This window comes from Serinicoccus sediminis (assembly GCF_004153545.1).
GTDB lineage: Bacteria > Actinomycetota > Actinomycetes > Actinomycetales > Dermatophilaceae > Ornithinicoccus > Ornithinicoccus sediminis_A.
Window position 1 is genome coordinate 57309 of sequence record NZ_SDVA01000003.1, and the last position, 57188, is coordinate 114496.

Genomic DNA, 57188 nt, shown 5'->3' on the forward strand with positions numbered 1-57188 from the left:
CATCCCGTCGCCGGTCCCGCACGCCGACGTGGTCTCCTTCACCACCCACAAGGTGCTGCGCGGTCCCCGCGGGGGCGCCATCGTGTGCAAGGAGGAGTTCGCCCGCAAGATCGACCGTGCCGTCTTCCCGATGATGCAGGGCGGGCCGCTCATGCACGGCGTCGCCGCCAAGGCGGTCAACTTCGCCGAGTGCATGACCCCTGCCTACCGCGACTACGCCCGGCAGGTCGTCGCCAACGCGGCCGCCCTGGCCGGGTCGCTGGACGAGCGGGGGATCCGCCCCATCACCGGGGGCACCGACACCCACCTGTCGCTGCACGACCTGCGCGGCGTCGGGGTGACCGGCGCGGACGCCGAGGCCCGCTGCGAGGCGGCCGGCATCGTGCTGAACAAGAACGCCATCCCGTTCGACCCGGAGAAGCCCAACGTCGCCTCCGGCATCCGCGTGGGCAGCCCCTCGGTGACGACCCAGGGGATGGGCACCGAGCAGATGTCCGTCGTCGCCGATCTCATCCACCGGGCCGTCACCGAGACCGACGGCAGCCCGGACCACCCGGTCGCCCGCGAGGTCCGGGCCGCGGCCGCCGAGCTGCTCGGCGCCTACCCCGCCTACCCCGAGCCCACGGCCGGCTGACCGACCACAGGGCCGGGCGGCGGCATACCCGACCGCGACCGACCGCCGGGAGGGGTGACACAGACCAGTGCGCGAGTTCCTCATGGTGCTGCTGACCGCGGCGGTGGTCACCTACCTCGCGACCCCGCTGGTCCGGCGCCTCGCGCTGCGGCTGGGGGCCATCACGGCCGTGCGCGACCGCGACGTTCACTCCGTCCCCATCCCCCGGCTGGGCGGCGTCGCGATGCTCGCCGGCTTCACCGCCGCGGTGGTGCTGGGCTCGCAGCTGCCCTACCACGGGCAGCTCTTCGACGCGACGCCCCGGCTCTACGGGGTGCTGGCCGCGGCGGCCCTCATCACCGCCCTCGGTGCGGTCGACGACGTCCGTGAGCTGGACTGGATGACCAAGCTGGCGGGGCAGATCCTGGCCGGCGGCATCATGGCGTTCTACGGCGTCCGGCTGCTCTCCCTGCCCATCCTGGGCGTGACCTACCTGCCCGAGCCGGTCATGGTCACCCTCACCATCCTCGTCGTCGTCATCTCGACCAACGCGGTGAACTTCATCGACGGCCTGGACGGGCTGGCGGCGGGCGTCGTGCTCATCGCCGCCGGGGCGTTCTTCAGCTGGACCTATCTCGTCAGCCGCAGCTTCGACCCGCCGAACGTCTTCTCCGAGGCGACCTTCATCAGCGCCGCGATCGTGGGGGTGTGCCTGGGGTTCCTCCCGCACAACTTCCACCCCGCCCGGCTGTTCATGGGCGACGCGGGGGCGCTGCTGCTCGGGCTGCTCCTGGCCGCGGCGACGATCTCCATGACCGGGTCGGTGGACCCGAGCTCGTCGGTCGCCAGTGCGTCGGCCGTGACCGCCATCCTGCTGCCCGTCGTCATCCCGATGGCCATCCTGGCGCTGCCCTTCCTCGACATGCTGCTGGCCGTCCTGCGGCGCACGCGCGCGGGCCAGCTGCCCTGGAAACCGGACCGGGGCCACCTGCACCACCGGCTGCTCGACATCGGGCACAGCCACCGCCGGGCGGTCGTCTTGCTCTACCTGTGGTCGCTGCTCATCGCCGCGGGCAGCGTGTCCTTCGCCTACCTGCCCGCCTGGGTGTCGATCACCGGTATCGCCGGGCTGCTCGCCCTGGCCGTGGCGCTGACGCTGCGGGCGGCACCTGACCTGGCCGCCCCGCGGCGGTAGCGTAGGGGGCGGCGGGCCGCCGGGCCGTCCTGTCGGATTGGTCCGGTCGCAGCGCTTGTGATAACTTTCACAAGCGCCCTGACCCCACCACCCGCCCCGGAGCCACGACGCCATGACCCCCACCGTGACCCCCGCAGCCGCCCGCCCGGCGGCGCGCACCATGATGCTGGGCGCGCTCGCGGGCGGGGTGCCGGTGGCCGTGCTGGTGCCCCTGCTGACGTGGGCCGCGGTCGGCGCCTGGGGTGCGCTCTCCGCCCTCGTGGGGAGCGCCCTGTCGCTCGTCGTCTTCGCGCTGGGCGTGGTCGGCATCCGCGGCGTCCTGGCCGGCCCCACCGCGACCACCATGGCCGGCGCCTTCGGCGTCTTCGTGCTGCAGATGGCGGCCCTGGGGGCGGTCATCTGGGCCCTCGGCCAGACGACCTGGCTGCAGATCGTGCCGCTGGTCGTCGCCTTCGTGCTCGTGGGGCTGGTCTTCCAGGCCGGGCTGGTCATCGGCTACCTGCGCTCGCGGTCGCCGCTGGACCTGCCGTCCGGCGGGGGTGGGGTATGAAGATCCCGTCGCCGCACGGCGGCCACGAGCCCGAGGTCGAGGGCATGAGCGCCCAGACCGACCTGGCCACCGGGGCCCTGGCCTACCTCCTGGCGGGCCCTGCCGGCTTCGGGCTGGTGGGGTTCGTGCTGGACCTCTGGTGGGGGACGGTGTTCGCGCTCCCCGTCGGGGTCGTGGCCGGGATGGTGGCGTCGATGTACGTCATCTGGCTCAGGTACGGTAGGTCATGACCTTGGAGCCGGGCCCTGTCCCCGCCTGCCCGGAGGCTTCGATGTCCGACAGACACTGTGTGGAGGAGAACGCGTGAACGCGACCATGACGGCCGCCGGCCTGGTCCTGCCGATGGCGGAGGGCGAGAGCCACTTCCCCCCCACCCCCGGCGACTTCTGGCAGCCGCTCTTCGCGATCCCCGGGACGGAGTACTACTTCACCCGGCCCATGCTGCTCATGGCCATCGCGACGGGCCTGCTCATGGTGGTCCTGTTCCTCACCACCCGTCGGGCCGCGATCGTCCCCGGCAAGGGGCAGTGGCTGACCGAGCAGGTCTACAACTTCGCCCGCAACGGGATCGCCCGCGACATGATCGGCAGCAAGGACTTCATGCCGTTCGTGCCGTTCCTCTTCTCGCTGTTCGTCTTCATCCTGCTCAACAACGCCTTCGGCATCATCCCGCCCTTCCAGAACCCCACGATGGCGCGGATCGGCTTCCCGATCGGCCTCACCCTCATCGTCTACGTGGTCTACCACTGGGTGGGCCTGCGCAAGGCCGGAGGGGTGGGCCGCTACATCGGCGGCATGCTGCCCTCGGGTCTGCCGGGCTGGATCAAGCCGTTCATCCTCTTCCTCGAGCTCATCACCTTCTTCATCACCCGCCCGCTCACGCTGGCGCTGCGGCTCTTCGGCAACATGTTCGCCGGCCACATGCTCCTCGTGGTCTTCATCGTCGGCGGCTGGTACCTCTTCAAGACCTTCGAGCCCGGCCTCATGCTGGTCGCGCTGCCGGCCTGGATCCTCGGCGCGCTGCTCACCGTCTTCGAGGCGCTGATCCAGTTCCTGCAGGCCTACGTCTTCACCCTCCTCGCCGCCTCCTACATCGGTGGCGCGCTGGCGGACGAGCACTGACCCCCGACCACAACTGAATACGCACTAGAAGCCTCCGGCGCCCGACGGGCGCCGGGACCTCAACAGAAAGAGAACTGACGTGTCTGGTGACATCACCCTCCTCGGCTACGGCGTGTCCACCATCGGCCCCGCGATCGCCGTGGGTCTGATCTTCGCGGCCTACATCAACGGCGTCGCCCGCCAGCCCGAGGCGCAGGGCAAGCTGCAGCCGATCGCCATCCTCGGCTTCGCGCTCGCGGAGGCGCTGGCCATCTTCGGCCTGGTGCTCTTCTTCATCGCGTTCTTCGTCGGCTGACCTGCCCTGCCCTTCCCCAGACCCGTCCGCTGCACCGGTCCCACCGGTGACGGACACGCACACGTGAGGAGCCGCTCGTGGACTACACCACGATCGTTGCGGGCGCGCTGAAGGCCGCGACCGAGGAGGACCACTCCGAGCCCATCGGGGCCGGTGAGGGAGCCATCCCGATCCTGCCGTACATGCCGGAGCTCATCTTCGGTCTGATCGTCTTCGGCATCTTCTACTGGTTCGTCAAGCGCAACATCGTCCCCAACCTCGAGAAGGCCTACGCCGACCGCACGTCGGCCATCGAGGGTGGCATGGAGCGCGCCGAGAAGGCCGAGGCCGAGGCAGCAGCAGCCAAGAAGAAGTACGAGGACCAGCTCGGTGAGGCGCGCGCCGAGGCCGCGCAGATCCGCGAGCGGGCCAAGGAGCAGGGAGCGCAGATCATCGCCGAGATGCGCGAGCAGGCCCAGGTCGAGGCCAACCGCATCACCGAGACCGCCCACAAGCAGGTCGAGGCCGAGCGGCAGCAGGCGTTCGTCCAGCTGCGCGGCGAGGTGGGTCAGATCTCCACCGCCCTGGCCAGCAAGATCGTCGGGGAGTCGCTCGAGGACGAGGCCCGGCAGCGCGGCATCGTCGACCGCTTCCTGGCCGACCTGGAGTCGGGCGCCATCACCCCGGAGCAGCTCGGCGCGCGCGACGAGGTCCGCTGATGGACAGCGCCTTCCGCCGGTCCTACCACGGGGCCCGTGAGGGTCTGGAGCAGGTGCTCGAGCACGAGGGCGGCTCCGTCGACCCGGCCCGGCTCGGCGACCAGGTCTGGGCCGTGGCCCGCCTCGTGGACGGCAACAAGGTGCTCGCCCGCACCCTCGCCGACCCCTCGCGCGAGGGCGAGGAGCGGGCGGCCGTCGCCGAGCGCCTGCTCACCGGAAAGATCGGGGACGGGGCGCTGCACGTCGTCAAGGCCGTCGTGGCGCAGCGCTGGTCCGAGACCGGCGACGTCGCCACCGCCCTGGAGCGGCTGGCGGTCGAGGCGCAGCTCGTGCACGCGCACCGGCACGACCGGCTGGGCCAGGTGGAGGACGAGCTGTTCCGGTTCTCCCGGATCATCCGGTCCGCCCCCGAGCTGCAGGCCGCCCTGGCCGACCGCCGTGCGCCGGCCTCGGCCAAGCGCTCGCTCGTCGAGCGCCTGCTGGCGGTCAAGTCGGCGCCCGAGACGGTGACCCTGGCCGCCCAGGCGGCCGTGGGGGTCCGCGGCAGCCGCGTCGAGCGGACGCTCGCGGCATACCTGGAGCAGGCCGCCGAGGTCCAGGACCAGGTCACCGCGGTCGTCACCACCGCCGTGCCGCTGTCCGAGGAGCAGGAGCAGACCCTGCGCGACACGCTCAGCCGGCAGTACTCCCGCACCGTCCACACCAACGTGGTCGTCGACCCCGACGTCGTCGGCGGCATCCGGGTCGAGATCGGCGACGAGGTCATCGACGGCACCGTCAGCCACCGCCTCGACCAGGCCCGCCGCCTCATGGCCGGCTGACCAGAGCCCACCCCTACACCCCACAGCACCGGCCCGACCACTAGCCCAGGGCCACGACGAGGAGAAGAATCATGACGGAGCTTTCGATCCGTCCGGAGGAGATCCGGGACGCGCTGGACCAGTTCGTCAAGTCCTACGAGCCGGGTGCGGCCTCCCGTGAAGAGGTCGGCCGGGTGGTCGACGCCAGCGACGGCATCGCGCACGTCGAGGGCCTGCCCTCGGTGATGACCAACGAGCTGCTCGAGTTCGCCGACGGCACCCTGGGGCTCGCCCTCAACCTGGACGTCCACGAGGTCGGCGTCATCGTGCTGGGCGACTTCTCCGGCATCGAGGAGGGCCAGGACGTCCGTCGCACCGGTGAGGTCCTCTCCGTCCCGGTCGGTGACGGCTACCTCGGCCGCGTCGTCAACCCCCTCGGGCAGCCGATCGACGGCATGGGCGAGCTCGAGACCGAGGGCCGCCGCGCCCTCGAGCTCCAGGCCCCCGGCGTCATGGCCCGCAAGTCGGTGCACGAGCCGCTGCAGACCGGCATCAAGGCGATCGACGCGATGATCCCCATCGGTCGCGGGCAGCGCCAGCTCATCATCGGCGACCGGCAGACCGGCAAGACCGCCGTCGCCATCGACACGATCCTCAACCAGAAGTCCAACTGGGAGTCCGGTGACCCGGACAAGCAGGTGCGCTGCATCTACGTCGCGATCGGCCAGAAGGGCTCGACCATCGCCTCGGTGCGCGCGACGCTGGAGGAGAACGGCGCGCTGGACTACACCACCATCGTCGCCGCGCCTGCCTCGGACGCAGCCGGCTTCAAGTACCTCGCGCCGTACACCGGCTCGGCCATCGGCCAGCACTGGATGTACGACGGCAAGCACGTGCTCATCGTCTTCGACGACCTGTCCAAGCAGGCCGAGGCCTACCGTGCGGTGTCGCTGCTGCTGCGCCGCCCGCCGGGCCGCGAGGCCTACCCGGGTGACGTCTTCTACCTGCACTCCCGGCTGCTCGAGCGCTGCGCCAAGCTGTCCGACGAGATGGGCGCGGGCTCGATGACGGGTCTGCCGATCATCGAGACCAAGGCGGGTGACGTCTCGGCCTACATCCCGACCAACGTCATCTCCATCACCGACGGTCAGATCTACCTGCAGGCGGACCTCTTCAACTCCAACGTCCGCCCGGCCATCGACGTGGGTGTGTCGGTCTCGCGGGTCGGCGGCGCCGCGCAGATCAAGGCGATGAAGTCGGTCTCCGGCCGCCTCAAGGTCGACCTCGCGCAGTTCCGCGAGATGGAGGCCTTCGCGATGTTCGCCTCCGACCTCGACGACGCGTCCAAGGCCCAGCTGGCCCGCGGTGCGCGCATGGTCGAGATCCTCAAGCAGCCGCAGTCCTCCCCGGTCTCGGTCGAGGACCAGGTCGCCATCATCTGGGCGGGCACCAACGGCCACATCGACCAGGTGCCGGTCAGTGACGTGCGTCGCTTCGAGAACGAGTGGGTCGAGTTCCTGCACCGTGAGCACGACGGGCTCCTCGCGGGCATCCGCGAGAGCGGCAAGCTCGGCGACGACACCGCCGCCGCGCTGGCGGACGCCATGTCCGCCTTCCAGTCCGAGTTCGCCCCCGACGACAGCGCCGAGGTCGGCGTCGGCTCCGCCGAGGACGACCCCGTCGAGGCCATGGATGACGACGAGGTCGACCAGGAGCAGCTGACCGTCCAGCGCAGCTGAGCGCAGGGCACATACCAGCGATCCGACCGACCACCAGAGCCAACGAGAGAGGCGAGATATGGGAGCGCAGCAGCGGGAGTACCGCCAGCGCAGCCGGTCCGTCCAGTCGACCAAGAAGATCACCCGGGCGATGGAGCTCATCGCCGCCTCCCGGGTCGTCAAGGCCCGGCAGCGGGTCGCGGAGACCACGCCGTACGCCCGGGCGATCACCCGGGCCGCCTCGGCGGTCGCGACGCACGCCGACGTCGACCACCCGCTGACGACCAAGCGGGAGCAGCCGCGTCGCGCCGGGGTGCTCGTCGTCACCTCCGACCGGGGGCTGGCGGGTGCCTACGCGGCCAACGTGCTGAAGCGCAGCGAGCAGCTGCGCGAGCTGCTGGAGGAGTCGGGGATGGAGTACGTCCCCTTCCTCACCGGGCGCAAGGCGGAGAACTACTACTCCTTCCGCAACCGGCCGTTCGAGGACTCGTGGAGCGGCTTCTCCGACTCCCCGACCTTCGACGTGGCGCAGGAGATCTCCGAGCGGCTCATCGGCGAGTTCACCAGGGGCACCGACGAGGGCGGGGTCGACGAGATCCACCTCGTCTACACCCGGTTCGTCAACATGGTGACCCAGGAGGTGCAGGTGACCCGCCTGCTGCCGCTGGAGGTCGTCGAGGACGCCGCGCCGCGCACGCCGGAGAACGGCTTCCCGCTCTACGAGTTCGAGCCGGACGCCGCCGAGGTGCTCGACGCGCTGCTCCCGCGCTACATCACGTCGCGCATCTGGAACGCCCTGCTCCAGTCCGCCGCCTCCGAGCTCGCCGCCCGCCAGCGGGCGATGAAGTCGGCGACGGACAACGCCGAGGAGCTCATCAAGACCTACACGCGTCTTGCCAACCAGGCCCGCCAGGCCGAGATCACCCAAGAGATCAGCGAAATCGTGGGCGGCGCGAGCGCCCTCGCCGACGCCAAGTGAGAGGAAGCACGCAGCCATGACTGCCACCACCGAGGCTCCCACCACGGAGCAGACCCAGGGCGCCGTGGGTCGCCTGGCCCGCATCATCGGCCCCGTCGTCGACGTCGAGTTCCCCCCCGGGCAGATGCCCTCGCTCTACAACCTGCTCAAGACCGAGGTCGCGATCGGCGGGGAGACCAAGACCGTCAACCTCGAGGTCGCCCAGGACATCGGCGACAACATGGTGCGCGCCATCTCCCTGCAGCCGACCGACGGTCTCGTCCGCGGCGCCCAGGTGCAGGACACCGGCGGCCCCATCACCGTCCCGGTCGGCGACGTCACCCTCGGTCACGTCTTCAACGCCACCGGTGACGTGCTCGACCTGCCGGAGGGCGAGACCCTCGAGGTCAACGAGCGGTGGGGCATCCACCGCCAGGCGCCGGCCTTCGACCAGCTGGAGCCCAAGACCCAGATGTTCGAGACCGGCATCAAGGTCATCGACCTGCTGACCCCCTACGTGCTGGGCGGCAAGATCGGCCTGTTCGGCGGCGCCGGCGTGGGCAAGACGGTGCTCATCCAGGAGATGATCGCCCGTGTCGCCCGCGACCACGGTGGTGTGTCCGTCTTCGCCGGTGTCGGCGAGCGGACCCGTGAGGGCAACGACCTCATCGTCGAGATGGAGGAGGCCGGGGTCCTCGGCCAGACCGCCCTGGTCTTCGGCCAGATGGACGAGCCGCCGGGCACCCGCCTGCGGGTCGCGCTGTCCGCGCTGACCATGGCGGAGTACTTCCGCGACGTCCAGAAGCAGGACGTGCTGCTCTTCATCGACAACATCTTCCGCTTCACCCAGGCCGGCTCCGAGGTCTCCACGCTGCTCGGGCGCATGCCCTCGGCCGTGGGCTACCAGCCCAACCTGGCGGACGAGATGGGCACCCTGCAGGAGCGGATCACCTCGACCCGTGGTCACTCGATCACCTCGATGCAGGCGATCTACGTGCCGGCCGACGACTACACCGACCCGGCCCCGGCGACGACCTTCGCCCACCTGGACGCCACGACCGAGCTCTCCCGCCCGATCGCCTCGATGGGCATCTACCCGGCCGTGGACCCGCTGACCTCGACCAGCCGGATCCTCGACCCGCGCTACATCAGCCGCGAGCACTACGACACGGCCGTTCGGGTGAAGTCGATCCTCCAGCGCTACAAGGAGCTGCAGGACATCATCGCGATCCTCGGCATCGACGAGCTGTCCGAGGAGGACAAGATCCTCGTCGGCCGGGCCCGCCGGATCCAGCGTTTCCTGTCGCAGAACACCTACGTCGCCAAGCAGTTCACCGGCATCGAGGGCTCGACGGTTCCGCTGTCGGAGACGATCGAGGCGTTCACGAAGGTCGCCGACGGCGACTACGACCACGTGCCCGAGCAGGCCTTCTTCATGTGCGGTGGGCTCGAGGACGTCGAGCGCCAGGCCGCCGAGCTGGAGAAGAACAGCTGAGCACGCCTGCCGTGTGAGTCAGGCCCCGGCACCCCGCGGACGCGGGGGCCGGGGCCTGGCCACGCCCGGCGACGCAGACGCGTCCGGTGCGTGCTGACCGCGCGTCCTGTGCGTGCTGACCGCGCGTCTGGTGCGTGCTGACCGCGCGTCCTGTGTGGATCAGAGAGACCAGCAGAGGAGACCAGCCATGTGGACCGTGCACGGTGACGGCCGCCGGATCACGCCGGGCGAGGTCGTCGCCCCGGGGGAGCGGCTCGCCTGGGTGCCGACCATCGGCATCGGCATGCAGCACGTTGTCGCGATGTTCGGGGCCACCTTCCTGGTGCCGCTCATCACCGGCTTCCCGCCCAGCACCACCCTGCTCTTCAGCGGGCTGGGGACGGTGCTCTTCCTGCTCGTCACCGCGGGCCAGGTGCCGTCCTACCTGGGCTCGAGCTTCGCCTTCCTGGCGCCGATCGCCGCCGCCCAGGCCGAGCACGGGCCGGCGGGCGCCCTCGGCGGGGTGGTCATGGCCGGGGTCGGGCTCGCCCTCGTGGGGCTGCTGGTGCAGCTCGTCGGGCACGGCTGGATCTCCCGCCTCATGCCGCCGACCGTCACCGGCGCCATCGTCGCCCTCATCGGCCTCAACCTCGCGCCGGCCGCCTGGGGCAACGTCGAGCAGGCGCCGGTCACCGCGCTCGCGACGCTCGTGGCCATCCTGCTCTGCACGGTGCTCTTCCGCGGCCTGCTCGGCCGGCTGTCGATCCTGCTCGGCGTCCTCGTCGGGTATGCCGTGGCGCTGCTGCGCGGGGAGGTCGACCTCGCCCTCGTCGCCGACGCCGGGTGGCTGGGGGCGCCCCCGCTCATGGCGCCGGAGTTCCACCTCGGCGTCATGGGGCTCTTCCTGCCCGTGGTGCTCGTGCTGGTGGCCGAGAACATCGGTCACGTGAAGTCCGTGGCGCAGATGACCGGCGAGTCCGCGGACGCGCTCGACCACCTGCTGGGTCGGACGCTGCTCTCCGACGGCCTGGCGACGACGCTGGCCGGGGCCGGTGGTGGCTCGGGCACCACGACCTACGCGGAGAACATCGGCGTCATGGCCGCCACCCGGGTCTACTCCACGGCGGCCTACTGGGTCGCGGCCCTCACCGCGGTCGCGCTGGCCTTCCTGCCCAAGTTCGGAGCGCTCATCCAGACCGTGCCCGCCGGGGTGCTGGGCGGGGCCGCCACCGTCCTCTACGGCATGATCGGGGTGCTGGGCGTGCGCATCTGGGTGGAGCACCGGGTCGACTTCGGCAACCCCGTCAACCTGTCCACCGCCGCGGTCGCGCTGGTCGTCGGCATCGCCAACTACACGTGGGACGCGGGGGCCCTGAGCTTCGAGGGGATCGCCCTCGGCACCGGCGCCGCGCTGCTCGTCTACCACGGCATGTCCGCCATCAACCGCCGCACCGGGGCCGTCGACACCGGCCCCGTGGAGCCGACCCGGTCGCGTGCCGCGACGTCCGCCCGGGCCGGTAGACTCGATCCTTGAACCGTCATCGAAGGGACAACACGTGAGTGCACTGCAGGTCGAGCTGGTCGCCGCGGACCGCAAGGTCTGGGAGGGCGAGGCGTCCATGGTGAGCGCCCGGAGCATCGACGGTGACCTGGGCATCCTGCCCGGTCACACGCCCGTGCTCGCCGTGCTCGTGGAGGGTGAGGTCACCATCCACACGAGCGGCGCCCCGCAGAACGTCACCATCGACGGGGGCTTCCTGTCGGTGGACGACGACAGGGTCGTCGTGGTGGCCGACCGGGTCGACGCCGGGTCCTTGTCGGCCAGCGCCTCGAGCTGATCGGCGCACCGACGTCCATGACCGGCACGGGCGCCCTCGTCCTGGTGCTCATGGCCGCCCTGGGGGCCGTGGTCATCCTGGGCCTTGGCCTGTTCGCCTTCCGCGTCGCCGCGGAGCGCGGCAGCGTGTGCCCCCCCATGCCCGCGGCATACCGGGACGCCGAGCGCGCCTGGCGCTGCGGCACGCTGCGCTTCACCGACGACCGCCTCTCCCTCACCGGGGCAGGCGGTCCGTCGCTGGGCCCCTGGATGCGCGGCAACCTCGACCTGGGGGTGGCCGGACCGCTCGACTCCCGCGACGCCTCGTCGCTGGGCGGGGCGGCCCTCATCCGGGTGCCGGTCAGCTACGGCACCGCCCGCTTCGAGCTGGCCCTCGGCGAGCAGCACTACACGGCCCTCCGGTCCTGGGTCGAGGCCGTGCCCCCGGGCTGGAACTCGCAGGTCGCCTGAGCCCACCTGCCGCGGGCCTCGGGCCCACGGCGGGCACGAGCCCCGCGGACCCGGCCGGCCCGGCTCAGCGGGAGGGCTGCTCGCGGCCCCCGCCGGGCTGCCAGAGCACGTCGCCCTCGCCGCTGCGGCCGGCGACGCGGGCCAGGATGAAGAGCAGGTCGGAGAGCCGGTTGAGGTAGGTCGCGGTGAGCGGGTTGACCCCACCGGTCCCCTTCTCGGCGTCCTCGGCGGCCGGCTGGTCGCCGTACTCCTCCAGCGCCGCCCAGGTCGAGCGCTCGGCGCGGCGGGCCACGGTGCGCGCCTGGTGCAGCAGCGCGGCGGCGGGGGTGCCGCCGGGCAGGATGAAGGAGCGCAGCGCGGGCAGGTCGGCGTTGTAGCGGTCGCAGTCGGCCTCCAGCTCCTCGACCCACTCGGCCTTGACCCGCAGCGGCTCCCACTCGTAGCTCGCGCGCAGCGGCATGCACAGGTCGGCGCCGACGTCGAAGAGGTCGTTCTGGACCCGGGCCAGGGTCTGCTGCACCTCGACCGGCAGGTTGCCGCCGGCGACGGCCACCCCGATGACCGAGTTGGTCTCGTCGGTGTCGGCGTACGCCGCCAGCCGGGCGTCGGTCTTGCGGGTCCGGCCGTTGTCGCCCAGGGCGGTGCTGCCGTCGTCGCCGGTGCGGGTGTAGATGCGCGTCAGGTTGACCATGCCCCGCATGCTGCCACGTGCTGGCGGAGACCGCTCAGGTGACCAGCGTCGCGGCCACCCGGCGGGCGTCCGCCGCCGCCTCCAGGTCGCCGTGCGGGTCGCGCAGCGCGGCCCCGACCCCGCCGAAGTACATCGAGCTGGGCGGGTGCTCGTGCCGGGTCAGCCCGGCCGCGTCGAGGCTTGCGGCGATGTGCGCGTCCTCCTCGTGGTCGATGCGGGTCGAGCCGTCCTCCAGCCGGCGCGGGTGCATGCGCGGCTGGTCGACCGCCGTCTGCAGGTCCTCGCCGTGGCGGGCGAGGTGGGTGAGCACCTGGGCCAGCGCGGTGGTGATGCGGTCGGCCCCCGGCGTGCCGATGGCCAGCACGGCCCCGTCGTCGCGACGGGCGGTGGTGGGGGCCATGTTGGAGGCGAGCCGGGTCCCCGGGGCGAGCGCGTGCAGCCCGTGCCGGTTGAGCTCGAGCTCACCGAGGGAGTTGTTGGCCACCAGCCCGGTGCCCTCGATCGTCATCCCCGAGCCGTAGCCCGCCGACGCGGTGAGCGCGCACGCCAGGCCGTCGGCGTCGACGACCGACACGTGCGCCGTCGAGGGCGAGGTCGGCAGCCCGGTCGCCCCGATGTGCCGGAGCGTCCCGAGCAGCTCGGCCCCGGCCGCCTCGAGGTCGTGGGCGGTGTCGATCCGGTCCAGCCGGATGTCGAGCACCTCCTTCATGACCAGCGCCGCCTGCGCCGGGTCGATCTGCCCGTCGATCGCCCCGAGCAGCCGCAGCAGGGCGGTGAGCACCGGACCCCCGATGGAGGGCGGGGGGTTGCAGGCGAGGTCCCACGGTCCGAGCCGGCTGCGCAGACCGGTGCGCACCACCGGCTGGTAGGCCTCCAGGTCGGCCAGCGACAGCAGGCCGCCCCGGGCAAGCATGTCGGCGTCGATCGCGCGCGCCACGTCGCCGTGGTAGGCCGTGCCGGCCCCCTCGGCGCCGATGTGCTCCAGGGTGTCGGCGAGCACCGGGTCGACGACCCGGTGGCCGACGGCCGGCGCGGCGCCGTCGACGGTGAGCAGCGCCCGGGTGGCCGGGTCCCAGGCCAGGATGGTGTCCGTGACCAGGACGAGGTACGACTGCGCGGTGCGGCTGAGCGGGTAGCCGCCCCGCGCCACGTCGGCGGCCGGCTGGAGCAGCTCGGCCCACGGGGCCCGGCCGTACCGCTGGTGCGCCCAGCCCATGGCGGCCAGCATCCCGGGCGTCGCGACCGACCCGGGCCCGACGTAGGTGACCATGCCGCCGCCGTAGTCGGACGCGGCCTCGATGAGGCCCTGCCCGCGGCGGTCCTCGCTCATCCCCCGACCGGGCATCTCCACGTTGCCGTCGACCACGATCGGCTCCCCGCCCGGTGCCCAGACGTTGACGAAGCAGCCGCCGAGGGTCGAGATGACCCCGGGCTCGGTGACGGTGGCGGTGAGCATCGCGGCGACCGCCGCGTCCACCGCGGTGCCCCCGGCCTCCAGTGCGTGCCGGGCCGCCTCGGTGGCGTAGGAGTTGGGCGCAGCGATGGCGGCGGATCGGGTCACGGCTCGATTCTGCCGCAGCGCTGCGCCCGGAGGCACGAGCCCGCGCGCCGGTCTGGCATCGTGTCCGCGTGACGAACGCCCTCCCGCGGTCCCGACGGGGCCCCTCCCCGTGGTCGGCGGGCGTCGTGCTCACGCTCGCCGTGGCGCTCGCCGCGCTCGGGTGGGCGCTGGTCCTGCGGCACGGCTTCCCGCACGGCGACGACTGGCTGCACGCGATGGCGGGCGAGCGGCCCGGCGACGCCCGCACGCTGCGGGGCTGGCTCGCCACGTGGCAGTTCGACTACGCCTTCCGCAACGGGCGCGCCGCGGACGCGGTGGCCCGGCTCATCCTGCTCGGCGGACGGCCCGGGGCGATGGTCGTCGGGGTGGCGGTCATGGTGCTGACCGGCCTCGCGACGTGGCCGTGGCTGCGGACGGCGGGGCGCTCGCTGCGCCTGGCCTGGGGCGTGCTCGGGCTGGGCGTGCCCTTCCTCGCCGTCCAGGCGCACTCGTGGCTCACCGGGGAGGGGCTGCTGTGGGTGTCCGGGATGGCGAACTACCCGGTCTCCGCGCTGGCCTTCCTCGTCGCCGGCGCGGCGGTGAGCGGCGCCCTGTCGTCCCGGGTGACCTGGCTCCTGCTCCCGGTCGTCGCCTACGCCCACCTCGGCCACGAGGTGTCCGCGGTCGCCACCCTCGTCGTCACCGTGCTGGCGCTGGCGCTGCTGCGCCCCGCCGGTGGGCGGTCCCGCGCCACCTGGGCGGCCGTCGGGACCTCCGCGCTGGGCTTCGTCGTGCTGGCGACGGCGCCGGGGCTGTGGCGCCGCACCACCGAGGAGGACCTCGTCCTGCCGCTGCTGCAGGCGCTGTCGCGGACCACCCTGATGTTCGCCTCGCTGAGCCTCGGGTGGTGGCTGGCCCTCGGGGTGCTCGCCGTGGTCGGCGCCCGGCTCGCCGGCCGCGCGCCGCGCTGGAGCGCCGTCGTGCCGGGCGTGGCCGCCTGGGTGCTGCTGCTCCTCGCCCGGCGCCGCTGGCCACGCCTGGCCGACCTGTGCGCCGACGCCGACACCGCCGTCCCGGCGACCCTTCTCGCGCTCGCCGTCGTCGCCGCGGCGGCCGTGCTCGTGGTGAGCGTCCTCGTGCTGGTCGTGCACGCGTGGGGGGCGGTCGCGGCATACCCGGTGCTGGCGCTGACCGCCGCCGGCGTCGTGTCCGCCGGCGTGCCCATCGTGGCCTCGGTGTGCGGGCAGCGCGCCTTCTTCCTGCCCGTCACCGCGCTCGTCCTCGCGGTGGCCTGCGCCCTGCGCCTGGTCCTCGGCGCGCTCGCGGCGCGCGGCCCGCGGCAGGTGCGGCTGGCCGACGCGCTCACCGCGGCGGCCGTCGTCGCGACCCTCGTCAGCGCCGCCGGCTACGTCACCGTGACCTCGCAGCGCGCCGCCCGGAACGCGGAGGTCTACGACGGCTTCGTCGCCCAGGTCGAGGAGGCCCGCGCCACGGGGGCGGGGGAGGTGGTCGTGCCCGAGCTGCCGGAGGAGGGCTACGCCTACCGGCGGGCGTTCTACCTGCCGCGCTACGCCTGCGACCTGCGGCTGTTCTACGGGCTGCCGGACGGGGTCGTGCTCACCGACGAGCAGCGGCGCGAGGACCGCACCACCGACACCACGACGGGGTGCGAGACCACGTGGCAGCGCACCCTCACCCGGGCGGAGGAGCCGGCTCCCGGCCGGCGGTGAGGACGGTGCGGGTGAGCAGGAAGGTCACCGGCACCGCCGCGACGCCCATGACGAGGGTGGCCCAGCGCTCGTCGACCCCCACCGCCTCGACGAGCAGCACCGAGCCGACGGTCGTGAAGGTGAGGTTGACCAGGGTGGTGAGCGGGTAGGCGAGGAAGCGCCGCCAGGTCGGCCGCACCCCGAAGGTGAACAGGCTGTTGGCGAAGAAGGAGAAGACCACCGCCCCGGACCACGCGAGCAGGTGGGCCGGGACGTACGGCATACCGAGCAGCAGCAGGCGGTAGAAGAGGTAGTAGACGGCCGTGTTGGCCACGCCGACGAGGACGAAGCGCAGCAGCGGCCTCATCGGGGGCCGGCGGGGTCGCCGGGGGCCGGGCCGTCCCCGTCGCGCGGGCCCTGGTCCGCCCGGATCACCTCGTGGACGAGGTAGCTGGGTCGGGCCTTGACCTCCTGGTAGATGCGCCCGACGTACTCGCCCATGACCCCGACGGCGAGCAGCTGCACCCCGGACAGGCCGGTGATGACCGCGATCGTCGTGATGTAGCCGGGCTGGGTCACCCCGTGCATGAGGTAGCCCACCAGCAGCCACAGCAGGTAGACGACGGCCACGAGCACCGCCCAGCCGCCCAGGTGCAGCAGCAGGCGCAGCGGCCGGGTGTTGAAGGCGAGCGCCCCGTCGATGCCGTAGTTGAGCAGGGCGCGCAACGTCCAGCCCGAGCGGCCGCTGCCGCGCTGCACGTTGCGGTAGCTCACCGTGCCGGTCGGGAACCCCACCCAGGAGAAGAGGCCCTTGGAGAAGCGGTTGCGCTCGGGCAGCTCCAGCAGGGCGTCGAGGACCGGCCGGCCCATGATGCGGAAGTCCCCGACGCCGTCCTGGATGCGCACGGTCTCGATGAGCCCGTTGACCAGCCGGTAGTAGAGCCGGGAGAGCTGGGAGCGGACGAAGGGGTCGGCGGCGCGGTCGCGGCGGGCCACGACCTGCTCGACGTCGGTGGTGCGCAGCAGGGTGTACATCGAGGTGAGCAGCTCCGGCGGGTGCTGCAGGTCGCCGTCCATGAGCGCCACGCTGCTCCCGCGCGCCGCGCGCAGGCCCGCGAGCATGGCCGCCTCCTTGCCGAAGTTGCGGGACAGCCGCAGCACGACGACCCGGGGGTCCCGGGCGGCCAGTCCCCGGGCCACCTCCAGGGTGTCGTCGGTGGAGCCGTCGTCGACGAGCACCAGCTCGAAGGCCTGCCCCACGCCCAGCTCGTCGGCGACGTCGCCCAGGCGGGCGTGCAGCTCGGTGAGGGTGCCCTGCTCGTTGAAGCACGGGACCACGACGGACAGGGCGGTCATGGCGTTCACGCTAGCTCAGAAGAGCCGTGCCTCCGCGTCGTCGATCCCGCGCAGCGCCTCGTAGTCGAGGGTGACGCAGCGGATGCCACGGTCGGTCGCCAGGACCCTGGCCTGCGGCTTGATGAGCTGGGCGGCGAAGATGCCCTGCACCGGGGCGAGGTGCGGGTCGCGGTTGAGCAGCTCGAGGTAGCGGGTGAGCTGCTCGACGCCGTCGATGTCGCCGCGCCGCTTGATCTCCACGGCGACCGTGGCTCCGGCGGCGTCGCGGCACAGGATGTCCACCGGGCCGATCGCGGTGGGGAACTCCCGCCTCAGCAGCGTCCAGTCCTCGCCGAGGGTGGTGATGTGCTCGGCCAGCAGCGCCTGCAGCTGGGCCTCGACGCCGTCCTTGACCAGCCCGGGGTCGACGCCGAGGTCGTGGCTGGTGTCGGAGAGGACCTCGTGGATCTTGACCCGCAGGGTGTCCTCGCGCTTGCCGTGCGCGACCTGCCAGACCTGGGTGACGCCCTGCTCGGTCTCCACCTCGTCCGGGGCGGTCTGCACCATCGTGCACGGCGGGGCCATCCAGTTGAGCGGCTTGTAGGACCCGCCGTCGGAGTGCACGAGCACCGAGCCGTCGGCCTTGACCATGAGCAGCCGGGTGGCGAGGGGCAGGTGGGCTTCGAGGGCTCCGTGGTAGTCCACCGAGCACCGGGCGATCACGACACGCACGGCCCTCACCCTAGCCGTCGGGTGATGAGAGGATGCGCGGTATGCGTCAGATCACCACCGTCGGGGTCATCGGGCTCGGCACCATGGGTGCCGGCATCGTCGAGGTCTTCGCGAGGGGAGGGCTGCAGGTCGTCGGGGTGGAGACGACCGAGGAGCTCGCCGAGCGCGGGCGCGGCATCCTGCAGGCCTCGACGGACCGCGCGGTCTCCCGGGGCCGGCTGGAGGAGGCCGAGCAGCAGGAGATCCTCGGCCGGGTCACCATCACCACGGCGATGGGCGACCTCGCCCCGGCCGATCTCGTCGTCGAGGCGGTCCCCGAGGTCATGGACCTCAAGCACCAGGTCTTCTCCGCCCTGGACGGCATCGTCGCCCCCGACGCCGTGCTCGCCTCCAACACCTCCAGCCTGTCGATCACCGCGATCGCTGCGGGCACGGCATACCCCGAGCGGGTGGTGGGGATGCACTTCTTCAACCCTGCGCCCGTCCTCAAGCTCGTCGAGGTCATCACGACCGTGCGCACCGACGACGCCGTGCGCGAGGCGGTGGTGGAGCTGGCCGGACGCATCGGCAAGCGGCCCGTCGTGGTCGGCGACCGCGCCGGGTTCGTCGCCAACTACCTGCTGTTCGGCTACTTCGTGTCGGCGCTGCGGATGCTCGAGCAGGGGCACGTCTCGCGGGAGGACCTCGACACCGCCATGCGCGTCGGGGCGGGCCTGCCGATGGGCCCGTGCACGCTCATGGACCTCGTCGGTCTCGACGTCTGCCACCACATCGGGGACGTCATCTACGCCCACAGCCGCAGCCCCATGCACGCCCCGAGCCCCATGCTGGAGCGGATGGTGACCGCCGGGCTGCTCGGCCGCAAGAGCGGCGAGGGGTTCTACACCTACGCCCGACCCGGTAGCGGGCAGGTCGTCGATGCTCCGGACGCGGGCGGCGAGGGCCCCGCGGTCGGCGCCGTGGGCGTCGTCGGCGGCGGGGAGATCGCCGACGAGCTCGTCTCCCGGCTGCGCGAGGGCGGGTATGCCGTCACCCACGTCGCCGACCCCGCGGACCGGGAGGAGCTGGCCGGGCTCGCGGGCGTCGACGTGGTCGTCGAGGCCGGGACGGCGACGCCGGAGAGCGAGCTCGACGACGCCGAGGCCGCCCCCGTGGTGCCGGTCCAGGAGGAGCTGTGGGAGGTGCTGGCCGACGTCGTGGGGGAGCGCACCGTGCTCACCACCGTCGGGGAGGACCTCGCCGTGGCCATCGGCGCGCTGTCCGGGCGGCCGGAGCGCGCCGCCGTGCTGCGGGTGCACGCGCCGACCGGCAACGGGCAGGTCGTGGAGATCGGCCGGTCCAGCGCCACCGACGACGAGACGGTCGCGGTCCTGCGGACCCTCGTCCGGGCCATCGGGGCCGAGCCGGTCGTCTGCCGGGACCGCCCCGGCCTGGTGGTCGACGCGCTCCTCATGCCGCACCTCATGGACGCCGTGCGGATGCTCGACGAGGGCTACGCCGGCGTGGCCGACATCGACACCGCGCTGCAGCACGGGCTGGGCTACCCGGCCGGGCCGTTCGCGATGATCGACCAGATCGGCGCCGAGGAGGTCCTCACGGTGTGCGAGGAGCTGGCCGAGGCCGGCGGGCTGCCGCGCGAGTCGGTGGCGCCCTCGCCGCTGCTCATCGAGCACGTGCTGCTCGACCGGCCGTTCACGGCCTGACCGGCGTGCCCCGGTCCAACCGTCCGCGGCGGGGCGGGCGGCCGCGGGCCCGGACGGGCGGCGGCCCGGTCGGCGTGGGCGACCCGCTGCGGCGGGGGGTCGAGGAGGTCCGCTACGCCGGGCAGGTGTGGGCGGTGCGCCGGGTGCGCCCCAACGACAGCGGCCGTGCCTACCGCTGCCCCGGGTGTCAGCAGGAGGTGCGCGCCGACGTCGCGCACACCGTGGCCTGGCCCGTCGACGGGATGCAGCAGGCCGAGAACCGCCGCCACTGGCACACCGTCTGCTGGTCCGCCCGCGAGCGCCGTCGGCCGGGCGGGTCGTTCGCCTGACGCCCTTCACCGACCGGGCGTCGTGAATGGTTGGCTGCGCGCCGACCGAGCGCCGCAGATGGTTGGCTGCGCGCCGACCGAGCGCCGCAGATGGTTGTCTGGGGCGCGACCGAGCGTCGGCCATGGTTGGCCCGGCCGCCCTTGTCGTCGCTAGCCTGCCCTCATGACCATCACCCGGGCCGACGCGGACCAGCGGGATGCCGCCCTGGCGCTCATCGTGGCCACCCAGAGCTCGCCGAGGACGGCGTGCGCCTACCTCGGCACCGAGGCCGACGGAGTGCGAGCCGAGCTCGACGACCTCGACACGCCCTGGCAGGAGACTCTGCGAGTGGCGGTCGAACCCTCCGGCCGGGTGGTCGGTGCCGTGCTGCACGACGCCGACCCCGAGGAGACGATGCGCAGCTGGATCCACGGGCCGTGGACCGTCGACGAGCAGACCTGGTCGGCGTATGCCGTCCCGCTCGTCCGCGCGGCCCTCGACCAGCTACCGCCGGGGGTGGAGCAGCACGAGCTGAGCGCGGCCCCGGCCCACACCGGTATGGCGCGGCTCGCCGCCGACCTGGGCTGGCACGCCACCGGCCTCAGCATCGCCTACCAGGCCACGACCGCGACGGCGCACCGCTGGCCGGCCGATGCGCCTGACGCCCGCGTCGCCACGCCCGCAGAGCTGCCCGCGATCAGCGCGCTGCACGACGCCGCCTTCCCCGGCACCTACGCCACCGCCCGCCAGCTGCTGGCGGACGAGGCGCGGTCCACCCTGGTGCTGGGGCACGACGGGGAGGTGACCGGGTACGCCTCCGGTGAGATCCAGGCCGACGGCGCCGGCTACCTCGACTTCCTGGCCATCGCGCCGGAGCGCCGCGGCCGGGGCCTCGCGCCCGGCCTGCTCGCCGCGATCTCGCGCGAGCTGCTCGCCCGCTCCTCGCAGGGCACGGTCAATCTCGTCGTCGACGAGATGAATGCGGCAGCCGTCGCCCTCTACGAGGGGTTCGGCTACGTGCGGGACGCCGAACTGCTCGGCTACCGCTCGTGGCCCCAGCCCCAGGCGTCTGGCGGCTCCTTCGCCTGACCGACGTTTTTTCACCGGACGTCGCGGATGTTGGGTAGGAGTCACCATGCGCGGCGCCCGGAGGGGGTCAGTGCAACCATTCGCGGCGCTCGGTGGGGGTCAGGGCAACCATGCGCGGCGCTCGGTGGGGGTCAGGGCAACCATGCGCGACGCTCGGTGGGTCTAGAGGCGCTCCTGGCGCGGGACGAGGACCTCCTCGTAGACCAGCAGCAGACCGGCCGCCACGGGGATGGCGATGAGGGCGCCGAGGACGCCCAGCAGGGTGCCGCCGGCGAGCACGGCGACGACGGTGACGGCGCCGGGCACCGAGACCGTGCGCTTCATGATGCGCGGGACGATCCAGTAGTTCTCGATCTGCTGGTAGACGACGTAGTAGACGAGGACGACCAGCGCCAGCGTGGGGGACACGGTGAGCGCCGAGACGGCCACGATGACCGCGCCCAGGGTCGCGCCGACGAGCGGGATGAGCCCGAGGAGGCCGACCGACACGGCCAGGATCGCGGCGTAGGGGATGCCGAGGAGCTGCATCATCAGCCACGAGCAGACGGCGTTGATGGTCGCGACGGTGGCCTGACCGAGGGCATACCCCCCGACCCGGCGCATGATCTCCTCGGCGAGCCGGACGACGCCCGGGCGACGGCTGCTCGGCACGAGGCGGTATGCCGCGTCCTTGACCGAGGGCAGCGTCGCCAGGAGGTAGAGGGTGAGGATGGCGGAGGTGACGAGCCCGACGAGGCTGCCGGCCACCCACCCCGCCGCGCCCAGCACCCCGCCGAAGAGGGCGGTCCACGTGCCGCGCTCGGTGAGCAGCCGGTCGACCTCGGTCGCGGCCCGCTCGCTCACGGCGTAGCGCTGGTCCAGCTCGACCATCCACGGCGTGCCCGACATCTCCTCGAGGACCACCGGGGCGCGCTCGACCAGGGTGACCGCCTGGCCGACCACGCCCGGCAGCAGGGTGACGGCGCTGACCGCGACCACGGCCACGAAGCCCATGAAGACGCAGAAGACGCTGCTGGGCCGGCTCATCCCGCGCCGGGTCAGCCACTCCACGAGCGGGTTGAGCGCCAGGGTGAGGAAGACGGCGACCAGCAGGTAGGTGAGCACCGAGGAGAGCCGGGTGAGGTTCTGCAGCAGCAGCCAGGCCAGCAGCACCCCGAGCGCCCCGGTGAAGCCGATGGAGAAGGCGGAGGCCGACAGCAGCGCGGGCCGGCGGACCCCGGCGCCGCCCCGGGGGGCACGGCCGGCGCCAGCCGGTGTCTCCGCGGCCGGCGGGTCGCCGAGGTCCGCGAGCTCCGCCGCCTCCGGGTGGCCGGCGTGGATCTGCGCCCACAGCTCGGACTGCAGCCGGTTGCTCTCGTCGAGCAGCTCGCGCTGCCGGACCCGGAAGTCCCGCCAGCGCTGGACCGCCCGCACCCCGGCGCGGGGGACCGCGGTCGGGTCGACCGCGCGGGCCCGGCGGGCCGCAGCCCGGAGCCGGGCGGCCCGCAGCGAGGGGTCCGGCGTGCGCGGCGATGGGTCCGGCGTCCGCAGGGAGGGGTCCCGCGTGCGCTGCCCCGGGTCCTGGGTGCGGTGCGTCGTCACCCGGCGGGCTCCACCAGCTCGACGAGCACACCCCCGGCGTCCTTGGGGTGGATGAAGTTGATGCGCGAGCCGGCCGTGCCCCGGCGCGGCTCGTCGTAGAGCAGGCGCAGGCCGCGCTCGCGCAGCACGGCGCTCGCGGCGTCGAGGTCGCTCACCCGGTAGGCCAGCTGCTGCAGCCCGGGGCCGTTCCGGTCCAGGAACCGGGCGATGGTCGAGTGCGGGTCGGTGGGCGCCAGCAGCTGCAGGAGGGTGGGGTGCTCACCGGGCTCACCGGCCGGGCCGACCGCGACCATGGCCTCGCGCACGCCCTGCTCGGTGTTGGTCTCCTCGTGCACCACCCGGTGCCCGAGGACGTCGCGGTGGAAGGCGATGGCCGCGTCCAGGTCGGGCACCGCCAGCCCCACGTGGTCGACGGAGAGCAGGAAGGGCGCGAGCGCCTCGCCTCCCGCAGCGTCCTGGCTGGGGTCGCTCATGAGGTCCACCGTAGGGCGGTCGGCCACCCACCGTGCGGAGCCCGGGCGGTATGTCGCCTAGCATCCGAGCATGAGCGACCTGCTGCTGCGCGACGTGCGCGTCGTCGCCATCGACGCCGGCCCGCCCACCGAGCCGGTGGACGTCCTGGTGCGGGACGGGGTCATCGCGGCCGTCGGCCCACGCCTGCGGCCCGAGGGACCCGCCGTGCCCGAGCTCGACGGCGGCGGGCGCCACGTCATACCGGGTCTGTGGGACACCCACGTCCACATGGTCCAGTGGGGCCTGGGGCAGACGCGTCTCGACACCTCCGGCACGGCCAGCCCCCAGGAGGTGCTGGCGCGGGTCAGCGACCGGCTGACCTGGGGGTTCGACAGCCCCACCGGGGTCCTTGTCGGGTGGGGGCACCGCACCGGGCGGTGGCTGGAGCAGCCGACCGTGGCCGCGCTGGACGCGGTGACCGGCGACGTCCCGGTCGCCCTCATCAGCGGCGACGGCCACCACGGCTGGCTCAACACCCGGGCCCTGCAGCTGCTGGGAGGGCCCCCGGCCGAGGGGGTCGTCGCCGAGGCCGAGTGGTTCCCGCTCTACGACCGCCTGCAGCGGCTGCCGGGTGCGCCGGAGGAGTCGGAGTATGCCGTCGCCCGCGCCATCCAGGACGCGCACACCGTGGGCGTGGTGGGGATCGTCGACCTGGAGTTCGGGCAGCCCTGGGAGCAGTGGCGTGAGCGCAGCGCGGAGGGCATGCCGCCGCTGCGGGCCCGCACCGGGGTCTACCCGGAGGGCCTGGAGGCCGCCATCGCCGCCGGTCTGCGCACCGGCGACCCGATCCGGGCCACCGACGGCCTGGTGACGATGGGTCCGCTCAAGGTCATCACGGACGGCTCGCTCAACACCCGGACCGCCTGGTGCTGCGACCCCTACGCCGACGGCCACCTGCTCGACCAGCCGGCCGGCGCCGCCAACTACCCGGTGGACGAGCTCGTCTCGCTGCTGCGCCGGGCCGGTGGGGCCGGGCTGGACGCCGCCCTGCACGCGATCGGCGACGCCGCCGTCGGGGCCGTGCTCGACGCCTTCTCCGCCACCGGGGCGTCCGGCTCGATCGAGCACGCCCAGCTCGTCCGGGCCGACGACGTGCGGCGGTGGGCCGCCCTGCCGCAGCGGGTCGTCGCCAGCGTGCAGCCGGCCCACCTGCTCGACGACCGACCGGTGACCGAGCGCTGCTGGCCGGACCGCACCGACCGCACCTTCACCCTGCGCAGCTTCCTCGACGCGGGGATCCGGCTCAGCCTGGGCTCGGACGCCCCGGTGTCGCCGCTGGACCCCTGGCTGGCGATGGCCGCCGCCGTGCACCGCGGCCCGGAGGACGGCGAGAGCTGGCACCCGGAGCAGGAGATCAGCGCCCGGGAGGCGCTGGCCGCCTCGGTCGACGGGCAGCGCGTGCGGGTGGGCGACCGGGGTGACCTCGCGCTGCTCGAGCACGACCCGCTCGTGGAGGCGGCCACCAGCGCCGAGCGCGCGCGCCGGTTCCGCTACACCGTGGTCAGCGCGACCGTCCTCGACGGCCAGGTCGTGCACGGCTCCTGACCCCGGGGAAGGCGTGACGCGCCGCTACAGTGACGAGTGGCTGCACACCCGTCACCGTCGCTGGAGGAGTCCTCGCAGATGTCTGAAGCCACCACCTCGGTCCTCGTCGCCGGCGCCCGCACCCCCATGGGTCGTCTGCTCGGCTCGCTCTCCTCGCTCTCCGGGGCCGAGCTCGGTGGCGCCGCGATCGCCGGTGCCCTGGAGCGCGCCGGCGTGCGCGGCGACCAGGTCGACTACGTCGTCATGGGGCAGGTCCTCACCGCCGGTGCCGGCCAGATCCCGGCCCGGCAGGCGGCCGTGGCCGGCGGGATCCCGATGGACGTCCCCGCGCTCACCATCAACAAGGTCTGCCTGTCCGGCATCGACGCCATCGCGCTCGCCGACCAGCTCATCCGGGCCGGGGAGGTCGACGTCGTCGTCGCGGGCGGCCAGGAGTCGATGAGCCAGGCGCCGCACCTGCTGGAGCGCTCGCGCACCGGCTTCAAGTACGGCGACGTCACCATGCGCGACCACATGGCCCACGACGGCCTCTGGGACGCGTTCACCGACCAGGCCATGGGCGGGCTGACCGAGGGGGCGAACCGCGCCGACGAGGCCGAGCAGTTCACCCGCGAGCAGCAGGACGCCTTCTCCGCGCGCAGCCACCAGCGCGCGGCCGCGGCCTGGGAGAACGGCGTCTTCGACGACGAGGTCGTGCCCGTCCACATCCCGCAGCGCAAGGGCGACCCGGTCGTCGTCTCCCGCGACGAGGGCATCCGCGCCGACACCACCGTCGAGTCCCTGGGCCGGTTGCGCCCGGCGTTCTCCCCGGACGGCACGATCACCGCCGGGTCGGCCTCGCAGATCTCCGACGGCGCCTGCGCCGTGGTCGTCATGAGCAAGGCCCGCGCCACCGAGCTGGGGCTGGACTGGATCGCCGAGATCGGGGCGCACGGCATGGTCGCCGGCCCCGACTCCACCCTGCAGAGCCAGCCGGCCCGCGCCATCGCCGCAGCCTGCGCCAAGCAGGGCGTCGAGCCCGCGGACCTGGACCTCGTGGAGATCAACGAGGCCTTCGCGGCCGTCGGCCTCGCCTCCATGGAGGAGCTCGGTCTCGACGAGGAGCGGGTCAACGTCAACGGCGGCGCCATCGCGCTGGGCCACCCCATCGGCATGTCCGGCGCCCGCATCCTGCTGCACCTCGCCCTCGAGCTGCGGCGCCGCGGCGGCGGCACCGGCGCCGCGGGGCTGTGCGGCGGCGGCGGGCAGGGCGACGCCCTGCTCGTCACCGTCCCGGCCCGGTGAGCACGCCCGGCGACGGCACGGGGCGCGTCCCGGAGGAGCAGGGGCGGGCCGTGCAGGAGCCCAGGACGGCCGACGCGCGGTCCGGGGACTGGGAGGTCCGGGAGCCACGGGCCGGTGACGCCGAGCCGTTCGCCCGGTTGCACGCCCGGGTCTGGCGGGAGACCTACCGCGGCATCATGTCCGACGAGGTCGTCGACGCGCTCGAGCCCGAGCAGTTCCGACCGGTGTGGGAGCAGGTCGTCGCGGCGTATGCCGCGGGCCGGGTGCCCGACGACGGCCGCGGGTTCGTCGTCGGTCTGGTCGGGGACGAGCCCGCCGGCTTCTGCATGCACGGGCCGTCGCGCGACGAGGACCCGCCCGTGCCGCACCAGGTGTGGTCGCTCAACGTCGCCCCCGAGCACCAGGGCAGCGGCCTCGCGCAGGAGCTGCTCCTGCGCAGCCTCGGCGAGCGGGCGGCATACCTCTGGGTGGCGCAGGGCAACCACCGGGCGGTCCGCTTCTACGAGCGGCAGGGCTTCGTGCTCGACGGCGCGGAGAACCTCGACGGCCACGACGGCGTCGTCGAGCTGCGCATGGTGCGCCGCGCCTGAGCAGCGGAACGCCCTCCCCCTGCGCCGGAGCAGAGAACCGTGCCCGAGACAGGTGCTGCGACCCTTGCGTCGGGCCTGCTTCTCTGCTCAGGCGGGCCCGAGCGCTACCGTCGGGGGATGAGCGAGCGGCGCACCTTCTACCCCGAGATCGAGCCCTACCGCACCGAGATGCTGGACGTGGGTGACGGGCACGAGGTCTACGTCGAGCAGTCCGGCGACCCGGACGGCAAGCCGGTGATCTTCGTGCACGGCGGCCCGGGCAGCGGGACCAGCCCGAAGCAGCGCCGGGTGTTCGACCCCGAGCGCTACCGCATCATCCTGTTCGACCAGCGCATGGCCGGACGCTCGACCCCGCACGCGGCGACCACGGTGGACCCCGCCGTGTGGGCGACCAACACGACCGGTCACCTCGTCGCCGACATGGAGCGCATCCGCGAGCACCTCGGGGTCGACACCTGGCAGGTCTTCGGTGGGTCGTGGGGCTCCTGCCTGTCGCTGGCCTACGCCCAGGCCCACCCCGACCGGGTGAGCGAGCTGGTGCTGCGGGGGATCTTCACGCTGCGCCCGGCCGAGCTGGCCTGGATGTACGAGCGCGGCCACCTCGAGCACGTCTACCCCGACCACTGGGCCGAGTTCGTGGCCCCGGTGGCCCCGGAGCGCCGTCACGAGATGCAGCTCGCCTACCACGAGCTGCTCTTCGACCCCGACCCCGAGGTGCACGTCCCCGCCGGCGTGGCGTGGAGCGGCTGGGAGTCGCGGGTCATCACGGTGGAGCCGGACGAGGAGGGCTTCCGCAAGGCGACCGAGCCGGGCCAGGCGGTGGCCTTCGCCCGCATCGAGAACCACTACTTCGTGCACGGCGGCTTCCTGCGCGAGGGTTCGCTGCTCGACCAGGCGCCCGCCCTGGCCCACATCCCGACGGTCATCGTCCAGGGCCGGCTGGACATGTGCACCCCGGCCCGCACCGCCTTCGACCTGGCCGCGCGGCTGCCGGACGCCGAGCTCACGGTGGTATCTGACGCGGGGCACGCGTTCTCCGAACCGGGCAACCTGGATGCCCTGATCCGGGCGACCGACAGGTTCGCGACCAGCAGGAGGTAGGCCGTCATGGGGGAGTTCGTCGACCCGGAGACCGGAGGCCCGCTGCGGCTCGAGGTGAGGAGCGTGGACGGCCGCGACTTCGTGCTCCTGCACCCGGTGGGCTACGTCGAGGAGGGGGGCGACACCTTCGTCGTGCCCGCCGGCTTCACCACGGACTTCGCCTCGGTGCCCCACCTGTTCACCTGGCTGGTGCCCACCAGCGGTGACTTCGCCCCGGCCGCGGTGCTGCACGACGCCCTGGTCTGCCCGGGCAGCTACCAGGGGCCGGAGATCGACCGGCACGAGGCGGACCGGGTGTTCCGCACCGCGATGATCGGGCTGGGCACCGGGAGGGTGCGCGCCTGGCTGATGTGGGCGGCCGTCACCATCAGCACGATGTGGGCCAGCCGGGAGCTCGCCCAGCGGGTGCAGCTCTTGGGCCTGCTGGGGCTGGTCACGATCCTGGGGACGGCGGCCACGCTGGACTTCTTCGACCTCGTCTCGGTGGTGCCGTGGATGGGGGACCGGGCCTGGCCGACCGAGCTGGCGACCGGGGCGCTCTTCGCGGTCCTCGTGCCGAGCGTGCTCGCGGTGTCCTGGGGACGGTACTGGCCGGCCGGGGTCATCCTGGGCGTCGCGCTCGCGCTGCTGCTGCACGTCACGGCGGCGCTGCTCGCGATCTACGGTCTCTACCTCGCCCTCGAACGCCTGGTGAGCGGCCCGGCGGACGACGACGGGGTCCGGGTACGGGACCGACGCGCGACGGACGCGGGCAGCACCCTGGGAGATCGCTGATTTCCCCCACCAGCGACCGATGTTTACCATATCGTTATGAAGTTCTCCAGGATCACCGCCGCCGCCACGCTGAGCTCGGCCCTTCTCCTCGCCGCCTGCTCTGCTGACGACACCACTGGGGGCGCCACCACCGACGCCGCCGAGGGCGCGGGCGCCACCACCTCCGACGACGCCGCCACCACCACCGACGACGCCGCCGTGACCGCCGCGGACGCGACCGGTGAGACGGTGGAGATGACCACCGACGCGCAGAGCGCCGCCCTGTCGCTGGAGGAGGCCGAGGAGGCCGCCACCGAGGTGCTGACCCAGCGGGTGCGTGCCGACCAGGGCGACGGCGACGACGTCGAGAAGGCCCAGGAGGCGTCCCTGGCCGGCACCGCGCTGCGGGCGCACCGGGCCGCCGACCGGTTGGAGCCGGTCACCGGTGAGCCCGCCCAGGTCGACCTCGAGGAGAACCCGGTCGAGCCCATCGTGCTGGCGATCAGCCGCGAGGACGACCAGGACCCCGACTACCTCCTCGTGCAGACGGTCCCGGAGGACGGCGTCCCCTACCTGCACCTCCTGGAGAGCAAGAGCGGCGACACCGAGGACTTCCGCATCACCTGGGAGGCGCGCATGCTGCCGGACACCGAGGTGCCGACCTTCGCGGCGCGGTCCGAGGGCAGCCCGGTGCTGCGCTCCGGCCAGGGCGACCTCACCATGGAGCCGCGCGAGCTGCTCAAGTCGGTCGGGGCCTACACCGCCTGGCCCCAGCCCGACGAGGTCCCCGACTACCGCACGCACGGCTACGCCCCGTCGGTCCGCCAGGCGGCCGAGGAGCAGGCCGCGGCCATCTCCGGGCAGGCGAGCCTGCGCGAGAAGAACTGGCTGGTCTCCGACGACGTCGTCACCCTCCTCTTCGAGGACGGCAGCGGCTTCGTCATGGGCTCCCTGCTGCGGGACACCCAGTTCGTCGTCAACGAGGGCAGCGAGCTCACCACCCCGGACGAGTTCCGGGTCTTCCAGGACAGCGAGGTGCTGACCGAGCAGGCCACCCTGCGGACCTCGGTCTTCGTCGGCATGCGGGCGCCTTCCGAGGGTCTCGACTTCAAGCCGGAGATGCTGGCCGCCACCGAGCAGCTGGTCGACGCCTCGGGCGAGTGAGGTCCCCGTCCCCGGGGCCTTCAGCCGCGCCGCGGCGACGGCATACCCTGGGGGCATGACCCAGCAGCCCTTCTCCTCCGCCGCCCTGCGCGGCGCCGTCGACCTCTCCGCGCTGTCCTCCCGGCCCGCGGCCCCGGCCGGGAGCGCCGGGCGACAGCCCGCCGGCACCCCTGCCGGGGGTGCTCCTGCGGGCGGGGTCCCCGGGCGCAGCGGCGCGCTGGTCCAGGTCACCGACGAGACCTTCGAGTCCGTCGTCAACGCGAGCCTGACCACGCCGATCGTCCTGGTCCTGTGGACACCGCAGCTGCCCGAGTCGCTCACCCACCTGCGTGACCTCGCCGAGCGGGCGCGCACCATGGGCGGCCGCTTCCAGGTCGCCGGCGTGGACATCGCCGGGAGCCAGGGCATCCTCCAGGCGCTGACCCCCGTGCTGCAGCAGGTCTTCGGCCAGGTGTCCTCGCTGCCCGTCGTCCTGGGTCTGCTCAGCGGTCAGCCCATGCCGTTCTACCTCGGCGTGCAGCCGATGGAGCAGGTGGACCAGCTGCTGGAGAAGTTCCTCGAGGCGGCGGTGCAGAACGCCGTGACCGGCCGGGTCGAGGTCGGTGCGGACGACGACGCGGGTATGCCCGGTGAGGCCGACGAGCCGGAGGGCGAGGAGGCGGCCGACGAGCTGCCGCCGCTGCACCAGGAGGCCTACGACGCCATCGACCGCGGTGACTGGGCCGCGGCCGTCGCCGCCTACGAGAAGGCGCTGGAGCAGGACCCGGCGGACGAGCTCGCCCGGCTCGGGCTCGGGCAGGTCACCCTCCTCGAGCGGACCGCCGGGATGGACCTCGCCGCCGTCCGTCAGGCCGCCGCCGAGCGCCCGGACGACGTCCAGGCCCAGATCGACGCGGCCGACGTGGACCTGGTCGGGGGACACGTCGAGGACGGCTTCGGCCGCCTCGTGCAGACCGTGCGCCGCACCGCCGGGGAGGACCGCGACACGGCGCGCACCCACCTGCTGGGGCTCTTCGAGGTGGTCGGCCCCCAGGACCCGCGCGTCACCAAGGCTCGCCAGGCCCTCATGAGCGCCCTCTACTGACGCCCGCGACCCCGGCACCGGACGCGCGTCCGGTGCCGGGGTCGGTGGCGCCGGGGTGGGGCGTGCCGGGGTGCGGGGTCAGGCGTCGGGGCTGCCGAGCGCGGCGTCGACGACCTGCTGGGCCTCGGCCTGGACCTGGGCGAGGTGCTCGGGCCCGCGGAAGCTCTCGGCGTAGATCTTGTAGACGTCCTCGGTGCCCGAGGGACGGGCCGCGAACCACGCGTCCTCGGTGCAGACCTTGACCCCGCCGACGGCTGCACCGTTGCCGGGTGCCTCGGTCAGGATGGCGGTGATGGGCTGGCCGGCGATCTCGGTGGCCGAGATGTCGTCGGCCGACAGCTTCTTCAGCCGCGCCTTCTGCTCCCGGCCGGCCGGCGCGTCCACGCGGGCGTAGGCCGGCGCCCGGCCGCCACCGATCTCCTCGACGAGCTCGGCATACCGCTGCGAGGGCGAACGCCCGGTGCGCGCGATGATCTCCGCCGCCAGCAGCGCCAGGATGATGCCGTCCTTGTCCGTCGACCACACCGAGCCGTCCCGGCACAGGAACGACGCCCCGGCCGACTCCTCGCCACCGAAGGCGATCGAGCCGTCCAGCAGCCCGGGCACGAACCACTTGAAGCCGACCGGCACCTCGGTGAGCTCGCGGCCCAGCCCCTCGGCGACCTTGTCGATCATCGAGGAGCTGACGAGGGTCTTGCCGATCGCGGTGCCCTGCGGCCAGTCCGGCCGCGCCCCGCCGTAGAGGTAGTCGATGGCGACCGCGAGGTAGTGGTTGGGGTTGAGCAGGCCGCCGTCGGGGGTGACGACCCCGTGCCGGTCGGCGTCCGCGTCGTTGCCGGTCGCGACGTCGTAGTCGGCGTCCCCGCTCATCACCTCGATGAGCGAGGCCATGGCGTCGGCCGACGAGCAGTCCATGCGGATCTTGCCGTCCCAGTCCAGCGTCATGAACGACCAGGCCGGGTCCACCCTCGGGTTGACCACGGTGAGGGCGAGGCCGTGGGCCTCGCCGATCGCCCGCCAGTAGTCGACCGACGCCCCGCCGAGCGGGTCGGCGCCGATGCGCACGCCGGCCTCGCGGATGGCGTCGACGTCGATGACGCGGGGCAGCGCCCGGACGTACTCGCCCATGAAGTCGTAGCGACCGGCCGCCGCGACCGCGTCCTCCACCGGCACCCGGCGCACGCCGTCCAGGCCGGCGCGCAGCAGCGCGTTGGCGCGGTCGGCGATCCAGCCGGTGGCGTCGGTGTCGGCCGGGCCGCCGTGCGGCGGGTTGTACTTGAACCCGCCGTCGCGGGGCGGGTTGTGCGAGGGCGTCACGACGATGCCGTCCGCCTCGCCGACCGCGCCCTCGGTCTCCCGGTTGTGCGCGAGGATGGCCCGCGACACCGCCGGGGTCGGGGTGTAGCCGTCGCCCTCGTCGACGCGGACGTCGACCCCGTTGGCCACGAGCACCTCGAGCGCGCTGCGCCAGGCCGGCTCGGACAGCGCGTGCGTGTCCCGCCCGAGGAAGAGCGGGCCGTCGGTGCCCTGCTCGGCGCGGTAGTCGCAGATCGCCTGCGTCGTCGCCAGGATGTGGTGCTCGTTGAAGGCGCCGTCCAGCGAGCTGCCGCGGTGCCCGGAGGTCCCGAAGGCGACCTGCTGGTCGAGGTCGTCCGGGTCCGGCACGACCTGGGTGTATGCCGTGACCAGCGCCTCGACGTCGGTCAGGTCCTCCTCCTGGGCGGGCTGCCCGGCGCGGGGGTGGCGACCACCGCCGCCGTCGCCGCCCTCGGGGGTCTCGCCCTGCGCGCCCTCGAGGGCCGTGGTCGACCCGTCGTCGTCGGGGTCGGGCACGAACCAGACGGCACCCATCGGCGGCACGGTCACCAGCGCCGAGAAGGGCTGGCCCTGGTGCGGCTCCTCGACCGCCTCGACCGCGCCGAGGTTGCCGACGCCCGACCCGCCGTAGGTCTGCGCGTCGGTGTTGAGCACCTCGCGCCACCGGCCGGAGTAGGGCAGACCGACGTGCACCTGGTGGTGCGGGACGCCGCTGAAGTTGACGACGCAGGCGAGCACCGGGCGCAGGCCGTCCGGCCCCTCGTTGCCCCAGCGGAGGTAGGAGTACTGGTTGCGGCCGGTGTCGTTGGCGTCCAGCCAGCTGAAGCCGTGCTCGTGGTGGTCGATCTCCCACAGGGCGGGCAGCTCGGCGTAGAGCCGGTTGAGGTCACGGACCAGCGACTGCACGCCCGCGTGCTCGGGGCGCTCGGTGAGCTCCCAGTCGAGCGTCCCGCCGTCGGCCCACTCGCGGGCCTGGGCGAACTCGCTGCCCATGAAGAGCAGCTGCTTGCCCGGGTGGCTCCACTGGTAGGCCAGGAAGGCCCGGGTGGTGGCGAACTTCTGCCACGCGTCGCCGGACATCTTGCGCACCAGCGAGCCCTTGCCGTGCACGACCTCGTCGTGGCTGATCGGCAGGATGTACTTCTCGCTGAAGGCGTAGACCAACGAGAAGGTCAGCGTGTGGTGGGTGTGCGACCGGGTGAACGGCGAGGCGCTCAGGTAGTTGAGGGTGTCGTGCATCCACCCCATGTTCCACTTGAAGCCGAAACCGAGCCCGCCCTCGTCGGTGGGGGCGGTGACGCCGGGCCAGGAGGTGCTCTCCTCGGCGATCATGACGACGCCGGGGGAGCGGCGGTAGGCCGTGGCGTTGGTCTCCTGCAGCAGGGCGACGGCCTCGAGGTTCTCCCGCCCGCCGTACTGGTTGGGAACCCACTGGCCCTCCTCGCGCGAGTAGTCGAGGTAGAGCATCGAGGCGACGCCGTCGACCCGCAGGCCGTCGGCGTGGAACTCCTCCAGCCAGTAGGTCGCGTTGGCGACGAGGAAGTTGCGGACCTGGGGGCGCCCGAAGTCGAAGATGTAGGAGCCCCACTCCGAGTGCCAGCCCTTGCGCGGGTCCGGGTGCTCGTAGAGGGGTGTGCCGTCGAAGCGGGCCAGCGCCCACGGGTCGGTGGCGAAGTGCCCGGGCACCCAGTCGAGGATGACCCCCACCCCGGCCTGGTGCAGGCGGTCGATGAGGTAGCGCAGGCCGTCCTCGTGCCCGAACCGGCTGTCCGCGGCGTAGTAGCCGGTGACGTGGTAGCCCCACGACCCGCCGTACGGGTGCTGCATGACCGGCATGAGCTCGACGTGGGTGAACCCCATCTGCGCGACGTAGGGGACCAGCTGGTCGGCGATCTCGGTGTAGCCCAGGCCCTTGCGCCAGCTGCCGAGGTGCACCTCGTAGATGCTCATCGGCCCGTGGTGGATGTCACCGGCCGCGCGGGCCGCCATCCACTCCGCGTCGCCCCAGCGGTGCGTGCTGACGGTGACGACCGAGTTGTTGAACGGCGGCACCTCGCTCGCGCGCGCCATCGGGTCGGCCTTGGCGCGGCGCACGCCGTCCGGGCCGGTGATGTCGTACTTGTAGTGGGCGCCCTCGCGGACGCCGGGGACGAACAGCTCCCAGACGCCGACGTCGTCGTGCGCGCGGAGGGCGTGGGTCGCGCCGTTCCACCCGTTGAAGTCGCCGACGACGTGGACGGCCACGGCGTGCGGGGCCCAGACCGCGAAGCGGGTGCCGGTGACCTCGCCGAGCTCGTCGCGGACCGTCATCACCCGGGAGCCCAGCGCCCGCCACAGCTCCTCGTGCCGGCCCTCGCCGATGAGGTGCAGGTCGGTCTGACCCAGGCTGGGTCCGTGCCGGTAGGCCTCGTCGACGAGGTGGGCGCCCCGCCCGGTGTCGACCTTGAGCCGGTATGCCGGGACGGTCGCTACGGGCAGCACCGCCACCCAGATGCCGCTGGTCTCGTGCGACATCGGCACGCGGACGCCGTCGGCCAGCACGACCTCGACCAGCTGCGCGTCCGGCTGGAGGGTGCGGACGGTGACGTGACCGTCGAAGACGTGCGCCCCGAGCAGCGTGTGCGGGTTGCGGTGCAGCCCGTCGACGACGTCGGTCGCCTCCTCCAGGTCGAGGGGCAGGGTGTGTGGCGCGGCCGGCTCGACGGGCTCGGCCAGGGCGCGCCGGACACCGGTCGGGCGGGGGTGGGCCGTGACGACGCCCTCGGTCGCCTCCTCCCACGCGGTGGCGCGCAGCACCTCCGGGTCACCCTGCGGCTCGCCGGACCACCCGCTGGCGGGCTGGCGGTCGCGGGGCCCGAGCTCGACGTCCTCGCCGGTGCGTCGACCCGGCGGGACCGTCTCGATCTGCATGTCCTCCGGCGGGGGCACCGGGGCGTGGGGGTAGCCGCCGCTGGCGCCGCCAGGGGCAGCGACTCCGGAGGCGCTGCCGCTGGCGGCGCGCCGGTCACCGGTGGGCGGGTGGGACAGGGGGCCGTCGTGGCGCTCCACCTCGATGAGGGAGGAGCCGTAGTCGTCGTCGACCTCGGCGGGGGCCGGGGTCGGGCCGGCGGCCTGCTCCTGCTGCGCCGGGACGTCCTGCTGCACGTCGTCGTCACCCATGGTCGTCTCCTCCGTGCTGTCGTCGTGCACGCGGCGGTGTCGCCCCGCCTCGGTGGGGAACGTCTCCGCCGCGCTCGCCGGCTCCCCGGCGACCTCGCGGTGGCGGCCCTCGCCCGAGCCTTCCGCTTCGGCCGGGACGTCGGCCGGGATCGCCGCGGCGCCCGGGACGTCGGCCGGGGTCTTCGCGGCGCCCGGGAGGTCGGCCGGCACCGTGCCGCCACCCAGGAGGCGGTGCACGGCGGCCAGCGGGATCGGGAGCCAGTCGGGGCGGTTGCGGGCCTCGTAGCTGACCTCGTAGAGCGCCTTGTCCAGCTCCAGGGCGGCCAGCACCGCAGCGGACCCGGCCTCGGAGCGCGGGTCGGCGCCGGCCTCGGTGGCGTAGCCCTCGAGGAAGGCCTCGCGAGCGGCCGCGGCCCACCCGTCACGGTCGTCCGCGGCGGCCGCCGCGGCGTAGTCGAAGGAGCGCAGCATGCCCGCGACGTCGCGCAGCGCGAGGTCGGGCTCGGTCCGCTCCGCCAGCGGACGCAGCGGCTCGCCCTCGAAGTCGAGCAGGACCCAGCCGCGGCCGGGGGCGTCGAGGACCTGCCCGAGGTGGTAGTCGCCGTGCACCCGCTGCAGCTCGGGCAGGGCCGCGGCCTCCAGCCCCGCGTAGACCGCCAGCACGGCGTCGCGGTGCTCGGCCAGCGCGGGGGCGTCCCGGAAGGCCTGCTCGGCGCGGTCGCGCATCTGGGCGACCAGCTCGGCCCGACGATCGTCGGCCGGACGCCCGCCGAAGGCCTCGCGCAGCGCCGCGTGCACCGCGGCGGTCGCCGCCCCCAGGGTGCGGGCGCGCTCGCTGAAGTCGTCGTCGGCGTCGGCGGCGACCCGGGCCTGACGCCAGGCGTCCTCGGTGCCGGTGAGGAACTCCTGGGCGAAGGCCAGGTGGCCGCGCACCTCGCGCCCCGCGTCGGTGGACCAGCGACCCTCGACGTAGCCGAACGGGTCGGGCACGAGGTGGGTGCCCGAGCCGCTGCGGCTGATGGCGGTCTGCACCGACACGTCCGGGTTCTCGCCCTCGTGCAGCACGCGGAAGAGCTTGATGATGAGGGGCCGCCCGCCCCGGTGGGTCTCCACGATGACGGAGGTGTTGGACTGCTCGCCGGACAGGACCCTCGCCGTGGCCAGGGCGGGGCGCTCGCCCTCCGGGGCGACCCGCCGCGCGCGGGCCGCGGGCACGTCGTGCTCGGAGGCCATCTCCGAGAGCAGGACGTGCGAGAAGACCGGGTCGTGCGCGGCGTCGTAGATGTAGCGGGTGCCGAGCTCGGGGTGCTCCGCGGTGGCGACGAGGGCGTGCGCGAGGAAGGGCACCGCCTCGGCGCGGTAGGTGAGCGGGATCTGGTAGACGGTCGGCTCCTGCGCGCCGCCCGCCGTCTCGTCGACGACGATGTGGTCCTCGATGCCGACCTCGCCGTAGGGGTCCTCCCAGCGGATGCTGGAGACCCGCCGCAGCCGTGGCGCCTCGCCGCCGGCCTGCTTGCCGCGGAACCACCGCTGCCGGGCGACCCAGGCAGGCAGGAACTCCTCGAACGTCGGGGTGAGCGGGGTCATCGCTGCTCCTCCTTCGGGGTCAGGCCCAGCCAGTAGAACCCGCGCGAGCCCATGCTGAGGGTGACCGTGCCGTCCTCGTCGACGTCCGGGAAGTTGTGCCCGCCGAAGAGGTCGCGCACGTCCGCGCCGTGCAGGCGCTCGGGCAGGGTGATGGTGCTGGCCTGCGGCCGGGAGGACAGGTTGTTGACGCACAGCACCGCGGGGTAGCCCTCCCGGTCCTCCTCGTCGCCGCCCACGGGCAGGGCGCGGGCGAAGGCCAGCACCGCGTCGTTGTCGGCGACGCACGGGAGGTACTCGCCCATGCCGAAGACCTCGTGCTCGGCCCGCACCTGCAGCATGCCGCGGGTCCAGTGCAGCAGGGAGGACCCGCTGGCCATCTCGGCCTCGACGTTGACGCTGTTGTGGTGGTAGACCAGCGAGCTGATGACCGGGAGGTAGAGCTTGCCCGGGTCGGCGGTCGAGAACCCGGCGTTGCGGTCCGGGGTCCACTGCATGGGGGTGCGGACGGCGTCGCGGTCGCTGAGCCAGATGTTGTCGCCCATGCCGATCTCGTCGCCGTAGTACAGGCACGGCGACCCGGGCAGCGAGAGCAGGAGCGCGTTGATGAGCTCGATCTCCTCGCGGGAGTTGTCGAGCAGCGGGGCCAGCCGGCGCCGGATGCCGACGTTGGCGCGCATCCGCGGGTCCGGTGCGTACCAGCCGTACATCGCCGACCGCTCCTCGCCGGAGACCATCTCCAGGGTGAGCTCGTCGTGGTTGCGCAGGAAGGTGCCCCACTGGGTGCCCTCGGGGATGCGCGGCGTCTCCTCCATGACCCGCACGATCGGCTCGGCCTTCTCCTCCCGCAGCGAGTAGTAGAGCCGCGGCATGACGGGGAAGTGGAAGCACATGTGGCACTCCGGCGCCTCAGGGGTGCCGTAGTAGTCGACCACCTCGGCCGGCATCTGGTTGGCCTCGGCCAGCAGCACCCGGCCGGGGTACTCCTCGTCGACCATCGCCCGCAGCCGGGCCAGGAACTCGTGGGTGCGCGGGAGGTTCTCGCAGTTGGTGCCCTCCTCCTCGAAGAGGTAGGGCACGGCGTCCAGCCGGAAGCCGTCGATGCCGAGGTCCATCCAGAACCGGACGATGTCGAACATCGCCTCCGCGACCGCCTCGTTCTCGAAGTTGAGGTCGGGCTGGTGGGAGAAGAAGCGGTGCCAGAAGAACTGCCGGCGCACCGGGTCGAAGGTCCAGTTCGAGGTCTCGGTGTCGACGAAGATGATCCGGGCGTCGGCGTACTTCTCGTCGGTGTCCGACCACACGTAGAAGTCGCCGTAGGGGCCCTCGGGGTCCGAGCGGCTGGCCTGGAACCACGGGTGCTGGTCGCTGGTGTGGTTCATCACCAGGTCGGTGATGATGCGGATGCCGCGCGCGTGCGCCTGGCTGATGAGCTCGCGGAAGTCCGGCAGGGTGCCGAACTCGGGCAGCACCGCGGTGTAGTCCGCGACGTCATACCCTCCGTCGCGCAGCGGCGAGGCGTAGAACGGCGGCAGCCACAGGCAGTCGACCCCGAGCCACTGCAGGTAGTCCAACCGGTTCATCAGCCCGGTGAAGTCGCCCGACCCGGACCCGGTGGAGTCGTCGAAGGCCCGCACCAGGACCTCGTAGAAGACCGCCTTGCGGAACCAGTCGGGGTCGTTCTTCAGCCCTGGCTGGTGGAGGTTCAACCCGCGCATCGTGCTCCTTCTCAGGCGGTCGTGACGTGGACGATGTGGACCGGCTCGTGGCCGTAGCCGGGACCGAGCTCGACGTAGGGCGCGTCGTCCCACTCCCACGTCGTGCCGGTGACGAGGTCGTGCGCCTGGAAGCGGTCGCCCCAGGACAGCCCCAGCGCCGGGAGGTCGAGGTGCAGCCGGCTGCCGCGGACGGTGTAGGGGTCGAGGTTGGCGACGACGAGGACGGTGTCCTGCGCCGAGCCGTCACCGGCACCGCCGCCGTGCTTGGAGAAGACGAGGAGGTTCTGGTCCTCGGCGTGGTGGAAGGTGACGTTGCGCAGCCAGTGCAGGCTCGGGTGCTCGGCCCGGATCCGGTTGAGCATCGTCAACCAGCCGGTGAGGTCGGGCCGGCCCTCGACCGGCTCGTCCCAGCGACGGTCCTTGTACTCGTACTTCTCGTTGTCGACGTGCTCCTCGGCGCCCGGGCGCGGGACGTCCTCGACGTGCTCGAACCCGGCGTAGATGCCGTAGGTGGGCACCAGGGTCGCGGCCAGCGCCGAGCGCACGAGGTGGGCGGTGACCCCGCCGTTGCTCATGTACGGCGTGAGGATGTCGTGCGTCGTCGGCCAGAACGAGGGGCGCATGTAGGCCGCGGTCTCGGTGGCCAGCTCGGTGACGTACTCGGCCAGCTCGGCCGCGGTGCTGCGCCAGGCGTAGTAGGTGTAGGACTGCTGGAAGCCCACCTTCGCCAGGGTGCGCATCATCATCGGCTTGGTGAAGGCCTCGGCGAGCCAGATGACCTCCGGGTGGTCCTTCGCGACGTCGGCGATGAGCCACTGCCAGAAGTTCACCGGCTTGGTGTGCGGGTTGTCGACCCGGAAGATGCGGACGCCGTGGTCGATCCACACCTGCACGACCCGGCGGATCTCGGCATACACCTCGTCGGGGCTGTTGTCGAAGAAGACCGGGTAGATGTCCTGGTACTTCTTCGGCGGGTTCTCGGCGTAGGCGATGGAGCCGTCAGCGCGGATCTGGAAGAAGTCGGGGTGCTCGCTGGCCCACGGGTGGTCGGGGGAGGCCTGCAGGGCGATGTCCATCGCCACCTCCAGGCCGAGGTCCTGCGCCCGCGCGACGAACGCGTCGAAGTCGGCGAAGTCGCCCAGGTCCGGGTGCAGCGCGTCGTGCCCGCCCTCGGCCGAGCCGATGGCGTACGGCGAGCCGGGGTCGTGCTCACCGGCGTCCAGGGTGTTGTTGCGGCCCTTGCGGTTGGTCCGCCCGATGGGGTGCACCGGGGTGAGGTAGACCACGTCGAAGCCCATGTCGGCGATGGCGGGCAGCCGCTCCTGCGCCGAGCCGAAGGTGCCGCTGGTCCACAGCCCGGTCTCCGGGTCCTGGGTGGCGCCCTCGGACCGGGGGAAGATCTCGTACCACGCCCCGGTCAGCGCCAGCGGGCGCTCGACCAGCCAGGTGTAGCGCGGGGACGGGCTGACGAGCTCGCGCAGCGGGGTGCGCGCGAGGACCTCCTCGACCTGCGGCGCGGTGCCGGCGTGCAGCCGCTCGGGCACGGGCAGGGCGCTGCGGCGCAGGGTGTCGACGGCGTCCTGCAGCACCTGCCGGTCGGCGTCGTCGTGCCGGCCGCCGTCGAGGGCGCGCTCCAGCACCCGGGCGCCCTCCTCGAGCATGAGCTCGACGTCCACCCCGGCCTCGACCTTGATGGTGCCGTCGTGCTCCCAGGTGGCGTAGGGGTCGGACCACCCCTCGACGCGCAGGCCCCAGACGCCCGCGCGGTCGGCGTGCACCCGCGCCTCCCAGTGCGACAGGCCGGGGTTGGTGCAGGTCATCGGCACGTGGTGCTCGTCGCCGTCGGGGTCGGTCAGCACGACCGTCGCGTTGACCGCGTCGTGGCCCTCGCGGAAGACCGTGGCGGTGACGGTGAAGACCTCCCCGACGACGGACTTCGTGGGCCGGCGGCCGCCGTCGACGACGGGCTCCACGTCGAGGACGGGGATGCGGCCCAAGGGCTCCTGGCCGACGGCCGCGAGGGCCGAGCGGTCGATCGTGGAGGGCGTGGGCCGTCCGGACGCGGGGGTGGACGGGAGGGGCGTGGTCGAGTGCTCGGTCACTCGCACCAACCTACCGGGGTTCCGTCTCGGAGACCACGCGCAGGGCCGGGGCCCCGGGGCCGGTCCCGTCGAGCGTCGCGGTGAGCACCGTGAGGCTGGTCGGGCCGACCTCGACCAGGTGCGCGGGGTCCACCCGGCCTCCGGCCGCGGGCTCGTCCCCGCTGCTGAGGCGCACCTGCCAGGACCGGACGTCCTCCACCCGGGGCAGCCGCAGGGCGGCCCGTCCGGCGCCCGCGTGCAGGAGCAGGACGACGGCCTGCCGCTGCCCGACGCCCGGGTCACGGCACCCGCCGACCGCGGGCGAGCCGTCGTGGAGGGTGTCGAAGAGCGCCGTGAGCGTGCTGCGGTGCGGGTCGTTCCACTGGTGGTCGCGCAGCACCTCGCCGTCCTCGTCGAACCAGCGCAGCCGGGTGCGGCCCGGGACGGCCTCGAGCCGGGGGAACCCGGTGCCGCGCAGCAGCGTCAGCTCGCGCCGCAGGGCCAGCAGGGTGCGGGTGTCCGCGAGCAGCGCCGCCTGCCACTCCTCGAGGTCCCAGTCCACCCAGGTCAGCGGGGAGTCCTGGCAGTAGGCGTTGTTGTTGCCGCGCTGGGTGCGGCCCAGCTCGTCGCCGGCGACGAGCATCGGCACCCCCGAGGAGAGCAGCAGGGTGCCGAGCAGGTTGCGCATCGAGCGCCGGCGCCCGCGCAGCACCTCGTCGTCGTCGGTCGGGCCCTCGACGCCGTGGTTCCACGACCGGTTGTCGCCGTGCCCGTCGCCGTTGGCCTCGGCGTTGGCCTCGTTGTGCTTGTGCTCGTAGGCCGTGAGGTCGGCCAGGGTGAAGCCGTCGTGGGCGGTGACGAGGTTGACCGAGGCCAGGGGGCCGCGCCCGTCATGGTCGAAGAGGTCGGCGGAGCCGGCGAGCCGGGTGGCCAGCTCGCGGACCCCGTGGCCGCCCTGCCCGTGCCGGCGACGCGCGACGTCGGCCAGCCAGAAGGTGCGGACCGTGTCGCGGTAGCGGTCGTTCCACTCCGAGAAGACGGCGGGGAACTGCCCGGTCCGCCACCCGTGCACCCCGACGTCCCACGGCTCGGCGACCAGCTTGACCCTGGACAGGACCGGGTCGGCCTCCAGCGCCACGTGGAAGGCGTGCTCCCGGTCGTAGGCGTCGTCGCGGCCGCGGGCCAGCGCGGGCGCGAGGTCGAAGCGGAAGCCGTCGACGTGGAACTCCTCGACCCAGTGCCGCAGCGAGTCCAGCACCATCCGGGCCACCTGCGGGTCGCGCAGGTCCAGGGTGTTGCCGCAGCCGGTGACGTCGATGTCGCGGCCCCGGTCGTCCAGGCGGTAGTAGGTGCGCTGGTCCAGGCCACGGTGGCTGAGCGTCGGCCCCTCCCAGGACGACTGCTCCGCGGTGTGGTTGTAGACGACGTCGAGGACGACCTCGATCCCCGCCCCGTGCAGGGCACGCACCGCACCCTTGACCTCGTCGACGACACCCTGCGGGTCCTGCGCCGCGGCATACCCCGCGTGGGGCGCGAAGAAGCCGAGGGAGTTGTAGCCCCAGTAGTTGGTGAGGCCGCGACGCACCAGCGACGCCTCCGAGGTGAAGGCGTGGACCGGCAGCAGCTCGAGGGTGGTGACCCCCAGGCGGGTGAGGTGGTCGAGGACGGCAGGGTGGCCCAGGGCGGCGTAGGTGCCGCGCAGCTCGGGCGGGACCTCCGGGTGGCGCATCGTCAGCCCGCGGACGTGCGCCTCGTAGAGGACGGTGTCGGTCCAGGGGACCTCCGGTCTCGTGTCCTGGCCCCAGTCGAAGGTGCCGTGGTCGACGACCACCGAGCGCGGCACGTAGGGGGCCGAGTCGCGGTCGTCCCGCGCCTCGGGATCGGTCCAGCCGTGGTCGCCCACGACGTGGCCGTACACCTCGGGGCGCCAGACGACCTCGCCGTCGAGGGCGCCGGCGTAGGGGTCGAGCAGCAGCTTGTCGGGGTTGTGCCGGTGGCCCTGGTCGGGCGCCCACGGCCCGTGGACGCGCAGGCCGTAGCGGGCCCCCGGGACGAGCTCGGGCACGAGGTCCCACCAGATGCCGTGCGCAGTCCGGGTCAGGGGGACCCTACGCTCCCCGGCGCCGGTGAACAGGCATACCTCGACCGCGGTGGCGTGCCGGGCCAGCACCGCGAGCTCGGGACCGGCATCGGTCGCCGTGACGCCCAGCGGCGGCGGGCGGTCGAGGCTGCGGCGGGGGCGGACGGGCACGGACACGTCAGACCTCCGGGAAGGCGGCGAGCAGCCGCTCGGCGTCGAAGCGGGACGCGGGGACCCGGGAGCCGCCCGCGACGGCGGACCAGCTCGTGCTCGCGAGCTCCTCGGCGGACACGTCGAGGAACGGCACGGCGTCGCGGTCGAGCGTGGTGAAGAAGTCCTCGAACTTGAAGGTGTCCCCGTGCAGCGTCTTCTCCCCGACCCGCAACCACGTCCAGGGCACCCCGTAGGCCTGCGCGAGGACCAGCCCGTGCAGCGAGGAGGAGACGCACGCGCGGGCGCCGACGATCTGGTCGACCACCTCCTCCGGCCCCTGGCGGACGTCGACCACGGCGACCTCGTCGGGGAGGTCGGGCAGCAGGTCCAGGTGCATGTAGTGCGGCACCAGCGCGATGCGGCCCGCGGTGCGCGAGGAGGGCCGAGGGGTGTAGAAGCGTGGGAGCAGCAGGGCCGGGTCGCCGTAGACCTCCGGGACCTCCCAGCCCAGCTCGTCCCGCAGGGCGGCCCGGGTGCGCTCGCCGCGGACGGCGTGGATGCTGCGCGGTCGGCGGTCGGCGAGGTGCTGGGCCTTGGCGGTGCTGAGCGTCCCGATGAGGCCGGACCCCCAGATCCGGGCGCCGGGGCGGTCCAGGTGCGCCGCGATGGAGCCCACCGTGAACAGTCCCGGGTCCTCGGAGGGGAAGGACCGCACGTTGATGGCCGGTCGGCCGGTGAGCTCCTGGACCAGCAGCGGCCCGAGGACGTCGCCGAAGTTGGGCTTGGCGTCCCACCACTGGGCGGGCACGAAGCCGTGCTCCTCGGGTCGGGGCCCGGCGTCGAGGAAGCTGCGGAACCGGTCGACGAGCGCCAGCAGCCGGTCGGCGAGCAGCGCGTCGGCGGCCGGGGTGGCCACGGGGACGGCTCCTCCCGCCGCCGTGACGTGGTGCACCTCGGTGCCCTCCTGCCGCACCATCCGCGCCGCCCCGACGAGGGTGTTGCGCAGGAAGCGGGCCGAGGTGCGCTCGCGCGGGCGGGCGGTGACCTGCCAGGCGCCGTCGCCGACGGACACGTCGATGCTGACGCCGAGCCCGGGCACCAGGTGGTCGAAGCGGGCCGTGCTCGGCGTGGGCAGGTGGTAGCCGACGTCGGTGGCCCCCAGGGCGGTCCGCAGCCGCGCGGCGAGGTCCGGGAGGGCCGCGGCCAGCGCGGGGTCGGCGGAGCGCGCGTCGGTCACGGCCGCGACCTGCCCCACGGCGCCCGGGTCGAGGACGCGACCGCGGCGCCGCCGCAGGCTGAGGTTGCCGTGGGCCGTGGCGTAGGGCTCGACGAGGGGCAGGGTGGCCAGCGGGGCGTCCGTCGCGACGGCCACCCGGGCCAGCCGCCGTCCGGCACCGGGGGCCAGCAGCGTCACCGACACGTCGTAGGTGCCTTCCGGGAGCTGCTCCAGGGTCTGCGGGTCCAGGTGGCCGACGAGGAGCGCGCCCCGGTCGGTCCGGTCCGCCCGGGCGAGGGCGAACGGCACCAGGTCGAGGCCGTCGCGCAGCCGCAGCTCGCCGATGGCGCGGCCCCCGGCCGTGACGGTGTCGACCGTGATGTCGAGGCGGAGGTCGCCGGACGGCCCGCGCCGCAGGGCGACCAGCGTCGCCGTGGGTCGCGGTCCGGTCGCCGGCCGGGTCCGGCCCCGCCGTCGCACCGCTCGCGCGGCCCGTGCGAGGTCCCGCAGGCGGGGTGGTCGCGCCATCTGGATCACGGCTCCTTCCGGGACGGGCCCGGGGCCGCAGCGCCGGACGCCGCACCTTATCCAATCCCGGGCCCGCGCCCGACGCGGCCCGCCGCGGACGTCGCGGGCCGGCGCGCACGGCATACAGTGAGGGCCGACCAGGGCGGCACACGGCACCTCGACGTGGCGCCCGCCACGCCACGCGACCGCCAGAGGAGGGGATGCGGATGAGCGAGCCCGGCGCAGGACGGACCCCCGGGACGACCCCGGCCGAGGGGTCCACGCCGGAGGCGCGCCGCGCGCAGCCGGCCGACGAGCCACGGGTCAGCGTCGTCGTCCCCGTCTACGACGCGATGCCCTACCTGCGGACGCTGCTGGTCTCGCTGCTGGCGCAGGACCTCGGGCCGGACGGCTACGAGGTCGTCGCCGTCAACGACGGCTCCACCGACGACGGGCCCCGCCTGCTGGACGAGCTGGCGCGGGTGCACCCGCAGCTACGGGTCGTGCACCAGGAGAACAGCGGCTGGCCGGGGGCGCCGCGCAACAGGGGGCTGGACCTGGCCCGCGGGCGCTACGTCTTCTTCGCCGACGCCGACGACGAGATGGGGCCGCGCGCCCTGCGCCTCCTCGCCGACCTCGCCGACGAGCACGGCAGCGACGTCGTGCTCCCGGAGGTGGTGGGGGTGGGGCGCTACGTCCCGAAGATCGCCGACGCCACGCAGGCCGACGTCGACCTGGAGGCCGCCTTCCGCACCCTCACCCCGCAGAAGCTCTTCCGCCGCAGCTTCCTCGAGGAGGAGCAGCTGCGCTTCCCCGAGGAGAAGGTGCGGCTCGAGGACGGGATGCTGCTGGCCCGGGCCTACCTGCTGGCGCGCCGGGTGTCCTACCTGCACGGTGAGGAGTTCTACCGGCTCATCGCGCGGGACGACGGGCAGAACATCAGCTCGCAGGCCTTCGACCCCGACGGCTACACCTGGTCCGTGGCCGAGATCAGCCGGATTGTCCGGCAGCTCGACCCCGACCCCACGCGGGCGGACCGGGTGGTCCTCGACCTCTACCGCCGCAAGTGCCTGAAGTTCTACCAACCCGCCCGGTGGGCCGCGATGCCCCGCGCCCGGCAGGACGCGTTCCTCGCGGCGCACGGTCGGTTCCTGGCCGAGCACGTGCCGCCCGCCCTGGAGGACCAGCTCGCCGAGCCCTTCCGGACCAGGTCCCGACGGGTGCGGGCGGGCGACGCCGCGGGCCTGACCGCCGATGCCAGGGCCGCCCTGGACGCCGGGCTGGGCGCGGCCCGGCTGGTGCGGGCCCGGTGGGGACGGACCGGGCGCCTGCACCTGGAGGTGGAGGTCCACGGCGCCCGGGCCGAGGGCCGGGACCGTCCGCTGGAGCTGCAGGTCGGGCTCCGGGGCGGCGGCACGGTCGCCGCCCCCGACCTGCGCCTCGGTCGGCACGTCGAGCAGCCGGGCGCCGCGCCGGCGGTGCGGGTCGTGGAGGCGACGCTGGACCGGGCGATCCTGGACCTGCGGCAGGACGACATCCTCGACCTGCACGTCCGGGGGGCGGAGGGCCAGGAGAAGGCCCGCGTCGCCGTCCCCCTCGTCTCCGCCCTGCCCCCGGCGCGTCACGGCCTGCAGGTCTACCGCACCGTGAAGGGCAACCTCAGCATCCAGCGCGAGCCCCGCTGAGCGGCCGCCGGGACGGACCGGTCGGCGAGCCGTTACGTTGGGAACATGAGTGATCCGACCTCGCTGCCCAACTTCCCCCCGCCCCCGCAGGAGCACCCGCTGACCGGTCGCGTCCTGGACGCCCTGCAGGACCTGCAGATGTCGCCCAACCTCGACAAGGCGGGCGACGTCGCCTTCGAGGTGCAGGGCCAGAAGCTGTTCGTCAAGGTCATCGAGGGCGAGCAGTTCGACATCATGCGGGTCTACGGCCAGTGGCAGATCGCCAGCAGCGTCCCCGACGACCTGTTCACCCGGCTCAACGGGTGCAACGACGTCACGCTGGGCGTCAACCTCGTCAAGGCGGGGATCGCCAGCGGCAACCTCGTGCTGGCCGTCGAGCAGGTCATCGCCCGCTCCGAGCCGCCGAAGGCCAAGGTCCAGATCGCGACCGGGCTGCTGCTGCAGGCGCTGCAACTGTGGCACCGCAACGTCATCGCCAAGGCGCAGGTGGAGCGCGGCGAGCAGCCCGACCTCCCCGAGGGGGCCCCCGAGGGCACCGAGGTGGGCCCGTGGCTGAGCGTCGGCGCCCGGGGCCGGCAGGGGTCCGCCGGCGACCCCGACGGGGGCGGTGCCCCGGAGGGCCAGGCGTGAGCAGGACCGTCGCCACCGCGAGCGACCTCGTCCGTGTCGAGGTCGCGGACGGCATCGCGACCATCCGCGTCGACCGGCCGAAGATGAACCCGTTGTCCATCGAGGTGCAGGACGCCCTCGGTGAGGCGGCCGGGATCGTCGGCGCCGACGACGAGGTCGCCGCGGTCGTGCTCTACGGCGGGGAGAAGGTCTTCGCCGCGGGTGCAGACATCAAGGAGATGCAGGACATGTCGTACGGCGACATGGTCCGGCGTGCCCCGCTCATCCAGGAGTGCTTCACCGCCGTCGCGCGCATCCCCAAGCCGGTGGTCGCCGCCATCGAGGGGTATGCCCTCGGCGCCGGCAACGAGCTCGCGCTCTGCGCGGACTTCCGCGTGGCGGCCTCCGACGCCAGGCTGGGCCAGCCGGAGATCCTGCTCGGGGTCATCCCCGGTGCCGGGGGCAGCCAGCGGCTGGCCCGGCTCGTCGGCCCGGCCCGGGCCAAGGACCTCGTCTTCACCGGACGCATGGTGGACGCGGCCGAGGCGCTCGAGATGGGCATGGTCGACCGGGTCTGTGAGCCCGGCCAGGCGCATGAGACCGCGGTGGACATGGTGCGGCGCTACGTGGGCGGCCCCGCCCTCGCGCTGCGCGCCGCCAAGGAGGCCGTCGACCGGGGCCTGGACGGCGACCTGGAGACCGGCCTGGCCATCGAGGCCATGCAGTTCGCCGGCGTCTTCGCCACGCAGGACCGGGAGATCGGCATGCGCTCGTTCGTCGAGCACGGCCCGGGCAAGGCGGAGTTCACCGGCCGCTGAGGGTCGGCCGCGTCGCTCCTTTCCGACCGAGCGCCGGGTGTGGTTGCTGGTGCAACCACACCCGGCGCTCGGTCGCTCTGGGAGCAACCACATCCGACGCTCGGTGGCACATCGACCCCCACCGGGCGTCGCCAGTGGTGGGATACCGCTCGTCCCGCATCCCCTCTAGTTGACGCGGCTGACTAGTCAGGCATATGATCTAGTCATGTCCGACACCGAGTGGCCGAGCGAGTGGCTGCGCGGCGTGCTGGGCGTGTGCGTGCTGCGGGTCCTGCTGGACGGGCCCAGCTACGGCTACGCGATCACCCAGCGGTTGGCGCAGGCGGGCCTGGGCACCGTCAAGGGCGGCACCCTCTACCCGCTCCTCGGGCGGCTGGAGGAGGCCGGCCACGTCGAGGTCGAGTGGCGCCCGGGGGAGGGCGGACCCGGGCGCAAGTTCTACGCCCTTACCCCCCAGGGGCGGCGGCACGCCGACGAGCAGGCCGACCGCTGGGCCGCCTTCACCACCACCACCCGCCGACTCACCGAGGGTGCGCCGGCCGACGCAGGAAGCGTGCGATGACGAGGACCGCCGACGAGGCCATGGACCCGCGCCACCTGGCGCCGACGGTGGAGCGGCGGTGGCTGGACGCCTTCCTGCTGGAGCGGAACCTCCTCGGTGTGCGGCCGGACCGGCTGGGCGACGACGTGGTGACGGTCGAGAGCCACGTCCGCGAGTCCGGGGAGAGCGCCCAGGAGGTCTTCGGCGACCCGGTGGCCTACGCGCGGGAGCTGCCGGTCGGTGCCGACCGCGAGACCGGTCTGCGCCGGACCGACGTGGCGCACATCTGCCTGGGGCTGGCCGGCCTGATGCTCACCGCGTGGGCGCTCACCGGCTGGCTCCGCGGCGACGGGCTGACGGTGCGCGGCGGCGACCTCGGCTCGGCCGCCCTGCTCGGACTCCTGACGGCGCTGCTGCTGGCCGCGCCGGAGGCCACGCTGCGGGTGCTCGTCGGGAGGCGCCGGGTCGTCGTGGTGGCGCCCATCCTCATGATCGGCGGGTTCGTCGCCGTGCAGCTGCTGTGGCCGGAGGAGCTCTTCACCCTCCCGGTGCTCGGGCCGACGCTGGTGGGCCTGGCGGCACTCCTGGCCTCCAGCGTCATCGCCTACCGCACGTTCCGTGACGGCGCTCTCCGGGCGCCGGGCGAGGCCGCGGCCCCCGGGGCCGCCCGGCGGCGCTGGACCCTCGTGCTGCTCTACCCGGTGCTCCTGGTGTTCCTGGTGCTGATGGGCTGGGTCCCCAGCCTCTTCGGCTGACCCGGTCCCGTCGCTGGGCCGACGGCATACCCTCCCGGTTGGCTTGACGCGAGCGTCAAGTGTCAAGATGGGGCCAACGACCCACCCACAACCACGAGGACGTGAGCAGTGAACATCGTCGTCTGTGTGAAGTACGTGCCGGACGCCCAGGGCGACCGCGGCTTCGAGTCCGACCGCACCACCGACCGCGAGGGGGTGGACGGCCTGCTCTCCGAGCTGGACGAGTATGCCGTCGAGGAGGCGCTCAAGATCGTCGAGGCGGGCGAGGGTGAGGTCACGGTGCTCACCGTCGGCCCGGACGACGCCGCGACCGCGATCAAGAAGAGCCTGCAGATGGGCGCCCACAAGGGCGTGCACGTGCTCGACGACGCCATCGCCGGCTCGGACGCCGTCGGGACCTCGCTCGTCCTGGCCGAGGCGGTCAGGAAGTGCGGCGACGTCGACCTCGTCCTCACCGGGCTGGCCTCCACCGACGGGGTCATGTCGGTCGTCCCGGCCATGCTGGCCGAGCGGCTCGGGCTGCCCCAGGTGACCTTCGCCTCCGAGCTCACGGTCGACGGTGGCCACGTGAGCATCCGGCGCGACAACGAGGCGTTCTCCGAGACCGTCGAGGCCGACCTGCCGGCCGTCGTCTCGGTCACCGACCAGATCAACGAGCCGCGCTACCCCTCGTTCAAGGGGATCATGGCGGCCAAGAAGAAGCCGGTGGAGACGTGGAGCCTGGCCGACCTCGGGCTCGACGCGTCCCAGGTCGGCCTGGACGCCGCGTGGGCCCGGGTCGAGGACACCCAGGCGCGCCCACCCCGCGAGGCCGGCGAGGTCGTCACCGACGAGGGCCAGGGCGGCGAGGCGCTCGCCGACTTCCTGGCCGGGCGCCGGCTCGCCTGACCCGACCGGACACGACATACCAAGGAGCCTGCTGACATGAGTGAAGTCCTCGTCCTGGTCGACCACGTCGACGGCGACGTCCGCAAGACCACCGCGGAGATGCTGACCGCCGCGCGCCGCATCGGCGAGCCGTCGGCCGTCTTCGTCGGGCAGGGGTATGCCGCGGCGAAGGAGGACCTGGCCCGCTTCGGCGCGGCGAAGGTCTACCTCGCGGAGGACGCCGTCTACACCGACCACCTCGTCGCCCCGGTCGCCGAGCTGCTGGCCGACCTGGTCGGGCGCACCTCGCCGGCCGCGGTGCTGGTCGCCTCGACCAACGACGCCAAGGAGGTCGCCGGCCGGCTGGCCATCAAGACCGGCTCCGGCGTCATCACCGACGCCGTCGACATCGCGACCGGCGACGCCGGCCTGCGGGTGACGAAGTCGGTCTTCGCCGGCAGCTACACCGTCGCCGCGCAGGTGGGCACCGGGACCCCCATCATCACCGTCAAGCCCAACAGCATCCCCGCCGAGGAGTCGGCCGCCACCCCGGCCGAGGAGACCGTGACCACGGAGGTCTCCGAGGCCGCCCGGGCGGCCCGGGTCACCTCGCGCACGGCCAAGGAGAAGTCCGGCCGGCCCTCGCTGACCGAGGCCGCCATCGTCGTCTCCGGCGGGCGTGGCACCGGCGGCGACTTCGGGCCGGTCGAGGCCTTCGCCGACGTCCTCGGGGCGGCGGTGGGCGCCTCGCGGGCGGCGGTGGACGCCGGGTGGTACCCGCACTCCCACCAGGTCGGGCAGACCGGTGTGTCGGTGAGCCCGCAGCTCTACATCGCGGCCGGCATCTCCGGTGCCATCCAGCACCGCGCGGGGATGCAGACCGCCAAGACCATCGTGGCCGTCAACAAGGACGCCGAGGCGCCGATCTTCGAGCTCGTCGACTTCGGCGTCGTCGGCGACCTGTTCACCATCCTGCCGCAGGCCACCGACAAGGTGCAGCAGAACAAGGGCTGAGCGACACCTCCGCGCCGGACGCCCCGTCCCGGGGGTCCGGCGCGGGCCCGCCGCGCTCGTAGACTGAGGCACGTCATGTCTGTGCCCCCACCTGCCCGCGTCTACCTCGACCACGCCGCGACGACCCCCGTGCTGGACGAGGTCGTCGAGGCCGTCACCCGGGAGATGCGGCAGACCGGCAACGCCAGCTCGCTGCACGACCCCGGCCGCCGCGCCCGCCGGGTCGTCGAGGAGTCGCGCGAGCAGATCGCTCAGGCGCTGGGGGTGCGGCCCTCCGAGGTCGTCCTGACCTCCGGCGGCACCGAGGCCGACAACCTCGCGGTCAAGGGCACGTATGCCGCGCGCCGCACCTCCGACCCGGCCCGTGACCGCCTCGTCGTCGCGGCGACCGAGCACCACGCCGTCCTCGACCCGGTCGAGCACCTCGTCACCCACCAGGGGGCGCGGGTGACGTGGGTGGAGCCCGACGCCGACGGGCTCGTCACGCCGGACGCCCTGGCCGCCGCGCTCGAGGCGGACGGCGGCCAAGGCACCGCGGCGCTCGTCAGCGTCATGTGGGCCAACAACGAGGTCGGCACGGTCGCCCCGGTGCCCGCCCTCGCCGCGCTGGCCAGGGAGCACGGCGTCCCGTTCCACTCCGACGCCGTCCAGGCGCTCGGGCAGGTGCCGCTCGACCTCTCCCAGGTCGACCTGGGCGTGGTCACCGGCCACAAGGTCGGCGGGCCGCTCGGGGTGGGGGTGCTCACCGCCGGCCGCGACCAGGCACCCGTGCCGCTCACCCACGGCGGGGGACAGGAGCGCGGCCTGCGCTCCGGCACGCTCGACACCCCGGCGATCGCCGGCCTGGCCGTCGCGGTCACCCACGCGGTCCGGCACCAGGCCGAGCACGCGGCATACCTGGCCGGGCTGCGGGACGCGCTCATCACCGGCGCGCTCGCGCTCGACCCCGGCATCACCGTCTCGGGGCCGTGGACCCCCGGCGACACCACCGGCCGCCTCGCGGGCAACGTCCACCTGCGGGTCGCCGACTGCGAGGGCGACTCGCTGCTCTACCTGCTGGACGCGGCGGGCGTCGCCTGCTCGACCGGGTCCGCCTGCCAGGCCGGGGTGCCCCGGCCCAGCCACGTGCTGCTCGCCATGGGGGTGCCCGAGGAGGAGGCCGCCGGGGCGCTGCGGCTGACCCTCGGCCACGGCTCCACCCAGGCCGACGTCGACGCCGTCCTCGCCGCGCTGCCACCCGCCCTCGAGCGCGCCCGCCGCGCCCACGCCGCGGCCTCGGGCTCGCGGACGCGCAGGACCGCCTGATGCGCGTCGTCGCCGCGATGAGCGGCGGGGTCGACTCGGCGGTCGCCGCCGCGCGGATGCTCGACGCCGGCCACGAGGTCGTCGGGGTCCACCTGGCGCTCGCCCAGTCGGCGGCCACCCTGCGCGAGTCGGCGCGCGGCTGCTGCACCCTCGAGGACGCCGGTGACGCCCGCCGCGTCGCCGACCGGCTCGGCATCCCGTTCTACGTCTGGGACATGGCCGAGCGGTTCCGGGAGGACGTCGTCGAGGACTTCGCCGCCGAGTACGCCGCCGGCCGCACCCCCAACCCGTGCCTGCGCTGCAACGAGAAGATCAAGTTCGCCGCGCTGCTGGACAAGGCGCTCGCGCTCGGCTTCGACGCCGTCGCAACCGGCCACTACGCGCAGGTCGAGGAGGTCACCGACGCCGGGGCGCCCGGCGGGGTGCGGCGCGAGCTGCACCGGGCGGTCGACCCGGCCAAGGACCAGTCCTACGTGCTCGGGGTGCTCGACGCCGACCAGCTCGCCCGCAGCTTCTTCCCGCTCGGCGACACCACCAAGCCGCAGATCCGCGAGGAGGCCCGCGAGCGGGGCTTCTCCGTCGCGAAGAAGCCGGACAGCCACGACATCTGCTTCATCGCCGACGGCGACACCCGCGGCTACCTCGCGAAGCGCCTCGGCACGGCCCCCGGCCCGATCGTCGACAGCGACGGCGAGGTCGTCGGCGAGCACGGCGGAGCGCACGGCTACACGGTGGGGCAGCGCCGGGGCCTCGGGCTGAAGGTCCCCGCCGCCGACGGGCGGCCGCGCTACGTCGTGTCCACCGACACCCGCTCCAACACCGTCGTGGTCGGCCCGGAGGAGCTGCTCGGGGTCGACGTCGTCGAGGGTGACCACCTGCGCTGGTGCGGCCCCGCACCGGCCGGCGAGGTGGCCCTGGGCGCGCAGATCCGGGCGCACGGCCGGGAGTACCCGGCCCGGGTGGACGTCCACGCGGACGGGGCCGACGGCACCCCCGAGCGGGTGACGGTGCGGCTCGCCGAGCGGGTCCGGGGGGTCGCCCCCGGCCAGTCGGTCGTGCTCTACGACGGCACGCGCGTCGTCGGGTCGGCCACCATCGCCTCCACCGGTCGGGCCTGAGCCGCCACCTCCTCAGCGCCACCGCCTCAGCGCCACCGCCTACAGTGTGCGCGTGGTGGACGTCAGCGGTATCGGATCATGGCCGGGCGCCGACGTGCGCGAGGCGCTGCGGGTGGTGTGCGGCGAGCTCGCGTCCGGTGCGCCCGACGGGGTACGGGGCGTCCCGTACCTGCCCGAGCTCCCCGCCCGCGGACCGGGGGCCGACCTGGTCGGTCGCGCGGCGCACCTGCTCGTCGACCTGCCGGTGGACCTGCAGCCGCAGGGCTGGCGCCTGGTGGACCGGCCCGGTCGGGACGCCGAGCGCGCCTCGTCGCTGCTGGCCCAGGACCTCGACGAGCTCGCCGAGGCCCTCGACGGCTACGCCGGACCGCTCAAGGTGCAGGTCGCCGGCCCGTGGACCCTGGCCGCCTCGCTGTGGCGCCCGCTCGGCGACCGGGTGCTGGACGACCCCGGCGCCACCCGCGACGTGGTGGCCTCGCTCACCGAGGGGGTGGCGGCCTACCTGGGGCGGGTGCAGCGCCTCGTCCCGGGTGCCGAGCTGCTCCTGCAGGTGGACGAGCCGTCGCTCACCGCCGTGCTGCTCGGGAGGATCCGGTCCGAGTCGGGCTACCGGGTCCTGCGCACGCCGGAGCGCGGTGAGGCGGTGACCGCGCTGCGGCAGGTGCTCGACCAGCCCGCGGCGCAGGTATGCGGTGTCCACACCTGCGCCGGCGACCCGCCGGTGGACGTGGTCGCCGAGGCGGGGGCGGGGATCCTCGCGCTGGACCTCGCGCAGGTCGGGCGGGGGAGGTTCGAGCAGGTCGCGGCGGCGGTCGAGGACGGCCGCCGGCTCTGGGCGGGACTCGACCCGGCCGCAGCAGACCCCCTCGAGCCGCTGCTGCGGCGGTGGCACGAGGCCGGGCTCCCGGTCGCCGCGCTCGCCGATGTCGGCCTCACGCCGGCCTGCGGGCTGGCGTCCGCGAGCCCTGCCGAGGCGGTGCGGACGACGCGCCGCCTCTCCCAGGTCGCGTCCAGGCTCGCCGAGACGGCTGTCGCCTAGGTCACTCCTGCCCCGTTAGGGTGTGCGGCGTCACGCGTGCGTCCGGCACGCCCATGGAAGGGGAGACATGTCGCAGAACCCGGGTCACGAGGACCCTCATCACGACCCGAACGCACCGCAGCACGAGGGCGGCTACGAGGCTGCGCCGAGCTACGACGCCCACGGCGGCGCCCCGGCGGGCGCCGTCGCCACGCCGCAGCCGGTAGGCCTGGCGGAGAAGCTCATGTACGCCGGGGGCGTGGTCTCGCTCGTCACCGGCATCGTGGGCTTCTTCGAGAGCGAGGACAGCATCCGCGACCGGCTGTCGCAGGCCTCGGAGGCGATGGGCGGGTCGATGACCCCGGAGATGATCGACCAGCAGGTGGCCTTGACCCCCATCAGTGCCCTGGTCACCGGACTGATCGCCGCGGTGCTGTGGTTCCTCATCGGTCGCTTCTGCGGCAAGGGCAAGGGATGGGCGCGCATCGTCGCGACGGTCCTGGCCGTTCTCAACCTCATCAGCTTCGTGTTCGGGCTGCTCGGCAGCAGCATCATTCCTGGTGCCAGTGGCGGGACGTTCGTGCTGCTGCTGAACGCCGTCTCCGCCATCATCGCCGCGGCCGTCCTGTTCTTCCTGTGGAAGAAGGAGTCGACCGCCTACTTCAAGGCCACCCGCTGAGCCGGGGCTGACCGACCAGCACGAGGGGCTGGTGTCGGTGGCGTGCAGCACAATGAGCACGTGACCGACACCAGCCCCTCGACGCGTCCCGACGGCCCCGCCGAGCAGCCCGAGCCCCCGCAGGACGCCCGTCGCCGGGCGGGCGAGCTGGCGGAAGAGATCCGGGGCCACCAGTTCGCCTACTACGTCCGCGACGCTCCCACCGTCAGCGACGGCGAGTTCGACGCGCTGCTGCGCGAGCTGGAGGAGCTGGAGGAGGCATACCCCACGCTGCGGACGCCGGAGAGCCCCACCCAGCAGGTGGGTGGCACCTTCTCCACCGAGTTCACCGCCGTCGACCACCGCGAGCGGATGCTCAGCCTCGACAACGCCTTCTCGCCGGAGGAGCTGGACGAGTGGTTCGACCGGGTCGAGCGGGAGGCCGGGGGCGCGGAGGTGCACTACCTGTGCGAGCTCAAGATCGACGGGCTCGCGGTCAACCTGCTCTACGAGGACGGCCTGCTCACCCAGGCCCTCACCCGCGGCGACGGCCGGACCGGCGAGGACGTCACCCTCAACGTCCGGACCATCCAGGGGGTCCCGCACCGGCTGACGCCGCCGACCGAGCAGCCCGAGGGCGAGGACGTCCCGATCCCCGGTCTCGTGGAGATCCGCGGCGAGGTCTTCTTCCCGCTCGAGGGCTTCACCGAGCTCAACGCCTCCCTCGTCGAGGCGGGCAAGGCCCCCTTCGCCAACCCGCGCAACTCGGCGGCCGGGTCGTTGCGGCAGAAGGACCCCCGGGTCTCGGCCGGCCGCCCCCTGCGCATGCTCGTGCACGGCATCGGGGCGCGCACCGGCTTCGACATCACCCGGCAGTCGCAGGCGTATGCCGTGCTCGGCGCCTGGGGGATGCCGGTCAGCCCGCGCGCCCGGGTGGTCTCGACGCGGGCCGAGGTGCACGACATCGTCCGCTACTACGGCGAGCACCGGCACGACGTCGAGCACGAGCTCGACGGGGTGGTCGTCAAGGTCGACGAGGTGGCCGTGCAGCGTCAGCTGGGTGCGACGTCGCGGGCGCCGCGGTGGGCGATCGCCTACAAGTACCCGCCCGAGGAGGTCACCACGAAGCTCCTCGACATCGGGGTCGACGTCGGACGCACGGGCCGGGTGACGCCCTACGGGCTGATGGAGCCGGTCCTCGTGGCGGGGTCGACCGTCGAGCGGGCCACCCTGCACAACCAGCACGAGGTCCGCCGCAAGGGCGTGCTCATCGGCGACACCGTCGTGCTGCGCAAGGCCGGCGACGTCATCCCGGAGATCCTCGGGCCGGTGGCCGACCTGCGCACCGGGGACGAGCGGGAGTTCGTCATGCCGACGCACTGCCCGTCGTGCGGCACCGAGCTGGCCGCCCAGAAGGAGGGCGACAAGGACATCCGATGCCCCAACAGCAAGGAGTGCCCCGCCCAGCTGCGGGAGCGGCTCTTCAGCCTCGCCGGGCGGGGCGGCTTCGACATCGAGGCGCTGGGCTACGAGGGCGTCACCGCGCTGCTGGACGCCGGGGTCATCCGCAACGAGGCGGGTCTGTTCGGGCTGGCCCACGGCACCCCGGAGCAGCCGCCCACGGCCGAGGAGGAGCGCGCGGACCGCGAGCGCCTCATGGCGGTGCCGCTGTTCACCCGGTCGGCCAAGAAGGCGGACCCGCCGGAGACCGTGGTCGAGGGCCGGGTGCTCTCCGCCAACGGCGAGCGGCTGCTGGCGCACCTGCGCGGGGCGAAGGACCAGCCGCTGTGGCGGGTGCTCGTCGCGCTGTCCATCCGGCACGTCGGGCCCACGGCCGCGCGGGCGCTGGCGACCGAGTTCGGGTCGATGGAGGCCATCCGGTCGGCCTCCGTGGAGGAGCTGGCCGCGACCGAGGGGGTGGGCCAGATCATCGCCGAGTCGGTGGTCGCCTGGTTCGACGTCGACTGGCACCGGGAGGTCGTCGAGCAGTGGGCCGCGGACGGGGTGCGCATGGCCGACGAGCGCGACGCCTCGATCGAGCGCACCCTCGAGGGCCGGACCGTGGTCGTCACCGGCTCGCTCGAGGGATTCTCGCGGGACGAGTCCAAGGAGGCGATCATCAGCCGCGGCGGCAAGGCCTCCGGCTCGGTGAGCAAGAAGACGGATTTCGTCGTCGTCGGGGCCAACGCCGGGTCCAAGGCGGCGAAGGCCGAGGAGCTGGGCGTGCCCGTGCTCGACGAGGAAGGATTCGTGCGGTTGCTGGCCACCGGTGAGGCCTGAGCGGGTAGGACAGGACCCGGTTGGTCAGGCGGGTGACCGCGGGTCTGTCGCCGGGGCGGTGCTCGCGCGGTCGGCCCCGGGCCGGGCGGGCCCGGGCCGCAGGCCGAACCAGCTGATGACCCCGCCGCCGGCCAGCAGCGCGGTGCAGACGAGCATCGCCCAGCGGTAGCCACCGGTGAAGGCCACCGGGTCCGCGTAGTCGTCGCCCGACAGGCCCACCAGCGCCGGGAGGGCGGCCACCGCGAGCAGGGACCCGGTGCGCGCGACGGCGT

At 73.5% G+C, this 57188-nt stretch carries 50 protein-coding genes (2 of these 50 cut by a window edge); 37 read left to right on the plus strand and 13 right to left on the minus strand.

The genetic code is table 11. The features are described 5' to 3' along the window. The 14 genes from EUS26_RS03950 to EUS26_RS04015 all read left to right on the plus strand — a co-directional run. Positions 1-634: the 3' portion of a serine hydroxymethyltransferase gene (locus EUS26_RS03950; protein ID WP_130011891.1), read on the plus strand. The gene continues 668 nt to the left of window position 1, outside the view; only the last 634 of its 1302 coding nucleotides appear in the window; its start codon lies beyond the left edge, outside the window; the stop codon is at positions 632-634. A 67-nt stretch (positions 635-701) separates the two neighbouring features. After that, the gene (locus tag EUS26_RS03955) at positions 702-1808 is read left to right on the plus strand and encodes a glycosyltransferase family 4 protein (RefSeq protein WP_130011892.1); all 1107 of its coding nucleotides are present in this window, start codon (positions 702-704) and stop codon (positions 1806-1808) included. Between the two features lie 112 nt (positions 1809-1920). After that, on the plus strand, positions 1921-2358 hold the full coding sequence (locus tag EUS26_RS03960; protein ID WP_130011893.1) for a hypothetical protein: 438 nt from the start codon (positions 1921-1923) through the stop codon (positions 2356-2358). Beyond that, positions 2355-2588, plus strand: coding sequence for a hypothetical protein (locus EUS26_RS03965; protein WP_130011894.1), 234 nt, complete (start codon positions 2355-2357; stop codon positions 2586-2588). The genes EUS26_RS03960 and EUS26_RS03965 overlap by 4 nt, the downstream gene beginning before the upstream one ends. 73 nt (positions 2589-2661) lie before the next feature. Next, positions 2662-3480 carry a F0F1 ATP synthase subunit A gene (atpB, locus tag EUS26_RS03970; RefSeq protein ID WP_337590209.1) on the plus strand — a complete coding sequence of 273 codons (819 nt, stop codon included), beginning with the start codon at positions 2662-2664 and terminating at the stop codon, positions 3478-3480. A 79-nt stretch (positions 3481-3559) separates the two neighbouring features. Then, positions 3560-3775, plus strand: a complete 216-nt coding sequence (locus EUS26_RS03975; RefSeq protein WP_058890803.1) for an ATP synthase F0 subunit C — start codon at positions 3560-3562, stop codon at positions 3773-3775. Between the two features lie 143 nt (positions 3776-3918). Beyond that, the gene (locus EUS26_RS03980; protein WP_272947948.1) at positions 3919-4473 is read left to right on the plus strand and encodes a F0F1 ATP synthase subunit B; all 555 of its coding nucleotides are present in this window, start codon (positions 3919-3921) and stop codon (positions 4471-4473) included. Further along, on the plus strand, positions 4473-5294 hold the full coding sequence (locus tag EUS26_RS03985; protein ID WP_130011895.1) for a F0F1 ATP synthase subunit delta: 822 nt from the start codon (positions 4473-4475) through the stop codon (positions 5292-5294). Before EUS26_RS03980 ends, EUS26_RS03985 begins: the two co-directional genes overlap by 1 nt. A gap of 71 nt (positions 5295-5365) precedes the next feature. Further along, positions 5366-7012 carry a F0F1 ATP synthase subunit alpha gene (gene atpA, locus EUS26_RS03990; RefSeq protein ID WP_130011896.1) on the plus strand — a complete coding sequence of 549 codons (1647 nt, stop codon included), beginning with the start codon at positions 5366-5368 and terminating at the stop codon, positions 7010-7012. Positions 7013-7070: 58 nt separating this feature from the next. Continuing rightward, the gene (locus tag EUS26_RS03995; RefSeq protein ID WP_130011897.1) at positions 7071-7970 is read left to right on the plus strand and encodes a F0F1 ATP synthase subunit gamma; all 900 of its coding nucleotides are present in this window, start codon (positions 7071-7073) and stop codon (positions 7968-7970) included. 16 nt (positions 7971-7986) lie between these two features. After that, complete coding sequence (atpD, locus tag EUS26_RS04000; protein WP_130011898.1) at positions 7987-9444, plus strand: F0F1 ATP synthase subunit beta; 1458 nt, start codon at positions 7987-7989, stop codon at positions 9442-9444. 187 nt (positions 9445-9631) lie between these two features. Next, positions 9632-10957 carry a uracil-xanthine permease family protein gene (locus EUS26_RS04005; protein WP_130011899.1) on the plus strand — a complete coding sequence of 442 codons (1326 nt, stop codon included), beginning with the start codon at positions 9632-9634 and terminating at the stop codon, positions 10955-10957. 22 nt (positions 10958-10979) lie between these two features. Next, positions 10980-11261: a F0F1 ATP synthase subunit epsilon gene (locus EUS26_RS04010; RefSeq protein ID WP_130011900.1), complete on the plus strand. Its 282-nt coding sequence runs from the start codon at positions 10980-10982 to the stop codon at positions 11259-11261. Positions 11262-11278: 17 nt separating this feature from the next. Then, a complete protein-coding gene (locus tag EUS26_RS04015) occupies positions 11279-11710 on the plus strand; it encodes a DUF2550 family protein (protein WP_130011901.1) in 432 nt (143 codons plus the stop codon). A 64-nt stretch (positions 11711-11774) separates the two neighbouring features. On the opposite strand, the gene EUS26_RS04020 is transcribed toward EUS26_RS04015, so the two are convergent. Both EUS26_RS04020 and EUS26_RS04025 read right to left on the minus strand, forming a co-directional pair. Continuing rightward, positions 11775-12401, minus strand: coding sequence for a cob(I)yrinic acid a,c-diamide adenosyltransferase (locus tag EUS26_RS04020; RefSeq protein ID WP_130011902.1), 627 nt, complete (start codon positions 12399-12401; stop codon positions 11775-11777). Positions 12402-12435: 34 nt separating this feature from the next. Beyond that, a complete protein-coding gene (locus EUS26_RS04025; protein WP_130011903.1) occupies positions 12436-13962 on the minus strand; it encodes a gamma-glutamyltransferase in 1527 nt (508 codons plus the stop codon). Positions 13963-14030: 68 nt separating this feature from the next. On the opposite strand from EUS26_RS04025, the gene EUS26_RS04030 reads away from it, so the two are divergent. After that, positions 14031-15671, plus strand: a complete 1641-nt coding sequence (locus EUS26_RS04030) for a DUF6056 family protein (protein ID WP_130011904.1) — start codon at positions 14031-14033, stop codon at positions 15669-15671. On the opposite strand, the gene EUS26_RS04035 is transcribed toward EUS26_RS04030, so the two are convergent. The 3 genes from EUS26_RS04035 to nucS are packed head-to-tail and all read right to left on the minus strand — an operon-like array spanning position 15634 to position 17717. Beyond that, positions 15634-16017, minus strand: a complete 384-nt coding sequence (locus tag EUS26_RS04035; RefSeq protein ID WP_130011905.1) for a GtrA family protein — start codon at positions 16015-16017, stop codon at positions 15634-15636. The two genes, EUS26_RS04030 and EUS26_RS04035, sit on opposite strands and share 38 nt — an antisense overlap. Beyond that, the gene (locus EUS26_RS04040) at positions 16014-17006 is read right to left on the minus strand and encodes a glycosyltransferase family 2 protein (protein WP_130011906.1); all 993 of its coding nucleotides are present in this window, start codon (positions 17004-17006) and stop codon (positions 16014-16016) included. Before EUS26_RS04040 ends, EUS26_RS04035 begins: the two co-directional genes overlap by 4 nt. Positions 17007-17021: 15 nt before the next feature. Next, positions 17022-17717: an endonuclease NucS gene (gene nucS / locus EUS26_RS04045; RefSeq protein ID WP_130011907.1), complete on the minus strand. Its 696-nt coding sequence runs from the start codon at positions 17715-17717 to the stop codon at positions 17022-17024. Positions 17718-17758: 41 nt separating this feature from the next. Here nucS and EUS26_RS04050 point away from each other — a divergent pair, with 41 nt between their 5' ends. The 3 genes from EUS26_RS04050 to EUS26_RS04060 all read left to right on the plus strand — a co-directional run bounded on the left by EUS26_RS04050 (position 17759) and on the right by EUS26_RS04060 (position 20818). Continuing rightward, on the plus strand, positions 17759-19420 hold the full coding sequence (locus EUS26_RS04050) for a 3-hydroxyacyl-CoA dehydrogenase family protein (RefSeq protein ID WP_130011908.1): 1662 nt from the start codon (positions 17759-17761) through the stop codon (positions 19418-19420). Positions 19421-19425: 5 nt separating this feature from the next. Next, on the plus strand, positions 19426-19749 hold the full coding sequence (locus EUS26_RS04055) for a hypothetical protein (RefSeq protein ID WP_238148796.1): 324 nt from the start codon (positions 19426-19428) through the stop codon (positions 19747-19749). A gap of 163 nt (positions 19750-19912) precedes the next feature. Beyond that, complete coding sequence (locus EUS26_RS04060; RefSeq protein WP_130011909.1) at positions 19913-20818, plus strand: GNAT family N-acetyltransferase; 906 nt, start codon at positions 19913-19915, stop codon at positions 20816-20818. A gap of 162 nt (positions 20819-20980) precedes the next feature. Here EUS26_RS04060 and EUS26_RS04065 read toward each other — a convergent pair whose 3' ends face one another. Then, positions 20981-22399: an AI-2E family transporter gene (locus EUS26_RS04065; RefSeq protein ID WP_130011910.1), complete on the minus strand. Its 1419-nt coding sequence runs from the start codon at positions 22397-22399 to the stop codon at positions 20981-20983. Further along, positions 22396-22872 carry a methylmalonyl-CoA epimerase gene (gene mce, locus EUS26_RS04070; RefSeq protein WP_130011911.1) on the minus strand — a complete coding sequence of 159 codons (477 nt, stop codon included), beginning with the start codon at positions 22870-22872 and terminating at the stop codon, positions 22396-22398. The genes EUS26_RS04065 and mce overlap by 4 nt, the downstream gene beginning before the upstream one ends. 70 nt (positions 22873-22942) lie before the next feature. Between mce and EUS26_RS04075 the strand changes: the two genes are divergently transcribed. From EUS26_RS04075 to EUS26_RS04105, 7 genes are all read left to right on the plus strand, one after another. After that, entirely contained in the window at positions 22943-24457 is a 1515-nt protein-coding gene (locus tag EUS26_RS04075) for an amidohydrolase (protein ID WP_130011912.1), read from the plus strand. Positions 24458-24535: 78 nt separating this feature from the next. Then, positions 24536-25741 (plus strand): acetyl-CoA C-acetyltransferase, encoded by a 1206-nt coding sequence (locus EUS26_RS04080; protein ID WP_130011913.1) that lies wholly within the window; start codon positions 24536-24538, stop codon positions 25739-25741. Beyond that, complete coding sequence (locus EUS26_RS04085; protein ID WP_130011914.1) at positions 25738-26331, plus strand: GNAT family N-acetyltransferase; 594 nt, start codon at positions 25738-25740, stop codon at positions 26329-26331. Before EUS26_RS04080 ends, EUS26_RS04085 begins: the two co-directional genes overlap by 4 nt. A gap of 117 nt (positions 26332-26448) precedes the next feature. Then, on the plus strand, positions 26449-27432 hold the full coding sequence (pip, locus tag EUS26_RS04090) for a prolyl aminopeptidase (protein WP_130011915.1): 984 nt from the start codon (positions 26449-26451) through the stop codon (positions 27430-27432). 6 nt (positions 27433-27438) lie between these two features. Continuing rightward, entirely contained in the window at positions 27439-28206 is a 768-nt protein-coding gene (locus EUS26_RS17095; protein ID WP_202865042.1) for a DUF1353 domain-containing protein, read from the plus strand. Positions 28207-28242: 36 nt separating this feature from the next. After that, positions 28243-29349 carry a hypothetical protein gene (locus EUS26_RS04100; RefSeq protein WP_130011916.1) on the plus strand — a complete coding sequence of 369 codons (1107 nt, stop codon included), beginning with the start codon at positions 28243-28245 and terminating at the stop codon, positions 29347-29349. 55 nt (positions 29350-29404) lie between these two features. Beyond that, on the plus strand, positions 29405-30433 hold the full coding sequence (locus tag EUS26_RS04105) for a co-chaperone YbbN (RefSeq protein WP_130011917.1): 1029 nt from the start codon (positions 29405-29407) through the stop codon (positions 30431-30433). 78 nt (positions 30434-30511) lie between these two features. Here EUS26_RS04105 and glgB read toward each other — a convergent pair whose 3' ends face one another. The 5 genes from glgB to EUS26_RS04130 are packed head-to-tail and all read right to left on the minus strand — an operon-like array spanning position 30512 to position 44269. Further along, positions 30512-36496, minus strand: coding sequence for a 1,4-alpha-glucan branching protein GlgB (gene glgB, locus EUS26_RS04110; RefSeq protein ID WP_130011918.1), 5985 nt, complete (start codon positions 36494-36496; stop codon positions 30512-30514). Further along, positions 36493-38211 carry a maltose alpha-D-glucosyltransferase gene (gene treS / locus EUS26_RS04115; protein WP_130011919.1) on the minus strand — a complete coding sequence of 573 codons (1719 nt, stop codon included), beginning with the start codon at positions 38209-38211 and terminating at the stop codon, positions 36493-36495. The genes glgB and treS overlap by 4 nt, the downstream gene beginning before the upstream one ends. A gap of 11 nt (positions 38212-38222) precedes the next feature. Next, complete coding sequence (locus tag EUS26_RS04120) at positions 38223-40313, minus strand: maltotransferase domain-containing protein (protein ID WP_130011920.1); 2091 nt, start codon at positions 40311-40313, stop codon at positions 38223-38225. A gap of 10 nt (positions 40314-40323) precedes the next feature. Next, positions 40324-42549: a glycogen debranching protein GlgX gene (glgX, locus tag EUS26_RS04125; protein WP_130011921.1), complete on the minus strand. Its 2226-nt coding sequence runs from the start codon at positions 42547-42549 to the stop codon at positions 40324-40326. A gap of 1 nt (position 42550) precedes the next feature. Further along, the gene (locus tag EUS26_RS04130; protein ID WP_130011922.1) at positions 42551-44269 is read right to left on the minus strand and encodes a polysaccharide pyruvyl transferase family protein; all 1719 of its coding nucleotides are present in this window, start codon (positions 44267-44269) and stop codon (positions 42551-42553) included. A 206-nt stretch (positions 44270-44475) separates the two neighbouring features. Here EUS26_RS04130 and EUS26_RS04135 point away from each other — a divergent pair, with 206 nt between their 5' ends. The 12 genes from EUS26_RS04135 to ligA all read left to right on the plus strand — a co-directional run bounded on the left by EUS26_RS04135 (position 44476) and on the right by ligA (position 56916). Then, complete coding sequence (locus tag EUS26_RS04135) at positions 44476-45933, plus strand: glycosyltransferase family A protein (RefSeq protein ID WP_165368496.1); 1458 nt, start codon at positions 44476-44478, stop codon at positions 45931-45933. Positions 45934-45978: 45 nt separating this feature from the next. Continuing rightward, entirely contained in the window at positions 45979-46563 is a 585-nt protein-coding gene (locus EUS26_RS04140) for a hypothetical protein (protein WP_202865044.1), read from the plus strand. Then, positions 46560-47360 carry an enoyl-CoA hydratase/isomerase family protein gene (locus EUS26_RS04145; RefSeq protein ID WP_130011924.1) on the plus strand — a complete coding sequence of 267 codons (801 nt, stop codon included), beginning with the start codon at positions 46560-46562 and terminating at the stop codon, positions 47358-47360. Before EUS26_RS04140 ends, EUS26_RS04145 begins: the two co-directional genes overlap by 4 nt. 205 nt (positions 47361-47565) lie before the next feature. After that, positions 47566-47922, plus strand: coding sequence for a PadR family transcriptional regulator (locus EUS26_RS04150; RefSeq protein WP_130011925.1), 357 nt, complete (start codon positions 47566-47568; stop codon positions 47920-47922). Further along, a complete protein-coding gene (locus EUS26_RS04155) occupies positions 47919-48656 on the plus strand; it encodes a hypothetical protein (protein ID WP_130011926.1) in 738 nt (245 codons plus the stop codon). The genes EUS26_RS04150 and EUS26_RS04155 overlap by 4 nt, the downstream gene beginning before the upstream one ends. A 108-nt stretch (positions 48657-48764) precedes the next feature. Further along, the gene (locus tag EUS26_RS04160; protein ID WP_130011927.1) at positions 48765-49544 is read left to right on the plus strand and encodes an electron transfer flavoprotein subunit beta/FixA family protein; all 780 of its coding nucleotides are present in this window, start codon (positions 48765-48767) and stop codon (positions 49542-49544) included. A gap of 36 nt (positions 49545-49580) precedes the next feature. Continuing rightward, entirely contained in the window at positions 49581-50537 is a 957-nt protein-coding gene (locus EUS26_RS04165; protein ID WP_130011928.1) for an electron transfer flavoprotein subunit alpha/FixB family protein, read from the plus strand. 75 nt (positions 50538-50612) lie between these two features. After that, positions 50613-51842, plus strand: coding sequence for a cysteine desulfurase family protein (locus tag EUS26_RS04170; RefSeq protein WP_130011929.1), 1230 nt, complete (start codon positions 50613-50615; stop codon positions 51840-51842). After that, positions 51842-52960, plus strand: a complete 1119-nt coding sequence (mnmA, locus tag EUS26_RS04175) for a tRNA 2-thiouridine(34) synthase MnmA (RefSeq protein WP_130011930.1) — start codon at positions 51842-51844, stop codon at positions 52958-52960. Before EUS26_RS04170 ends, mnmA begins: the two co-directional genes overlap by 1 nt. Positions 52961-53012: 52 nt before the next feature. Beyond that, positions 53013-53999 (plus strand): uroporphyrinogen decarboxylase/cobalamine-independent methonine synthase family protein, encoded by a 987-nt coding sequence (locus EUS26_RS04180; RefSeq protein WP_130011931.1) that lies wholly within the window; start codon positions 53013-53015, stop codon positions 53997-53999. Positions 54000-54066: 67 nt separating this feature from the next. Beyond that, positions 54067-54657, plus strand: coding sequence for a hypothetical protein (locus EUS26_RS04185; protein ID WP_130011932.1), 591 nt, complete (start codon positions 54067-54069; stop codon positions 54655-54657). A gap of 60 nt (positions 54658-54717) precedes the next feature. After that, on the plus strand, positions 54718-56916 hold the full coding sequence (gene ligA / locus EUS26_RS04190) for an NAD-dependent DNA ligase LigA (protein WP_272947946.1): 2199 nt from the start codon (positions 54718-54720) through the stop codon (positions 56914-56916). Positions 56917-56940: 24 nt separating this feature from the next. Here ligA and EUS26_RS04195 read toward each other — a convergent pair whose 3' ends face one another. Beyond that, positions 56941-57188, minus strand: the 3' portion of a protein-coding gene (locus EUS26_RS04195) for an MFS transporter (protein WP_238148797.1). Its footprint extends 1210 nt past the window's final position; only the last 248 of its 1458 coding nucleotides appear in the window; its start codon lies off the right edge, out of view; it ends in the stop codon at positions 56941-56943.

Bases quoted from the DNA above. Each gene is read 5' to 3' on its own strand.
- EUS26_RS04155 (WP_130011926.1), top strand. From the start codon at position 47,919: ATGACGAGGACCGCCGACGAGGCCATGGACCCGCGCCACCTGGCGCCG.
- EUS26_RS04075 (WP_130011912.1), top strand. From the start codon at position 22,943: ATGAGCGACCTGCTGCTGCGCGACGTGCGCGTCGTCGCCATCGACGCC.
- EUS26_RS04020 (WP_130011902.1), bottom strand. From the start codon at position 12,401: ATGGTCAACCTGACGCGCATCTACACCCGCACCGGCGACGACGGCAGC.
- atpA (WP_130011896.1), top strand. From the start codon at position 5,366: ATGACGGAGCTTTCGATCCGTCCGGAGGAGATCCGGGACGCGCTGGAC.
- atpD (WP_130011898.1), top strand. From the start codon at position 7,987: ATGACTGCCACCACCGAGGCTCCCACCACGGAGCAGACCCAGGGCGCC.
- mce (WP_130011911.1), bottom strand. From the start codon at position 22,872: ATGAGCGACCCCAGCCAGGACGCTGCGGGAGGCGAGGCGCTCGCGCCC.
- EUS26_RS04005 (WP_130011899.1), top strand. From the start codon at position 9,632: ATGTGGACCGTGCACGGTGACGGCCGCCGGATCACGCCGGGCGAGGTC.
- EUS26_RS04100 (WP_130011916.1), top strand. From the start codon at position 28,243: ATGAAGTTCTCCAGGATCACCGCCGCCGCCACGCTGAGCTCGGCCCTT.
- EUS26_RS04050 (WP_130011908.1), top strand. From the start codon at position 17,759: ATGCGTCAGATCACCACCGTCGGGGTCATCGGGCTCGGCACCATGGGT.
- EUS26_RS04080 (WP_130011913.1), top strand. From the start codon at position 24,536: ATGTCTGAAGCCACCACCTCGGTCCTCGTCGCCGGCGCCCGCACCCCC.
- EUS26_RS17095 (WP_202865042.1), top strand. From the start codon at position 27,439: ATGGGGGAGTTCGTCGACCCGGAGACCGGAGGCCCGCTGCGGCTCGAG.
- EUS26_RS04165 (WP_130011928.1), top strand. From the start codon at position 49,581: ATGAGTGAAGTCCTCGTCCTGGTCGACCACGTCGACGGCGACGTCCGC.
- EUS26_RS04185 (WP_130011932.1), top strand. From the start codon at position 54,067: ATGTCGCAGAACCCGGGTCACGAGGACCCTCATCACGACCCGAACGCA.
- EUS26_RS04060 (WP_130011909.1), top strand. From the start codon at position 19,913: ATGACCATCACCCGGGCCGACGCGGACCAGCGGGATGCCGCCCTGGCG.
- EUS26_RS03960 (WP_130011893.1), top strand. From the start codon at position 1,921: ATGACCCCCACCGTGACCCCCGCAGCCGCCCGCCCGGCGGCGCGCACC.
- EUS26_RS03995 (WP_130011897.1), top strand. From the start codon at position 7,071: ATGGGAGCGCAGCAGCGGGAGTACCGCCAGCGCAGCCGGTCCGTCCAG.
- EUS26_RS04170 (WP_130011929.1), top strand. From the start codon at position 50,613: ATGTCTGTGCCCCCACCTGCCCGCGTCTACCTCGACCACGCCGCGACG.
- EUS26_RS04130 (WP_130011922.1), bottom strand. From the start codon at position 44,269: ATGGCGCGACCACCCCGCCTGCGGGACCTCGCACGGGCCGCGCGAGCG.
- EUS26_RS04040 (WP_130011906.1), bottom strand. From the start codon at position 17,006: ATGACCGCCCTGTCCGTCGTGGTCCCGTGCTTCAACGAGCAGGGCACC.
- treS (WP_130011919.1), bottom strand. From the start codon at position 38,211: ATGCGCGGGTTGAACCTCCACCAGCCAGGGCTGAAGAACGACCCCGAC.
- EUS26_RS04135 (WP_165368496.1), top strand. From the start codon at position 44,476: ATGAGCGAGCCCGGCGCAGGACGGACCCCCGGGACGACCCCGGCCGAG.
- EUS26_RS04140 (WP_202865044.1), top strand. From the start codon at position 45,979: ATGAGTGATCCGACCTCGCTGCCCAACTTCCCCCCGCCCCCGCAGGAG.
- glgB (WP_130011918.1), bottom strand. From the start codon at position 36,496: ATGACCCCGCTCACCCCGACGTTCGAGGAGTTCCTGCCTGCCTGGGTC.
- EUS26_RS04035 (WP_130011905.1), bottom strand. From the start codon at position 16,017: ATGAGGCCGCTGCTGCGCTTCGTCCTCGTCGGCGTGGCCAACACGGCC.
- pip (WP_130011915.1), top strand. From the start codon at position 26,449: ATGAGCGAGCGGCGCACCTTCTACCCCGAGATCGAGCCCTACCGCACC.
- EUS26_RS04150 (WP_130011925.1), top strand. From the start codon at position 47,566: ATGTCCGACACCGAGTGGCCGAGCGAGTGGCTGCGCGGCGTGCTGGGC.
- EUS26_RS04015 (WP_130011901.1), top strand. From the start codon at position 11,279: ATGACCGGCACGGGCGCCCTCGTCCTGGTGCTCATGGCCGCCCTGGGG.
- mnmA (WP_130011930.1), top strand. From the start codon at position 51,842: ATGCGCGTCGTCGCCGCGATGAGCGGCGGGGTCGACTCGGCGGTCGCC.
- EUS26_RS04105 (WP_130011917.1), top strand. From the start codon at position 29,405: ATGACCCAGCAGCCCTTCTCCTCCGCCGCCCTGCGCGGCGCCGTCGAC.
- EUS26_RS03985 (WP_130011895.1), top strand. From the start codon at position 4,473: ATGGACAGCGCCTTCCGCCGGTCCTACCACGGGGCCCGTGAGGGTCTG.
- EUS26_RS03965 (WP_130011894.1), top strand. From the start codon at position 2,355: ATGAAGATCCCGTCGCCGCACGGCGGCCACGAGCCCGAGGTCGAGGGC.